51 protein-coding genes, 1 rRNA gene, 3 pseudogenes and 1 riboswitch are annotated in these 50,353 nt (G+C 71.3%); of the genes and pseudogenes, 35 read left to right on the top strand and 20 right to left on the bottom strand.

Annotated features, from left to right (window positions below; translation table 11 throughout):
- The 11 genes from rrf to ACFWP3_RS26835 all read left to right on the top strand — a co-directional run.
- Positions 1–74: ribosomal RNA gene (gene rrf / locus ACFWP3_RS26885) — 5S ribosomal RNA — on the top strand; the annotation flags it as partial.
- Between the two features lie 132 nt (positions 75–206).
- Complete coding sequence (locus ACFWP3_RS26880; protein WP_384225797.1) at positions 207–797, top strand: CDP-alcohol phosphatidyltransferase family protein; 591 nt, start codon at positions 207–209, stop codon at positions 795–797.
- 99 nt (positions 798–896) lie between these two features.
- Positions 897–3,392 (top strand): sugar phosphate nucleotidyltransferase, encoded by a 2,496-nt coding sequence (locus ACFWP3_RS26875; protein WP_384225794.1) that lies wholly within the window; start codon positions 897–899, stop codon positions 3,390–3,392.
- A 103-nt stretch (positions 3,393–3,495) separates the two neighbouring features.
- Complete coding sequence (locus tag ACFWP3_RS26870; RefSeq protein WP_384225812.1) at positions 3,496–4,404, top strand: DUF881 domain-containing protein; 909 nt, start codon at positions 3,496–3,498, stop codon at positions 4,402–4,404.
- Positions 4,401–4,733 (top strand): small basic family protein, encoded by a 333-nt coding sequence (locus ACFWP3_RS26865; RefSeq protein ID WP_030158423.1) that lies wholly within the window; start codon positions 4,401–4,403, stop codon positions 4,731–4,733. The genes ACFWP3_RS26870 and ACFWP3_RS26865 overlap by 4 nt, the downstream gene beginning before the upstream one ends.
- Positions 4,730–5,545: a DUF881 domain-containing protein gene (locus ACFWP3_RS26860; protein ID WP_384225792.1), complete on the top strand. Its 816-nt coding sequence runs from the start codon at positions 4,730–4,732 to the stop codon at positions 5,543–5,545. Before ACFWP3_RS26865 ends, ACFWP3_RS26860 begins: the two co-directional genes overlap by 4 nt.
- 85 nt (positions 5,546–5,630) lie before the next feature.
- The gene (locus tag ACFWP3_RS26855; protein WP_384225809.1) at positions 5,631–6,575 is read left to right on the top strand and encodes an FHA domain-containing protein; all 945 of its coding nucleotides are present in this window, start codon (positions 5,631–5,633) and stop codon (positions 6,573–6,575) included.
- Positions 6,576–6,622: 47 nt separating this feature from the next.
- A complete protein-coding gene (locus ACFWP3_RS26850) occupies positions 6,623–7,384 on the top strand; it encodes a MerR family transcriptional regulator (protein ID WP_384225790.1) in 762 nt (253 codons plus the stop codon).
- A 52-nt stretch (positions 7,385–7,436) separates the two neighbouring features.
- The gene (locus ACFWP3_RS26845; protein WP_007262890.1) at positions 7,437–7,910 is read left to right on the top strand and encodes a bifunctional nuclease family protein; all 474 of its coding nucleotides are present in this window, start codon (positions 7,437–7,439) and stop codon (positions 7,908–7,910) included.
- Between the two features lie 190 nt (positions 7,911–8,100).
- Positions 8,101–8,739, top strand: a complete 639-nt coding sequence (locus ACFWP3_RS26840) for a MerR family transcriptional regulator (RefSeq protein WP_384225787.1) — start codon at positions 8,101–8,103, stop codon at positions 8,737–8,739.
- Positions 8,740–8,783: 44 nt separating this feature from the next.
- Entirely contained in the window at positions 8,784–10,256 is a 1,473-nt protein-coding gene (locus ACFWP3_RS26835) for a DNA polymerase IV (RefSeq protein WP_384225784.1), read from the top strand.
- 9 nt (positions 10,257–10,265) lie between these two features.
- Here the strand turns inward: ACFWP3_RS26835 and ACFWP3_RS26830 are convergent, their stop codons facing one another.
- The gene (locus tag ACFWP3_RS26830; RefSeq protein ID WP_384225782.1) at positions 10,266–10,631 is read right to left on the bottom strand and encodes a PRC-barrel domain-containing protein; all 366 of its coding nucleotides are present in this window, start codon (positions 10,629–10,631) and stop codon (positions 10,266–10,268) included.
- Positions 10,632–10,743: 112 nt separating this feature from the next.
- Positions 10,744–10,842, top strand: a riboswitch (glycine riboswitch).
- 196 nt (positions 10,843–11,038) lie between these two features.
- Here ACFWP3_RS26830 and gcvP point away from each other — a divergent pair.
- Complete coding sequence (gene gcvP, locus ACFWP3_RS26825) at positions 11,039–13,924, top strand: aminomethyl-transferring glycine dehydrogenase (RefSeq protein ID WP_384225780.1); 2,886 nt, start codon at positions 11,039–11,041, stop codon at positions 13,922–13,924.
- An 82-nt stretch (positions 13,925–14,006) separates the two neighbouring features.
- On the opposite strand, the gene ACFWP3_RS26820 is transcribed toward gcvP, so the two are convergent.
- Positions 14,007–14,213, bottom strand: a complete 207-nt coding sequence (locus tag ACFWP3_RS26820; RefSeq protein ID WP_285444628.1) for a DUF5999 family protein — start codon at positions 14,211–14,213, stop codon at positions 14,007–14,009.
- A gap of 273 nt (positions 14,214–14,486) precedes the next feature.
- On the bottom strand, positions 14,487–15,107 hold the full coding sequence (locus ACFWP3_RS26815) for a hypothetical protein (protein WP_384225777.1): 621 nt from the start codon (positions 15,105–15,107) through the stop codon (positions 14,487–14,489).
- 496 nt (positions 15,108–15,603) lie between these two features.
- On the opposite strand from ACFWP3_RS26815, the gene ACFWP3_RS26810 reads away from it, so the two are divergent.
- Together ACFWP3_RS26810 and ACFWP3_RS26805 are read left to right on the top strand one after the other, a co-directional pair.
- The gene (locus ACFWP3_RS26810; RefSeq protein ID WP_384225775.1) at positions 15,604–17,127 is read left to right on the top strand and encodes a glutamate-cysteine ligase family protein; all 1,524 of its coding nucleotides are present in this window, start codon (positions 15,604–15,606) and stop codon (positions 17,125–17,127) included.
- 136 nt (positions 17,128–17,263) lie between these two features.
- On the top strand, positions 17,264–18,085 hold the full coding sequence (locus ACFWP3_RS26805) for a CPBP family intramembrane glutamic endopeptidase (protein WP_384225773.1): 822 nt from the start codon (positions 17,264–17,266) through the stop codon (positions 18,083–18,085).
- A 9-nt stretch (positions 18,086–18,094) separates the two neighbouring features.
- Here the strand turns inward: ACFWP3_RS26805 and ACFWP3_RS26800 are convergent, their stop codons facing one another.
- Entirely contained in the window at positions 18,095–18,916 is an 822-nt protein-coding gene (locus ACFWP3_RS26800; RefSeq protein WP_384225771.1) for a PhzF family phenazine biosynthesis protein, read from the bottom strand.
- Between the two features lie 189 nt (positions 18,917–19,105).
- On the opposite strand from ACFWP3_RS26800, the gene ACFWP3_RS26795 reads away from it, so the two are divergent.
- Positions 19,106–19,726, top strand: a complete 621-nt coding sequence (locus ACFWP3_RS26795; RefSeq protein WP_384225768.1) for a PadR family transcriptional regulator — start codon at positions 19,106–19,108, stop codon at positions 19,724–19,726.
- A 159-nt stretch (positions 19,727–19,885) separates the two neighbouring features.
- Here ACFWP3_RS26795 and ACFWP3_RS26790 read toward each other — a convergent pair whose 3' ends face one another.
- Entirely contained in the window at positions 19,886–20,314 is a 429-nt protein-coding gene (locus ACFWP3_RS26790; protein ID WP_384225765.1) for an SRPBCC family protein, read from the bottom strand.
- A 173-nt stretch (positions 20,315–20,487) separates the two neighbouring features.
- Here ACFWP3_RS26790 and ACFWP3_RS26785 point away from each other — a divergent pair, with 173 nt between their 5' ends.
- Both ACFWP3_RS26785 and ACFWP3_RS26780 read left to right on the top strand, forming a co-directional pair.
- Positions 20,488–21,471 (top strand): DMT family transporter, encoded by a 984-nt coding sequence (locus ACFWP3_RS26785; protein WP_384225762.1) that lies wholly within the window; start codon positions 20,488–20,490, stop codon positions 21,469–21,471.
- Between the two features lie 166 nt (positions 21,472–21,637).
- On the top strand, positions 21,638–22,717 hold the full coding sequence (locus ACFWP3_RS26780; protein WP_384225760.1) for a DMT family transporter: 1,080 nt from the start codon (positions 21,638–21,640) through the stop codon (positions 22,715–22,717).
- Here ACFWP3_RS26780 and ACFWP3_RS26775 read toward each other — a convergent pair.
- Complete coding sequence (locus tag ACFWP3_RS26775) at positions 22,699–23,415, bottom strand: pyridoxamine 5'-phosphate oxidase family protein (protein WP_384225757.1); 717 nt, start codon at positions 23,413–23,415, stop codon at positions 22,699–22,701. The two genes, ACFWP3_RS26780 and ACFWP3_RS26775, sit on opposite strands and share 19 nt — an antisense overlap.
- 37 nt (positions 23,416–23,452) lie before the next feature.
- Between ACFWP3_RS26775 and ACFWP3_RS26770 the strand changes: the two genes are divergently transcribed.
- Entirely contained in the window at positions 23,453–24,787 is a 1,335-nt protein-coding gene (locus ACFWP3_RS26770; RefSeq protein ID WP_384225754.1) for an aminotransferase class I/II-fold pyridoxal phosphate-dependent enzyme, read from the top strand.
- A 77-nt stretch (positions 24,788–24,864) separates the two neighbouring features.
- Here ACFWP3_RS26770 and ACFWP3_RS26765 read toward each other — a convergent pair whose 3' ends face one another.
- The gene (locus tag ACFWP3_RS26765) at positions 24,865–25,854 is read right to left on the bottom strand and encodes a DMT family transporter (RefSeq protein WP_384225751.1); all 990 of its coding nucleotides are present in this window, start codon (positions 25,852–25,854) and stop codon (positions 24,865–24,867) included.
- Between the two features lie 74 nt (positions 25,855–25,928).
- Between ACFWP3_RS26765 and ACFWP3_RS26760 the strand changes: the two genes are divergently transcribed.
- A complete protein-coding gene (locus ACFWP3_RS26760; protein ID WP_384225748.1) occupies positions 25,929–26,831 on the top strand; it encodes a LysR substrate-binding domain-containing protein in 903 nt (300 codons plus the stop codon).
- A gap of 33 nt (positions 26,832–26,864) precedes the next feature.
- On the opposite strand, the gene ACFWP3_RS26755 is transcribed toward ACFWP3_RS26760, so the two are convergent.
- A complete protein-coding gene (locus ACFWP3_RS26755; RefSeq protein WP_384225745.1) occupies positions 26,865–27,338 on the bottom strand; it encodes a pyridoxamine 5'-phosphate oxidase family protein in 474 nt (157 codons plus the stop codon).
- Between the two features lie 76 nt (positions 27,339–27,414).
- Between ACFWP3_RS26755 and ACFWP3_RS26750 the strand changes: the two genes are divergently transcribed.
- The 8 genes from ACFWP3_RS26750 (at position 27,415) to ACFWP3_RS26715 (ending at position 34,056) form a co-directional block, all read left to right on the top strand.
- Positions 27,415–28,029 (top strand): cysteine hydrolase, encoded by a 615-nt coding sequence (locus ACFWP3_RS26750; protein ID WP_384225743.1) that lies wholly within the window; start codon positions 27,415–27,417, stop codon positions 28,027–28,029.
- 18 nt (positions 28,030–28,047) lie between these two features.
- Entirely contained in the window at positions 28,048–28,887 is an 840-nt protein-coding gene (locus ACFWP3_RS26745) for a HipA family kinase (RefSeq protein WP_384225740.1), read from the top strand.
- Positions 28,884–29,267: a DUF3037 domain-containing protein gene (locus ACFWP3_RS26740; protein WP_384225737.1), complete on the top strand. Its 384-nt coding sequence runs from the start codon at positions 28,884–28,886 to the stop codon at positions 29,265–29,267. Before ACFWP3_RS26745 ends, ACFWP3_RS26740 begins: the two co-directional genes overlap by 4 nt.
- A gap of 120 nt (positions 29,268–29,387) precedes the next feature.
- Entirely contained in the window at positions 29,388–30,149 is a 762-nt protein-coding gene (gene fabG, locus ACFWP3_RS26735; protein WP_383574069.1) for a 3-oxoacyl-ACP reductase FabG, read from the top strand.
- A gap of 28 nt (positions 30,150–30,177) precedes the next feature.
- Entirely contained in the window at positions 30,178–30,942 is a 765-nt protein-coding gene (locus tag ACFWP3_RS26730; protein WP_384225735.1) for an SDR family oxidoreductase, read from the top strand.
- A gap of 152 nt (positions 30,943–31,094) precedes the next feature.
- Positions 31,095–32,678: an ABC transporter substrate-binding protein gene (locus ACFWP3_RS26725; protein ID WP_384225732.1), complete on the top strand. Its 1,584-nt coding sequence runs from the start codon at positions 31,095–31,097 to the stop codon at positions 32,676–32,678.
- Between the two features lie 101 nt (positions 32,679–32,779).
- Entirely contained in the window at positions 32,780–33,448 is a 669-nt protein-coding gene (locus ACFWP3_RS26720; protein ID WP_384225806.1) for a uracil-DNA glycosylase, read from the top strand.
- A 95-nt stretch (positions 33,449–33,543) separates the two neighbouring features.
- A complete protein-coding gene (locus tag ACFWP3_RS26715) occupies positions 33,544–34,056 on the top strand; it encodes a hypothetical protein (protein ID WP_384225803.1) in 513 nt (170 codons plus the stop codon).
- 31 nt (positions 34,057–34,087) lie between these two features.
- Here the strand turns inward: ACFWP3_RS26715 and ACFWP3_RS26710 are convergent, their stop codons facing one another.
- A complete protein-coding gene (locus ACFWP3_RS26710; protein ID WP_384225729.1) occupies positions 34,088–34,621 on the bottom strand; it encodes a hypothetical protein in 534 nt (177 codons plus the stop codon).
- Between the two features lie 72 nt (positions 34,622–34,693).
- A complete protein-coding gene (locus ACFWP3_RS26705; protein ID WP_384225726.1) occupies positions 34,694–35,221 on the bottom strand; it encodes a DinB family protein in 528 nt (175 codons plus the stop codon).
- Between the two features lie 84 nt (positions 35,222–35,305).
- Between ACFWP3_RS26705 and ACFWP3_RS26700 the strand changes: the two genes are divergently transcribed.
- Positions 35,306–36,211 carry a Gfo/Idh/MocA family protein gene (locus tag ACFWP3_RS26700; RefSeq protein ID WP_384225723.1) on the top strand — a complete coding sequence of 302 codons (906 nt, stop codon included), beginning with the start codon at positions 35,306–35,308 and terminating at the stop codon, positions 36,209–36,211.
- On the opposite strand, the gene lnt is transcribed toward ACFWP3_RS26700, so the two are convergent.
- The 5 genes and pseudogenes from lnt to ACFWP3_RS26675 all read right to left on the bottom strand — a co-directional run bounded on the left by lnt (position 36,156) and on the right by ACFWP3_RS26675 (position 38,899).
- A complete protein-coding gene (gene lnt, locus ACFWP3_RS26695; RefSeq protein ID WP_384225720.1) occupies positions 36,156–37,721 on the bottom strand; it encodes an apolipoprotein N-acyltransferase in 1,566 nt (521 codons plus the stop codon). The two genes, ACFWP3_RS26700 and lnt, sit on opposite strands and share 56 nt — an antisense overlap.
- A 54-nt stretch (positions 37,722–37,775) precedes the next feature.
- Positions 37,776–38,243, bottom strand: coding sequence for a nuclear transport factor 2 family protein (locus ACFWP3_RS26690; RefSeq protein WP_384225718.1), 468 nt, complete (start codon positions 38,241–38,243; stop codon positions 37,776–37,778).
- A gap of 70 nt (positions 38,244–38,313) precedes the next feature.
- Positions 38,314–38,490 carry a hypothetical protein gene (locus ACFWP3_RS26685; protein ID WP_361766639.1) on the bottom strand — a complete coding sequence of 59 codons (177 nt, stop codon included), beginning with the start codon at positions 38,488–38,490 and terminating at the stop codon, positions 38,314–38,316.
- A 113-nt stretch (positions 38,491–38,603) separates the two neighbouring features.
- Positions 38,604–38,735: pseudogene (locus ACFWP3_RS26680) on the bottom strand (undecaprenyl-diphosphatase); the annotation flags it as partial.
- Positions 38,736–38,737: 2 nt separating this feature from the next.
- Positions 38,738–38,899: a hypothetical protein gene (locus ACFWP3_RS26675; RefSeq protein ID WP_384225715.1), complete on the bottom strand. Its 162-nt coding sequence runs from the start codon at positions 38,897–38,899 to the stop codon at positions 38,738–38,740.
- Between the two features lie 646 nt (positions 38,900–39,545).
- On the opposite strand from ACFWP3_RS26675, the gene ACFWP3_RS26670 reads away from it, so the two are divergent.
- The 4 genes from ACFWP3_RS26670 to ACFWP3_RS26655 all read left to right on the top strand — a co-directional run bounded on the left by ACFWP3_RS26670 (position 39,546) and on the right by ACFWP3_RS26655 (position 45,663).
- On the top strand, positions 39,546–41,945 hold the full coding sequence (locus ACFWP3_RS26670) for a 2OG-Fe(II) oxygenase (RefSeq protein ID WP_384225712.1): 2,400 nt from the start codon (positions 39,546–39,548) through the stop codon (positions 41,943–41,945).
- A 235-nt stretch (positions 41,946–42,180) separates the two neighbouring features.
- Positions 42,181–42,498, top strand: coding sequence for a hypothetical protein (locus ACFWP3_RS26665; protein ID WP_384225709.1), 318 nt, complete (start codon positions 42,181–42,183; stop codon positions 42,496–42,498).
- Positions 42,495–44,831, top strand: coding sequence for a DEAD/DEAH box helicase family protein (locus tag ACFWP3_RS26660; RefSeq protein WP_384225706.1), 2,337 nt, complete (start codon positions 42,495–42,497; stop codon positions 44,829–44,831). Before ACFWP3_RS26665 ends, ACFWP3_RS26660 begins: the two co-directional genes overlap by 4 nt.
- A 46-nt stretch (positions 44,832–44,877) precedes the next feature.
- Positions 44,878–45,663 carry an IS982 family transposase gene (locus tag ACFWP3_RS26655; protein WP_384225703.1) on the top strand — a complete coding sequence of 262 codons (786 nt, stop codon included), beginning with the start codon at positions 44,878–44,880 and terminating at the stop codon, positions 45,661–45,663.
- Here the strand turns inward: ACFWP3_RS26655 and ACFWP3_RS26650 are convergent.
- Complete coding sequence (locus ACFWP3_RS26650; RefSeq protein ID WP_384225800.1) at positions 45,563–46,111, bottom strand: Uma2 family endonuclease; 549 nt, start codon at positions 46,109–46,111, stop codon at positions 45,563–45,565. The two genes, ACFWP3_RS26655 and ACFWP3_RS26650, sit on opposite strands and share 101 nt — an antisense overlap.
- Before the next feature lie 318 nt (positions 46,112–46,429).
- Positions 46,430–46,552, bottom strand: coding sequence for a hypothetical protein (locus ACFWP3_RS26645; protein WP_384225700.1), 123 nt, complete (start codon positions 46,550–46,552; stop codon positions 46,430–46,432).
- A 241-nt stretch (positions 46,553–46,793) separates the two neighbouring features.
- Between ACFWP3_RS26645 and ACFWP3_RS26640 the strand changes: the two genes are divergently transcribed.
- Positions 46,794–46,970, top strand: coding sequence for an NAD(P)-binding domain-containing protein (locus ACFWP3_RS26640; protein ID WP_384225698.1), 177 nt, complete (start codon positions 46,794–46,796; stop codon positions 46,968–46,970).
- 4 nt (positions 46,971–46,974) lie between these two features.
- Positions 46,975–47,217: a pyrroline-5-carboxylate reductase family protein gene (locus ACFWP3_RS26635; protein WP_384225695.1), complete on the top strand. Its 243-nt coding sequence runs from the start codon at positions 46,975–46,977 to the stop codon at positions 47,215–47,217.
- 62 nt (positions 47,218–47,279) lie between these two features.
- Here ACFWP3_RS26635 and ACFWP3_RS26630 read toward each other — a convergent pair whose 3' ends face one another.
- From ACFWP3_RS26630 to ACFWP3_RS26620, 3 genes and pseudogenes are all read right to left on the bottom strand, one after another.
- Positions 47,280–47,609 carry a hypothetical protein gene (locus tag ACFWP3_RS26630; RefSeq protein WP_384225693.1) on the bottom strand — a complete coding sequence of 110 codons (330 nt, stop codon included), beginning with the start codon at positions 47,607–47,609 and terminating at the stop codon, positions 47,280–47,282.
- 164 nt (positions 47,610–47,773) lie between these two features.
- A pseudogene (locus tag ACFWP3_RS26625) lies at positions 47,774–48,039 on the bottom strand (ATP-binding protein); the annotation flags it as partial.
- 383 nt (positions 48,040–48,422) lie between these two features.
- Positions 48,423–49,563 (bottom strand): annotated as a pseudogene (locus ACFWP3_RS26620) (IS3 family transposase).
- Between the two features lie 360 nt (positions 49,564–49,923).
- Here ACFWP3_RS26620 and ACFWP3_RS26615 point away from each other — a divergent pair.
- Positions 49,924–50,353 (top strand): prevent-host-death protein (locus ACFWP3_RS26615; RefSeq protein WP_384225691.1); only part of this gene is annotated, 430 nt, incomplete at its 3' end.

Here is a 50,353-nt window from a genome sequence, read left to right as displayed (position 1 = left end):
ACCCGGAAGCTAAGCCTTTCAGCGCCGATGGTACTGCAGGGGGGACCCTGTGGGAGAGTAGGACGCCGCCGAACAATCATTGCGGAAGCCCCGCACCAGGTATCTGGTGCGGGGCTTTTCTGCGTTCAGGACACGTGTGCGGTCTCCTGTAGGGTCAGGGGGCATCGAACGACCAAAATTTCTATCGTCACAGTGGAGGCCCCCGGGTGGAGGTCCAGGAGACTCGGGTTCAGACTGACCGAATTTTCACCATTCCGAACGTCCTGAGCATGGCTCGCCTGGCCGGCGTGCCGCTGTTCCTGTGGCTGATCCTCGCCGAGCACGACGGGTGGGCCCTGGCCGTCCTCATGCTCAGCGGGATCAGCGACTACCTCGACGGGAAGCTCGCCCGGCGCTGGAATCAGATCAGCAAGCTCGGCCGGCTGCTGGATCCGGCCGCGGACCGGCTCTACATCCTGTCGACGCTCTTCGGTCTGACCTATCGCGAGATTCTGCCGCTGTGGCTCACGGGCGCCCTGCTCGCACGCGAGCTGATGTTGCTGGTCATGGTGTGGATCCTGCGCCGACACGGCTATCCGCCGCCGCAGGTCAACTTCCTCGGCAAGGCCGCGACCTTCAACCTGATGTACGCGTTCCCCTTGCTGTTGCTCAGTGACGGGACGGGCTGGTTGGCCTGGACGGGGTCAGTTTTCGGATGGGCGTTCGCCGGATGGGGTACAACCCTCTATTGGTGGGCAGGAATCCTTTACGTGGTTCAAGTCCGCCGTCTCGTCAAGGCGGACGCCACGGCCGATTGAGCTCGTCAGGCGCCGGATGACGCGGAGGAGTTGCGGAGTCACCGTCCGAGACGGGTGAGGTCGGCACGACCGTCATCTCTCTAGGAGGACTCTTCCGACATGAAGGCCGTCGTGATGGCCGGTGGCGAGGGAACCCGCCTTCGCCCTATGACCTCGAGCATGCCCAAGCCGCTCCTGCCGGTGGCGAACCGGCCGATCATGGAGCATGTGCTGAGGCTGCTCAAGCGGCATGGGCTCAGCGAGACCGTGGTCACCGTGCAGTTCCTGGCGTCGCTCGTCAAGAACTACTTCGGGGATGGCGAAGAGCTCGGAATGGAGCTCACCTATGCCAACGAGGAGAAGCCACTCGGCACTGCCGGCAGTGTGAAGAACGCCGAGGAAGCCCTGAAGGATGACGCCTTCGTCGTCATTTCCGGCGATGCGCTCACCGACTTCGACCTCACCGACCTGATCCGCTTCCACAAGGAGAAGGGCGCACTCGTCACGGTGTGCCTCACCCGGGTGCCGAACCCGCTGGAATTCGGCATCACCATCGTGGACGAGGAGGGCAAGGTCGAGCGCTTCCTGGAGAAGCCGACGTGGGGCCAGGTCTTTTCCGACACGGTGAACACCGGCATCTACGTCATGGAGCCCGAGGTCTTCGACTACGTGGACCCGGACGTCTCGGTGGACTGGTCCGGCGACGTGTTCCCCCAGCTCATGAAGGAAGGCCGGCCGATCTACGGCTACGTGGCCGAGGGCTACTGGGAGGACGTCGGCACCCACGAGAGCTACGTCAAGGCACAGGCCGACGTGCTCGAGGGCAAGGTCCAGATCGACATGGACGGCTTCGAGATCTCCCCCGGGGTGTGGATCGCCGAAGGCGCCGAGGTGAGCCCGGACGCGGTGCTGCGCGGGCCCCTGTACATCGGCGACTACGCCAAGGTCGAGGCCGGGGTCGAGATCCGCGAGCACACGGTCATCGGGTCGAACGTCGTGGTCAAGAGCGGTGCCTTCCTGCACAGAGCCGTCGTGCACGACAACGTGTACATCGGGCCCCACAGCAATCTCCGCGGCTGTGTCATCGGCAAGAACACCGACATCATGCGTGCCGCGCGGATCGAGGACGGCGCCGTCATCGGCGACGAATGCCTCGTCGGTGAGGAATCGATCGTCCAGGGCAATGTGCGGGTCTACCCGTTCAAGACCATCGAGGCCGGCGCCTTCGTCAACACCTCGGTCATCTGGGAGTCGCGCGGACAGGCACATCTGTTCGGTGCGCGCGGGGTCTCCGGCATCCTGAACGTGGAGATCACCCCCGAACTGGTGGTGCGGCTCGCCGGCGCGTACGCGACGACCCTGAAGAAGGGCGCGACGGTCACCACCGCCCGTGACCACTCCCGAGGCGCGCGAGCGCTCAAGCGGGCGGTGATCTCGGCGCTCCAGGCCAGCGCCATCAACGTGCGCGACCTGGAGAACGTCCCCCTGCCCGTGGCGCGGCAGCAGACCGCGCGCGGCAGCGCGGGCGGGATCGTCCTGCGCACCTCGCCGGGCGTGCCGGATTCCGTCGACATCATGTTCCTGGACGAGCGCGGTGCGGACCTCTCGCTCCAGCAGCAGCGCAAGCTCGACCGGGTCTACGCGCGCCAGGAGTACCGGCGGGCGTTCCCCGGGGAGATCGGCGACCTGCAGTTTCCGGGCAGCGTCTTCGACGCCTACACGGGATCGCTGCTGCGCAGGGTCGACATCACCGGGATCGGCGACGCCGGGCTCAAGGTGGTCGTGGACGCCTCCAACGGCAGCGCGGGGCTCGTGCTGCCCAGCCTGCTGGGCCGGCTCGGCGTGGACGCGCTGACGATCAATCCCGGGCTTGACGAGTCCAGGCCGACGGAGACCGCCGAGTCCCGCAGGGCCGGGCTGGTGCGGCTCGGGGAGATCGTGGCCTCGGCCCGGGCGGCCTTCGGCGTGCGCTTCGACCCGGTCGGAGAGCGGATCTCGCTGGTGGACGAGCGCGGGCGGATCATCGAGGACGACCGGGCGCTGCTGGTGATGCTCGACCTGGTGGCCGCGGCCAAGCGCAGCGGCAAGGTCGCGCTGCCGGTGACCACCACGCGCGTCGCCGAGCAGGTGGCGGCCTACCACGGCACGCAGGTGGAGTGGACGACGACCTCGCCCGACGACCTGACCCGGGTGGGCCGTGCGGAGAACACGATCTTCGGCGGAGACGGCCGCGGCGGGTTCATCGTTCCGGAGTTCGGCAGCGTCTTCGACGGGGCCGCGGCCTTCGTGCAGCTCCTCGGCCTGGTGGCGCGTACGCAGCTCACCCTGAGCCAGATCGACGCGCGGATCCCGCGGGCGCACGTGCTCAAGCGGGACGTGCCGACGCCGTGGGCGGTGAAGGGGCTCGTGATGCGCCGGGTCGTGGAGGCGGCCGGCGACCGGCAGGTGGACACCACCGACGGGGTGCGGGTCGTGGAGGCGGACGGGCGCTGGGCGCTGGTCCTGCCGGATCCGGCCGAGGCGGTCACCCATCTGTGGGCCGAAGGTCCCGACGACGCGTCGGCGCAGGCGCTGCTCGACGAGTGGGCGGGCGTGGTGGACGGCGCCGGGCACTGAGTGCCGTGTGAGGACCGAAGTCCCGCGGGCCGGGCGGGGGAGGTTTTCCCCGCCCGGTCCGGGGGATGGGCGCATTGGGTGTGTGCGCCGCCGACATGCGACGATGTGCGGCATGTCGCAGCCGCCCCACAACCGGAGTTCGGCGTCTCCTGCGCCCGCGCGCCCGGACGCCTCCATGTCGCTGCTGACGCACGTGATGGACCACAGTCTCGACGAGGGCTATGCGGAGGCCGCGGCCCGGCGCGAGGCGGAGGGTACGGCGGGCCTCCCGCGGACCCTGAAGGCCAAGCTGGCGCTCGGCGCCGGACTCGTGCTCGCAGCCATGGTCGTCACGCTGGGTGCCGCCCAGGCGCGGATAGAGGCGCCGGTGCTGGCCAAGGAGCGGCACGAGCTCATCGACCGCGTGGAGCTGGCCGATGCGCGTGCGGACGGTCTGGAGCGGGACATCGAGCGGCTTCGGACGGACGTCGCCGACCGTCAGCGGGCCGCGCTGAAGCAGCCCGGCAGCGGCCAGGGCGAGCTCGTCGCGCTGCTGTCCGGTGCCACGGAGGTGCGCGGTCCGGGGATCAAGCTGGTCGTGGACGACGCGAAGGGCGCTTCGTCGGGCGGCGGTGACGGTCCGCGGGAGAGCACCGGCTTCTCGGACGACAGCCGGGTCCGGGACCGGGACATGCAGAAGATCGTCAACGGGCTGTGGCAGTCGGGGGCGGAGGCCGTCTCCATCAACGGGCAGCGGTTGACCGCGCTGTCGGCGATCAGGGCCGCCGGTGACGCGATACTGGTCGACAACAGGCCGCTGGTGCCGCCGTACGAAGTGCTGGCGGTGGGGGACAAGAAGCGGCTCGGCACCGCCTTCCAGGATTCGGCGGACGGTCAGTACCTGCACGTGCTGCAGGAGAGCTACGGGATCCGCTACAGCCTGTCCCCCGCCGACGAGGTGCGGTTGCCGGCCGCGTCGAGCCTGACCGTGCGTACAGCTACAGCAGCAGAGCAGCAGAAGGGTGCATCGTGATCGCGGTACTGGGCCTCGTGGCCGGAGTGGTGGTCGGACTTCTGGTCCGGCCCGAAGTGCCGGCCGTGGTGGAGCCTTATCTGCCGATCGCCGTGGTGGCGGCGCTGGACGCGGTGTTCGGAGGCTTGCGCGCGATGCTGGACGGCATCTTCGTGGACAAGGTCTTCGTGGTGTCGTTCCTGTCGAACGTGGTCGTGGCCGCGCTGATCGTCTTCCTCGGCGACAAGCTGGGCGTCGGCTCGCAGCTGTCCACGGGCGTGGTCGTGGTCCTCGGCATCCGCATCTTCTCCAATGCCGCGGCCATCCGCCGGCACGTGTTCCGGGCGTGAGGCCGATGCATACGAATGACACCCCGCCCGAGGAACCGAACGTCCCGGAGCAGCCTCTCAACAAGGGGACGGCGCCGGCGGCGGAGGTGCCCGAGCAGACGGGCCGGCAGCGGCTCGCGGCAGGCCTGTGGCCGCCGCGGGTGAGCCGGGCCCAATTGATCGTCGCGCTGCTGCTGTTCGTCCTGGGGCTCGGGCTGGCCATCCAGGTGCGGTCGACCAGTGACTCCAGTGCGCTGCGCGGGGCCCGTCAGGAGGACCTCGTACGGATCCTCGACGAGCTGGACGGGCGGACCAAGCGCCTGGAGGAGGAGAAGCAGCGGCTGGAGGATCAGCGCAAGGAGCTGGAGAGCAGTTCCAACCAGGCGGAGGAGGCCCGGAAGCAGACCGTGGAGAAGGAGCGCCAACTCGGCATCCTGGCCGGTACGGTGGCAGCCCAGGGGCCCGGTATCACGCTGAAGATCACCGATCCCAAGGGTCTGGTGCGGTCCGATCAGTTGCTGGACGCGCTCCAGGAGCTGCGGGCGGCCGGGGCCGAGGCGATCCAGATCAACGGGGTGCGCGTGGTGGCGGGCTCGTACTTCTCGGACGAGAACGGCGGGGTCGGGATCGACGGTAAGAAGATCACACAGCCCTACGAGTTCAAGGTGATCGGGAAGCCGCAGGATCTGGAGCCCGCGCTCAACATCCCCGGCGGTGTCGTCCAGACGCTGGAGAAGGAACAGGCCACCGTCGTCGTCACACGGCCGGCGAAGATCGTTGTGGATGCCTTGCGGGCTGCGAAGCAGCCTGACTACGCTCGGTCGTCATCGTGAGGATGCGGAGCGGAGAGTGGACCGGCTCACGCGGGCGGATGCCTGCGGGGGGTCGGCGCACCGAAGTCGCGGTGCGTGGTGGAAACTGTCTGGTGGTTACGGACGTTGTGAGAATGTCCGGGTCGGCAGGTGTGTGCATTCGGAGTTCGTCCTGCCCCACGGGCGGGTCTGTTTCGGTCAAGGGGAATCGCCCGTGAAGTTGTTTGAGAAGTTGTTCGGCAAGAAGAACCGCGAGGAAGGCGGAGCGGCACGTCACCGTGCCGGGCATGGCGACGCGGAGGGGCAGGGCGACCGGCCGCTCTTCCGTGACGAGGTCGCGGGCGGGGGTGACATTTCGGGCGGTCACGGCGCGTCGTCTGTTGACCCCGCTGGTACCGGACGCATAGGTTTCGGTGAACCATCAACCTCAAGTGCGGGTGGAGGGTTTGCCCCCGACCCGTATGCCACCAATGCCTCCGCGGGGCAGCCGCGGCGCGAGGAGCCGTCCATGTCGGCCGAGCAGGTTTGCAGCAGGTGCGGACACCGCAGCGATGCGGCCAGCCGGTTCTGCTCCAACTGCGGTGCGCCGCTGCGGGCGGGTCTGACGCCGGAGCGTGCCTCGGAGACCACGTCCACCATCTCGATCTCGGGCCTCGAGGCCTACGAGGCCGAGGTGTCGGGACAACAGCACGTGTCGTCCTCGCTGTCCCCCGAGGCCCAGGCCGCGGTGGAAGCGCTGCCGCCCGGTTCCGCCCTGCTGATCGTGCGGCGCGGCCCCAACTCCGGTAGCCGCTTCCTGCTGGACGGAGAGCTGACCACGGCGGGCCGGCACCCGCAGAGCGACATCTTCCTGGACGACGTCACCGTCTCCCGGCGCCATGTCGAGTTCCGCAGGAGCCAGGACGGCGGATTCACCGTCTCCGACGTCGGCAGCCTCAACGGCACGTACGTGAACCGTGAGCCGATCGACTCCGTCGCGCTGCACAACGGCGACGAGGTGCAGATCGGCAAGTACCGGCTGGTCTTCTACGCGAGCCTGCGGGGCGTCTGACCCTCCCCCCGGACTCCGTCCGGAGGGACCCCCAGAGGGAAGGTCCCATGCTGCGCACCCCGACAGGCGGTGCCGGAAACGGCGCCGCCGGCTCGGCCGGGCGGCTGGTGAGCATCGGCACGGTGCTCACCACGCTGCGTGACGAGTTCCCCGAAGTCACCATCTCGAAGATCCGTTTCCTGGAGGCGGAGGGGCTCGTCGAGCCCCGGCGCACGCCGTCGGGATACCGCAAGTTCAGCACCGAGGACGTCGAGCGGCTCGCCCGCATCCTGCGGTTGCAGCGCGATCACTACCTGCCGTTGAAGGTCATCCGCGAGCAGCTCGACGCCCTGGCCCGCGGTGAGCAGATCCGGATTCCGGCGCCCACGCCGCACGGGGAGTCCGTCGATCCCACGGGCCCCGCGGCCGTGTACGGGGAAGTGGGCCGGGAGCGGCCCACGGTGGCCCGGGTGGGCCGGGAGGAGCTGATCGCGGCCGCCGGGGTGGACGAGGTCCAGCTGGTCGAGTGGGAGTCGTACGGGCTGCTCGCGGAGGCGCCCGGCGGCGGATTCGACGCCGAGGCGGTGACCGTGGCCCGGCTGGTGGCCGACCTGGGGCGGTTCGGTCTGGAGCCGCGGCACCTGCGGGCGATGAAGGCGGCCGCGGACCGGGAGGCGGGCCTGGTGGAGCAGGTCGTGGCGCCCCTGCGGCGGCACCGCAATCCCCAGACCAGGGCGCATGCGGAGGCCACGATGAAGGAGCTCGCGGGGCTCTGCGTACGGCTCCACGAAGCCCTGGTGCAGACCGCCCTCGGAGTGCGGCTGCCGTGAGGCAGGGGGCCCCGACTACCCAAACCTGCCGGGCAGGTCCTAGGGTTACTGTGTGAACGAGCTCGACGTTGTGGGTGTCCGGGTGGAAATGCCCTCGAACCAACCGATCGTGCTCCTGCGTGAAGTGGGAGGCGACCGGTACCTCCCCATCTGGATCGGCCCTGGGGAGGCGACCGCCATTGCCTTCGCGCAGCAGGGGATGGCCCCTGCCAGGCCGCTGACGCACGACCTGTTCAAGGACGTGCTGGAGGCGGTCGGCGAGGAGCTCACCGAGGTCCGGATCACGGATCTGCGGGAGGGCGTCTTCTACGCGGAGCTCGTCTTCGCCAGCGGGGTCGAAGTGAGCGCGCGCCCTTCCGACGCCATAGCGCTGGCCCTGCGCACCGGGACGCCGATCTACGGCAGCGACGGGGTGCTCGACGACGCGGGGATCGCGATTCCGGACGAGCAGGAGGACGAGGTGGAGAAGTTCCGCGAGTTCCTCGACCAGATCTCACCCGAGGACTTCGGTACCGGCCCGCAGTGAGACGGTGGCCGGGTCGGCCGCGTCGTCCACCGGGAACTGCCAGCCCATTCGGTTAGCCTTTCCCCGCAAAGGGATACGGGAAACCACTCTCAGGGTGATTATCACTCGGCGTGCCGAGTGTGGCGATCGTTGACGCACCCCTGGTGACTGCCTACCTTCAAGGTGGGCAGGTCAAGGACGGAGGGTCGGCGTGAGGATCACGGGCGACGGTACGACCGGGGGCATCCCCGCACGGAGTGATGGTGGGCCGTACCCGCTGCACGGCAGTGCGGCCGGGTCCGCGCGCCGTCAGCCGGAGTCGACGCCGGTCGGACCGGTGGGCGGCGACCCGGCGCCCGAGCAGATCGGCTACCGCGGGCCGACCGCGTGCGCCGCGGCCGGGATCACCTACCGGCAGCTCGACTACTGGGCCAGAACCGGGCTGGTGGAGCCGAGCGTGCGCCCCGCCTACGGCTCGGGGACGCAGCGGCTGTACAGCTTCCGCGACGTCGTGGTCCTCAAGATCGTCAAACGCTTCCTGGACACCGGGGTGGCGCTGCAGAACATCCGCACGGCCGTGCAGCACCTGCGCGACCGCGGCTTCTCGGACCTCGAGCGGATGACGCTGATGAGCGACGGCGCGACCGTCTACGAGTGCACCTCGCCGGACCAGGTCGTGAGCCTGCTCCAGGGCGGTCAGGGCGTCTTCGGCATCGCCGTGGGCGTGGTCTGGCGCGACGTCGAGAGCGCTCTGTCCCGGCTGCACGGCGAGCGGGTGGACACGGGCGAGACCCTCGTCGGGCACAACCCGACGGACGAGCTGGCCGCCCGCCGCAACCGGGCCGGCTGAACCGCGCCGCGGGAATGTCAGTCCCGTAGGGCAGCATCGGTCATGTGAGAGCCGCGCCGACCATCCTGCATCTGGACATGGACGCCTTCTACGCGTCCGTGGAGCAGGCGTCGAAGCCGAGCCTGCGGGGCAAGGCCGTCATCGTGGGCGGGCTCGGTCCGCGCGGGGTCGTCGCCACCGCCTCGTACGAGGCCCGGCGGTTCGGCGTGCATTCGGCGATGCCGATGGCCCAGGCGCGGCGGCTCTGCCCGAACGGCGCCTACCTGATTCCGCGCTTCACCCTGTACCGGCAGGTCAGCGATGTGGTGATGGCCCTGCTGCGAGAGCTGTCGCCGCTGGTGGAGCCGCTCTCCCTGGACGAGGCCTTCGTGGACCTGGAGGCGGGCGGGACCGCCTTCGACTCGGCGGGCGCCCGGGCCACCGGGGAGCGGCTGCGGGCGGACATCAGGGCCGCCACGGGGCTCAGCGGATCGGTGGGACTGGCCGGGTCGAAGATGCTGGCCAAAGTGGCGTCCGAGGAGGCCAAGCCGGCCGGCCTGCTGCTGATCGAGCCGGGTACGGAGCGGGAGCTCCTCGCGCCGATGTCGGTACGGACCCTGCCCGGGGTGGGGCCGGCCACCGGCGAGCACCTGCGCCGCGCCGGGATCACCACGGTGGGGGACCTGGCGGAGGCCGGGGAGGACGAGCTGGTGCGCATGCTCGGGCGCTCGCACGGCGTGGGGCTGTACAGGATGGCGCTGGGGATCGACGACCGGCCGGTGGTCGCGGAGCGGGACGCGAAATCGGTGTCGGTGGAGGACACCTTCGACGTAGACCTGCACGACCGGGTGCGGATCAGGACCGAGGTGCAGCGGCTCGCGGACCGGTGCGTGCAGCGGCTGCGCGGATCCGGGCACTCGGGGCGGACGATCGTGCTGAAGGTGCGCAGGTACGACTTCTCGACGCTGACGCGGTCCGAGACGCTGCGGGGGCCCACGGACGACCCCGCGGTCGTGCGCGAGGCCGCGGCGCGGCTGCTGGAGGGCGTGGACACCACGGGCGGGGTGCGGCTGCTGGGCGTGGGGGTGACCGGGCTGGCGGACTACACGCAGGAGGACCTGTTCGCGCAGTCACTGGCCGCCGAGCCCCAGGAGGGGACGGGGGAGGCGCCCGGGCCCGATGGGCCCTCCGGGGCCGGTGGGGCGGCCGGGGCCGCTGCGGGGGCCCTGGAGGGCGCGGAGGGCGCGGCGGGCACTGAGCCGCCAGGGGAGCGGCCCGGGGCGCCCTCGGAGCCGGAGGCGGCCGTGGAGCGGCGGTGGACGGCCGGGAGCGACGTGCGGCACGCGGTGTACGGGCCCGGGTGGGTGCAGGGCAGCGGGGTCGGGCGGGTGACCGTACGGTTCGAGCGGCCGGGATCGGAGCCCGGCCGGGTGCGGACCTTCCGGGTGGACGACCCCGAGCTGGAGCCGTCCGATCCGCTGCCGCTGGTGGGGGACGAGCCGCCGGCCCCGGCCTCCCCGGCCCCCTCGGCCTCGTAGCCCGACGGCCTAGCCCTCGTCGCCCGCCAGGCGGCCGAAGTCGCGTTGGAAGTCGCTGGGCAGGGTCACGTCCAGGCCGTAGTGGTGGTAGAGCTGCAGCTCCTGTTCGGGGGAGAGGTGGCGGCCGACGCCGAAGTCGGGTGCGTCCTTGATCAGGGAGCGGTCGAAGGGCACCCGCAGGGTGTCGCCGACCATCTCGCTCGGCTCCAGGGGGACGAAGGCGTCCCGGCCGAACAGGCCGGTCCGCACGGCTGCCCATTCCGGGACTCCCGTGGCATCGTCGAGGTAGACCTCGTCGATGGTGCCGATCTTGGTGCCGTTGCGGTCGAACGCCTTGCGGCCGATCAGGCTGCGCGGATCGATGTCGGTCTGCACGGTCCCTCCAAATGGTCGCAACTCCTCCGTAATGACTACAGAAGTGCATATCGGGAAAGGAGGCCACTCGGGGAGTGCCCAGATCCTCGCTGGTAGGCTGGGTGCTGGCTGTCGACCCTGTGCGGGAGAGTCCTCCGAGTGAACGTGACGGAGGCGCCGAAGGAGCAAATCCTCCCCGGAATCTCTCAGGCATACGTACCGCACGGACGAGGCCACTCTGGAAAGCAGGGGCGGGTACCGGGCGTGCAGTGCCGGTCCCACTCCTCACCGACGGTGAAAGCCGGACCTCGCGGGCGACCCCTGCGGATCCGGTGAAGCTCTCAGGTTGAGATGACAGAGGGGGAGGCCGTCCGGGTGCCCGCGCCGTGGTGCCCCTCGCAGGTCGTACGACCAGGAGGCCTCCGTACATGACCGCCAACCGCATTCCGCTCTCCCAGCTGGAGCGAGGCATCCCCTTCGAGCAGCGCCACATCGGCCCGGATGCCGAGGCGCAGGCGAAGATGCTCGCCCAGGTGGGCTACGGCTCCCTGGACGAGCTGACCGCCGCCGCGGTGCCGGATGTCATCAAGACCGCCGAAGCGCTCAACCTGCCCGAGGCGCGGACCGAGGCGGAGGTGCTCGCCGAGCTGCGCTCGCTCGCCGACCGCAACCAGGTCCTCTCCCCGATGATCGGCCTCGGCTACTACGGGACCTTCACGCCGCCGGTGATCCTGCGCAACGTCATGGAGAACCCGGCCTGGTACACGGCCTACACGCCGTACCAGCCGGAGATCTCGCAGGGCCGCCTCGAGGCGCTGCTGAACTTCCAGACGGTCGTCGCCGACCTCACCGGGCTGCCGACCTCCGGCGCCTCGCTGCTCGACGAGGGCACCGCGGCCGCCGAGGCCATGTCGCTCGCCCGCCGCGTGGGCAAGGTCAAGGGCGGCGTCTTCCTGATCGACGCGGACGCGCTGCCGCAGACCATCGCCGTGATCGAGACCCGCGCCGAGCCCACGGGCGTCGAGGTCGTCGTCGCGGACCTCTCGGACGGCATCCCGGCCGAGATCGCCGAGCGCGGCGTCTTCGGCGTGCTGCTCCAGTACCCGGGCGCCTCCGGTGCCGTACGGGAGATCAAGCCGCTGATCGACCAGGCGCACGAGCTCGGTGCCGTCGTCACCGTCTCGGCCGACCTGCTCGCGCTGACCCTGCTGACCTCCCCGGGCGAGCTGGGCGCCGACATCGCCGTCGGCACCACGCAGCGCTTCGGTGTCCCGATGGGCTTCGGCGGACCGCACGCCGGCTACATGGCCGTCCAGGCCAAGCACGCCCGCTCGCTGCCGGGCCGCCTCGTCGGCGTCTCCGTGGACGCGGACGGCAACAAGGCCTACCGCCTGGCGCTGCAGACCCGTGAGCAGCACATCCGCCGCGAGAAGGCGACCAGCAACATCTGCACCGCGCAGGTGCTGCTGGCCGTCATGGCCGCCATGTACGCCGTCTACCACGGCCCGGACGGCCTGCGGACGATCGCCCGCCGCACCCACCGCTACGCCGCGCTGCTCGCCGCGGGCCTGCAGGCCGGCGGGGTCGAGATCGTGCACGGCGCGTACTTCGACACGATCACGGCCCGGGTCCCGGGCCGCGCGGCCGAGGTCGTCGCCGCCGCCCGCGAGGGCGGGGTCAACCTGTACCAGGCCGACGCCGACCACGTCTCCGTCTCCTGCGACGAGACCACCCTGCGCGCCGACATCGAGGCCGTCTGGGCCGCCTTCGGCGTGTCCGCGGACATCGAGGCGCTCGACGGGACCACCGCCGACACGCTGCCCGAGGGCCTGCTGCGCTCGGACGACTACCTGACCCACCCGGTCTTCCACCAGCACCGCTCCGAGACCGCGATGCTGCGCTACCTGCGCAAGCTCTCGGACAAGGACTACGCGCTGGACCGCGGCATGATCCCGCTGGGCTCCTGCACCATGAAGCTCAACGCGACCACCGAGATGGAGCCGGTGACCTGGCCCGAGTTCGGCCAGCTGCACCCCTTCGCCCCGGCCGAGCAGGCCGAGGGCTACCTCACGCTCATCAACGAGCTGGAGGAACGTCTCTGCGAGGTCACCGGCTACGACAAGGTCTCGATCCAGCCCAACGCCGGCTCCCAGGGCGAGCTGGCCGGGCTGCTCGCCGTCCGCGCCTACCACCGCGCGAACGGCGACGAGCAGCGCACCGTCTGCCTGATCCCGTCCTCCGCGCACGGCACCAACGCCGCCAGCGCCGTGATGGCCGGCATGAAGGTCGTCGTCGTCAAGACCGCCGACGACGGCGAGGTGGACGCGGCCGACCTGCGCGCCAAGATCGAGCAGTACCGCGACGAGCTCGCCGTGCTGATGATCACCTACCCGTCCACGCACGGTGTGTTCGAGGAGCACGTCGCCGACATCTGCGCCCAGGTGCACGAGGCCGGCGGCCAGGTCTACGTGGACGGCGCCAACCTCAACGCCCTGGTGGGCCTGGCCAAGCCGGGTCACTTCGGCGGCGACGTCTCGCACCTGAACCTGCACAAGACCTTCTGCATCCCGCACGGCGGCGGCGGTCCGGGCGTCGGCCCGGTCGGTGTCCGGGCGCACTTGGCCCCGTACCTGCCGAACCACCCGCTCCAGCCGACCGCGGGCCCGGAGACGGGCGTCGGCCCGATCTCGGCCGCCCCGTGGGGTTCGGCGGGCATCCTGCCGATCTCCTGGTCGTACGTGCGCCTCATGGGCGGCGAGGGCCTCAAGCGGGCCACGCAGGTGGCGGTGCTCGGCGCCAACTACATCGCCAAGCGCCTGGAGCCGCACTACCCGGTGCTGTACACCGGCCCGGGCAACCTGGTCGCGCACGAGTGCATCATCGACCTGCGCCCGCTGTCGAAGTCCACGGGCGTGAGCGTGGACGACATCGCCAAGCGCCTGATCGACTACGGCTTCCACGCGCCGACCATGTCCTTCCCGGTGGCCGGCACGCTGATGATCGAGCCGACGGAGTCCGAGGACCTCGCCGAGATCGACCGCTTCTGTGACGCGATGATCGCCATCCGCGGCGAGATCGAGCGGGTCGCGGCCGGCGAGTGGCCGGTGGACGACAACCCGCTGGCCAACTCCCCGCACACCGCGGCGGCGCTGGGCGGCGAATGGAACCACCCGTACACCCGTGACGAGGCCGTCTTCCCGGCCGGGGTCACGGCCGCGGAGAAGTACTGGCCGCCGGTGCGCCGCATCGACGGTGCCTTCGGCGACCGGAACCTGGTGTGCTCCTGCCCGCCGCTGGACGAGTACGACAACTGAGCATGAGCAAGGGGCCGGTCCGGGAGTTCTCCCGGACCGGCCCCTTCGTCGTTGCCGCGGCCGGCCTGCCGTTTCCGGCCGGTCAGGCGGCCTTCATCACCTGGGCCGCCGCGAGCGGGCGGTGCGGGGCGATGATCTGGCCGTCCGGCAGCAGCTCACCGGTGTCCTCGAAGAGCAGGACGCCGTTGCACAGCAGGCTCCAGCCCTGTTCCGGGTGGTTGGCCACCGGGAGCGCGGCCTCCCGGTCGGCGGATTCGGCTGACGGGCAGGCTGGCTGGTGCTGGCACATGGATGCGTTCTTTCGCTGCGGTGTGGTCTGCGTGCTACGGCTCGATGCGTCGTTCATGGCCGTCCCCCTGGGTCATCCCCGCACCCGCGGGGAGCTTGTCATCAGTCTTCCCCCACGACAGCCGCTTCGCAGGTATTTCCCGCCAGCTGTCCTCATAGATTGATGACGCATCACTCGTGCGGGCGGTTCAGGCCAACTCCCCTGTCATTTTGGGTGGTTCGACGGTGGCCCGAGCGGGCTAGGCCGAATGGGTCACTCGGGCCACCGGTCCGCTCAAGCCGCCGGCGCGGCCAGCGTGGGCGGGACGGGCGCCGTCGCGGGGGTCAGCCGGTGGGTCATGACGGGCAGCAGCTCGGAGACCGGATGCGGCCGGTACGCGGCGATGCCGGGCGGGGCCGGCGCGAGCGGGACCAGCAGGTCCTCGCCCGCGGGCAGGCCGGCGGAGGCGTCGGCGCCCACCGCCCCGTGCAGCCACAGGGTCAGCATGTACAGCTCCGGTACGGACAGCAGTCTCGGCTGGTACGCCGTGGAGAGCGACTCGGCCTGGCGCAGGGCGCGTTCGGTGGCCGCGACGTACGGCCCCTCGAAGAAGTGGGAGAAGACCCAACCGTCCGGCGTGAGCCGGGTGTCGGCGGCCGCGACGTAGCGGTCCCCGCCGCGGATGAGGAACCGCCAGCCGGTGAGGCGGGTGCGGGGCGGCCTGCCGCCGGACGCCAGGTCCGAGATGTTCAACCGGTCGAGTACATGGACCGGAAGGGGGAGTTCGGCGGTCACCGGCCCCTGGAGGGCGCGCAGGGCGGGGGTATGTGCCTCGTGGACGGCGGTGGGGGAACCGAGGGCCGCGAGGACGCTGCGCAAGGCGGGTGCGGGGGCCGGAGGGACATGCAGCGGCATAGTGGGTCGCCTCTCACTTGGGAGACCTGTGGAACGGGGGCAGGTGCGGACGGCGCTGTCGCATTCTGGGGCCAGAGGGGGGCTGAGGGGCAATGGCCGCGCGCCAACTCTCTGCCTCGTTTGCGGAGTTTATACGACATGTGTTCACGCAGTGTTTCGGCTAGCTGTCCCGCCTATTGCCGACAAGGCGCTTACCGGTCCCGCTGACATGGCATTCATGCCGGATGGGCGCGAACATGCCGCGCTGACCTCGGAGGTTACCGGAAAGGGGCTCGGCTGGAAAGCGCCGGTTATCGGGAACAGGCAAAGTCGATGCGGAATTTGCGTGTACCGACTTGCCAGGTGAATGTGCCAAACCGCCCGTCGGCCAAACCGGCGCGCGCTCCTCGCCACGCACGCCCCCGCCGCGTTATGGATCACGCTGCCGGGGCATCATCGACCGTACACGCGCGCCTGGGCGCCACGGGGCCAGGCCCACTCGAGGAGGGAAGCTTCGATGGGGGAGAAGGTCGTGGCAGGCGGGTTCGACCTGTCCGATCGGCAGCGGTATCGAAGGAAGCTTCACGAGTGCCTGGAGGGGCTGGAGCGACTTCTGGCGGAGAAGAGGTTCGATCGTCCGAAGAACATGATGGGGCTGGAGATCGAGCTGAATCTCGCGGGTGCCGACGGTTTGCCGAGAATGGTGAATGCCCAGGTGCTGGAGCGGATTGCGAGCCCCGATTTCCAGACCGAACTCGGAATGTTCAACCTGGAGGTGAACGTCCTTCCGCACCGCCTCGGCGGCCGGGTATTCGATCAGCTCGCGGAGGAACTCAGCGCGGGGCTCGGCTATGCCCACCGGCAGGCCGCGGAGATCGATGCCGGGGTGGTGATGATCGGCATTCTGCCGACGATCACCCGCGAGGACCTGGTCACCGCCAACCTCTCGGCGGTCGACCGCTACTCGCTGCTCAACGAGCAGATCCTGATGATGCGCGGGGAGGACTTCACGCTCGACATCGACGGCGTCGAGCGGCTGGTGTGGAACAGCGGGTCGATCGTGCCGGAGGCCGCCTGCACCTCCGTACAGCTGCACCTCCAGGTGACCCCGGCACGGTTCGCGGACGTGTGGAACGCGGCCCAGGCGGTGGTCGCCGCGCAGATAGCCGTCGGTGCGAACTCGCCGTTCCTGTTCGGGCGCGAGCTGTGGCGGGAGTCCCGGCCGCCGCTGTTCACCCAGGCCACCGACACCCGGCCGCCCGAGCTCCAGGCGCAGGGGGTGCGGCCGCGCACCTGGTTCGGGGAGCGCTGGGTGGACTCGGCGTACGAGCTCTTCGCGGAGAACGTGCGCTACTTCCCGGCCCTGCTGCCGATCTGCGACGAGGAGGAGCCGCTGCGGGTGCTCGCCGAGGGCGGGGTGCCCGGGCTCCAGGAGCTGGTCCTGCACAACGGCACCGTCTACCGGTGGAACCGGCCCGTGTACGGGGTCGCCGACGGGGTGCCGCACCTGCGCGTCGAGAACCGGGTGCTGCCGGCCGGGCCCACGGTCGCCGATGTCGTCGCCAACGCCGCCTTCTACTACGGGCTCGTACGCACCCTCGCCGACGAGCCGCGCCCGGTGTGGACCCGGCTGCCCTTCGCCGAGGCGGAGGCCAACTTCGACGCGGCCTGCCGCTACGGGATCGACGCACGGCTGCGCTGGCCGCGCCGGGGCCGGGCCGGGGGACTGGCCAGCGTGCCCGCGGTCCGGCTGGTGCTGGACGAGCTGCTGCCGATGGCGGCGGCAGGCCTGGACGCGTGGGGGATCGAGCCGGCGGACCGGGACCGCTACCTCGGCATCATCGAGGAGCGCTGCCGGCGGCGGGCGAACGGGGCGACCTGGCAGGTGGACACCTACCACCGGGCGCTCGCGTCCGGACTGGACCGCGACGCGGCTCTGGCGGCGACCACGCGGCGCTACACCGAGCTGATGCACAAGGGCGACCCCGTGCACACCTGGCCCGTGGGGCCGGGGGAGGGGGAGGTACCCGCGGGAGGCTGAGCCCACGGGGCCCGTCGGCGCCCACGACACCCACGCCATCCCCCGCACCTGCCGTACCGCCCGGCCGAAGCGCCGCCGGCGGCCCCCGGCCCGCCCGCCGCCCCACGAGGAGGCAGTATGGGGTGGTCGTATCGGGATGGCGGGACGGGAGTCGGGCGTGCGGGCGGAGCCGGAGCCGGTGGTCGTGGAACTGGGTGCGGACGGGCCTCGGCGCGTCCTGCGCACCGAGACCCTGCTCGTCCTGGCGCTGTCGCTGGGCGCGAGCGGGGTCTCGGCGCTCATCAGCTTCATCGGCTCGCTCACCAAGCCGGGCGGGCTCAAGGACCAGGCCGCCACGCTCAACGGCTCGTACGCGCCCGGCCGGCCTTGGCTGGACCTGGCCTGGCAGCTGTTCGGCATCGCGAGCGCGCTGGTCCCCGTACTGCTGGTGGCGCACCTGCTCACCCGTGAGGGCGCGCCGGGCCTGCGCGTGCTGGGCTTCGACCGCACCCGCCCGCTGTGGGACCTAGGGCGGGGCGCTCTGGTCGCGGCCGGGATCGGGAGCGCCGGGCTGCTGTTCTACCTGGGGGCGCGGGCCACCGGCTTCAACCTCACGGTGGTGCCGGAGGCCCTGCCCGACGTGTGGTGGAAATTCCCCGTACTGATCCTCTCCGCGGTGCAGAACTCCGTGGTGGAGGAGGTCATCGTGCTGGCCTACCTGCTGCGGCGGCTGGACCAGCTCGGCTGGTCGCCGATGGCCGCGCTGCTGGCCAGCTCGCTGCTGCGCGGCTCCTACCACCTCTACCAGGGCATCGGCGGGTTCATCGGCAACGTGGTGATGGGCGTCGTGTTCGTACTCGCCTACCGCCGCTGGGGCCGGGTCGGGCCCCTCGTCGTCGCGCACGCGCTGCTCGACATCGTGGCCTTCGGCGGGTACGCGCTGCTCGCGGGCAAGGTGGACTGGCTGCCGACGCCGTAGCCGGCCCGGTCAGGGGGCGGTGAGGAGTTCCCCGTCCACGACGGTCACCGCGTGGCCGGTCAGCAGGGTGCGCTCGCCCCGCAGACTCACCCGTACCAGCCCCTGGCGCGCGCCGCCCTGGAGGCCGGTCAGCTCGGTACGGCCCAGGCGCTGCGCCCAGAACGGCGCGAGCGCGGTGTGCGCGCTGCCGGTGACCGGGTCCTCGTCGATCCCGAAGGCCGGGAAGAAGCCGCGGGAGACGAAGTCGTACCCGCGCGAGGGGTCCTCGGCCTGCGCGGTGACGATCACCCCGCGCTTGGCGAAGGCCCGCAGGGCGGCGTGGTCCGGCGTCAGTTCGCGGACCGTCCGCTCGTCGGCGAGCTCGATCAGCAGGTCCCCGACGTGGGCGGCGGTGTCGTGCACGGACAGGACCGGGGCGCCGCCGAGCGCGTGCTCCACGGCGGCCGGAGCCGGGGCCGGGGTGAGCGAGGACGTGGGGAAGTCCAGGGTGACGGTCCCGTCGGGGGCGGTCTCGGCCGTCAGGATGCCGCAGCGGGCCGTGAAGCGGACCAGCCCGTCGGCGAGGCCGTTCGTGGCGAGTACGTGCGCCGTCGCGAGGGTCGCGTGGCCGCACATGTCGACCTCCGCCGCCGGGGTGAACCAGCGCAGCGCCCAGTCGGCGTCCGAGCCGGGCGGCAGGGGGTGGGCGAAGGCGGTCTCGGACAGGTTCACCTCGGCGGCGACCTGCTGGAGCCAGGCGTCCGGGGGGAACGCGCTGTCGAGGAGCAGGACTCCGGCGGGGTTGCCGTGGAAGGGGCGGTCGGTGAAGGCGTCGACGATTCGGATGCGCATGGAACCGAAGGTAGGACGGCTCTCCGATCGCCGCCAAAGGCCAATTCGGGGTGACTGGACTGGTGCGGGGCTGTTCGCTGAGAAAGTTTCCGATATATCGTTGACGCATCGCGATGGATCGCCGATAGTAGAGACATCGGATAACCGATACGACGCGAAGACGACGTACGAGACGAAAGGAGCGCAGTGATGCGTTCACACGGACAGCACGGACATGACCACGGACACGAGCACGGCCGGGGCCACGGCCACTGCGGGCCCGATCGTCGGGAGGAGTTCAAGGGGCGGCGTGCCGCCTTCGGACCGTTCGGTCCCCCCTTCGGCGGCGGACCCTTCGGTGGGCGCGGCGGACGCGGCGGACCGCGGGGCCGGGCCCGGCGCGGCGACGTGCGCGCCTCGATCCTGGCGCTGCTCGCCGACCGGCCGATGCACGGCTACGAGATGATCCAGGAGATCGGCGAGCGCAGCGGCGGGGCCTGGAAGCCCAGCCCCGGCTCGGTCTACCCGACCCTCCAGCTGCTCGAGGACGAGGGGCTCATCACCAGTGAGAGCGAGGGCGGCAAGAAGCTGTTCACGCTCACCGAAGCCGGCCGCACCGAGGCCGAGTCGGGCCCGGACGCCCCCTGGGCGGATGCCGGGCGCGGCTTCGACTTCGAGGCGATGCACGAGGTCCGGACGGCCGGCATCGGCCTGATGGAGGCCTTCGGCCAGGTCTTCAAGACCGGCACCCCCGAGCAGCGGGAGAAGGCCGTCGCGGTCATCAACGACGCCCGCAAGAAGCTCTACCTGATCCTGGCCGACGAGCACTGACCGGACAGCCCGGACAGCCCGGACAGCCCGGACAGCCCGGACAGCCCGGACAGTCCGGACGGCCCGGACGATCACGACGGCGCGCCCCGCGAGTCACTCGCGTGGCGCGCCGTCGTATGTGCGGGGGAGTCGGAGGAGTTGAGGGGGGTCACGAAGGGATCAGGCGACCAGGCCGGCCAGCTTGCGCAGGGACTCGTTCAGCGCGGCGGTGGCCGAGTCCTTGAGCTTGCCCGCCATCAGGGAGACGGCCGCGCCGCTGAACTCGCCGTCGATCCGGACGGTGGTGGCCCCGCCGTCCGGGACCAGGGTGTAGCGGGTGAGGACGGCCACGCCCATCGGGCCCTTGCCGGTGATGGCGAAGAGGCGCTCGTCCTCCAGCTCCGAGACGGTCCAGACGACCTCGGCGGGGAAGCCCATCATCTTCATGTTCTCGGCGAAGGTGGCGCCGACCGCGAGGGTCTCCGGGCCGCCCTTCGGGAAATTGGTGTGGGTCATGCTCCACTGGCCGTACGCGTCCCAGTCCGTCAGCTGGGACCAGACCTTCGCGGCGGGCGCCTCGATGCGTGATTCCGCGGTGACTTCGGCCATGCGACCACCCCTTCTCGTCGGGTACGTGCGGCGGAACGTAGCCCCGGTCGGCGGAACATTCAATACTGACGACCTGTCAGATATTGGAGGGGTGTACGAGCCCTGGTCTCGTCTCCGTCTCAACAGGTGTCATGTCCGTGACGCTCCTGACGAGTGCCTGCCATGATGGCCCGATGCAAGCGTCAGGGAAAAACGCCGGACTGGGCCTCGCCCTCGTGTCGGCGGTCGCGTTCGGTGGTTCCGGGGTGGCGGCGAAGCCGCTGATCGAGGCGGGTCTGGACCCCCTCCACATGGTCTGGCTCAGGGTGGCCGGGGCGGCGCTCGTGCTGTCCCCGCTGGCCTGGCGCCACCGCGACCTCGTCCTGCGCAGGCCCGCGCTGCTCGCGGGCTTCGGGCTGGTGGCCGTCGCCGGTGTGCAGGCCTTCTACTTCGCCTCCCTGTCCCGGATCCCGGTCGGCGTGGCCCTGCTGCTGGAGTACCTCGGGCCGGCGCTGCTGCTCGGCTACATCCGCTTCGTGCAGCGCAAGCCCGTCACGCGCGGCGCCGCCGCCGGAGCGGCCGTGGCCGTCGTGGGGCTGGCCTGCGTGGTCGAGATCTGGGCCGGACTGCGGCTCGACGCGCTCGGTGTGCTCTTCGGCCTCTGCGCGGCCCTGTGCCAGGCCTTCTACTTCGTCTTCGCCGACCAGGGCGCGGACAAGGACGACGCCCCCGACCCGCTCGGGGTGATCGCGTACGGCATGATCATCGGCACCCTCGTGATGACGGTGATCGCCCGGCCGTGGGAGATGGACTGGCAGGTGCTGGGCGGGGATGCCGCGCTGGGCGACCTGATGGTCCCCGCGCCGGTGCTGCTCGGCTGGGTGGTGCTGATCGCGACCGTCTTCGCGTACCTGACCGGAGTGGTCTCCGTGCGCAGGCTCTCGCCGCAGATCGCGGGCGTGGTGGCCTTCCTGGAGGCGGTCGTCGCCACCGTGCTGGCCTGGATCCTGCTCGGCGAGCACCTCTCCACCTGGCAGATCGTCGGTGGCGGGCTGGTGCTCGGCGGCGCCTTCATCGCGCAGTCCTCGCGGCCCGCGCCGGCCACGGCCCCGGCCGCTGCCGCCGCCGCGGCGGGCGCCGGTCCGGCCGTGGTGGACCGCGAGACCACCAGCGCCTAGGGTGGCGTTCATGCCTTCGACCGTGCTTCCCCCTCCCGCCTCCGCCTAGCGCGGGCGGCACCTCCTCGAACGAGTACCCCGGCCCGGGGAGTTCCCGGGCGGGTGAGCGCTGCCCGCGAAGCGATGACCTGCTCTTCTCATCCTTCACGCATGCGCGGAGAACCACGTGTCGAACCATTCGCCCGCTGCCGGGCGCAGTCTGCTGTACCTCGTCGTCGCCGGAGCCGCCTGGGGCACCGCCGGGGCGGCCGCCTCCCTCCTCTTCCTCGCCAGTGACCTCGGTCCGCTCGCCCTGTCGTTCTGGCGGTGCGCGGGCGGGCTCGTGGTGCTGCTCGGGGTGTTCGCCGTACGCCGGCGGCCCCGCTCCGGATCCGGGTCGGGGTCGGGGTCGGGATCAGGGTCAGGTTCGGGGGCCCGGCGGGTGCGGCCCTCGGCCGGCTCGCTGATCGTGACCGGCCTGCTGTTCACCCTGTTCCAGGCCGCCTACTTCGCGGCCGTACGCGAAACCGGCCTCGCCGTCGGCACCGTCGTCACGCTCGGCGCCGGGCCCGTGCTGATCGCGCTCGGCGCGCGGTACTGGATGGGCGAGCGCCTCGGCGCGGGCGGCGTGGCCGCCGTCACCGGTGCCCTGGCCGGGCTCGCCGTCCTGGTGCTGGGCAGCGGGGGCGGCGAGGTGCGCCCGGCCGGCGTCGGCTGGGCGCTGGTGTCGGCCGCCGGGTACGCGGGAATGGCCCTGCGGGCCCGCTGGCTCGGGCGGCGCGGGGCGGGCGGGGATCCGCTGGTGACCACCGCCTGGTCGGTCGCGGTGGGCACGGTGTGCCTGCTGCCGCTCGCCGCCGCGGAGGGGCTGCTGCCGCACACCGCCGAACTGGGCCGGGTGCTCTGGCTGCTGGTGTACGTCGCCACCGTGCCGACGGCCCTGGCGTACGCGCTCTACTTCACCGGAGCGGCCGCCGTACGGGCCGCCACCGTGTCCGTGATCATGCTGATCGAGCCGGTGAGCGCGGCCGTGATCGCCGTACTGCTGCTCGGGGAGCGGCTGACCGGCGCGGTGGTGCTGGGCACCGTACTGCTGCTGGCGGCCGTGGGCGCCCTGATCGCGGCGGAGGCGCGGCGGCCGGCGGACGGGGCGCTGGACACGGTGCTGGACGGGGCGCTTGACGGGGCGCTGGATACGGCGCTGGACGGGCCGGCGGTGCGGCCCGTCCAGGCCCCCGAGGTGTCGGGTCAGAGCGCCGCGAGGTAGTCCGGAGTGGCGGTCCCGGGGGCCAGGTCGGCCGCCGGGACCGGTGCCCCGTACGCGGGAGCGACCGGGACCACGCCGGCCCAGTAGGGCAGCCCCATGTCCTCGGGGTCGTCGTTCGGCCCGCCGGTACGGATCTTCGCGGACACCTCGGTCAGGTCCAGCCGGATCACAGCGGTGGCGGCGAGCTCCTTGGCGCTGGCCGGCCGGGAGTCGGCGGAGCGGCCCGGGACCACGTGGTCGACGAGGGCGTCCAGGGCCATCCGGCACTCCTCCTCGTCCGTGACCTGGTAGGCCGTGCCGTGCACGACCACCGAGCGGTAGTTGAGCGAGTGGTGGAAGGCCGAGCGGGCCAGCACCAGGCCGTCGACGTGCGTCACGGTCACGCAGACCGGCAGGCCCGGGTCCGCCTTGCGGGCCGCGAGCAGCGGGCGCGAACCCGTGGAGCCGTGGATGTAGAGAACCTCGCCGACCCGGCCGAAGAGGGTCGGCAGCACCACCGGCGCGCCGTCGCGGACGAAGCCGAGGTGGCAGATGTAGGCCTGGTCGAGTATCGAGTGCACCGTCTCGCGGTCGTAGCGCGCCCGGTCGCGGGAGCGGGTCGGCACCGTGCGGTCGGTGGGCTCGTACGCGTCGGACGCGTCGGACGCGGCGGTCGGCTCGGACGACGCGGGCGCTTCCGTGGCGGGCGTGGCGGTCATGATGCGGACTCCGTTGTACTAGTGCATAATGTTGTTTGTGCTAGGAGACTATCGGATCATTGGGCGCCGCGCATCGGATATCGCGGCCAGTGTCGAAGCGGGCGTGGGATCGGGCGCGCTCGCACCGGGGGCGCTGCTGCCGCCGATGCGGGAGCTGGCGGGCGAGCTGGGGGTGAACCCCAACACCGTGGCGGCCGCGTACCGGACGCTGCGCGAGCGCGGGGTCATCGAGACCGACGGGCGGCGCGGCAGCCGGGTGCGGGCCCGTCCGTCCAGCGCGCCCCGCGACGCCCTGCGGATGGCGGTGCCGGCGGGCGTACGCGACATCACGGCCGGCAATCCGGACGTGGACCTGCTGCCGTCGCTGGACGGGCCGCTGGCGGCCGCCGCCCGGCGGTACGGGCAGGCCCCGACCCTCTACGGACAGGACCCGGTCGACCCGGAACTGGCGCGGCTGGCCCGGGCCGACCTCGACGCCGACGGGGTGCCGGCCGGGCCCGTCGCGCTGACCTCGGGCGCCCTGGACGGGATCGAGCGGGTGCTGGCCGCGCACCTGCGCCCCGGGGACGCGGTCGCGGTCGAGGACCCGGGCTGGGGCAGCGTGCTGGACCTGGTCCCGGCGCTCGGGCTGCGGGTGCTGCCAGTGGCCGTGGACGACGAGGGGCCGCGGGTCCACGCGGTCGCGCGGGCGCTGGAGGCCGGGGCGCGGGCGCTGGTGGTGACCTCGCGGGCGCAGAACCCCACCGGGGCCGCGGTGAGCGCGGAGCGGGCGGGGGAGCTGCGGGCCCTGCTGGCGGCCCACCCCGGGGTGCTGGTGATCGACGACGACCACGGGCACGCGATCGTGGACCTGCCCCTGCATCCGCTGGGCGGGGTCACCCGGCACTGGGTGCTGGTGCGGTCGACGGCGAAGGCGTACGGCCCGGACCTGCGGCTGGCGGTGCTGACGGGGGACGCGGTGACGCTGGACCGGGTCCGGGGGAGGCAGCGGCTGGGCCCGGGCTGGGTCAGCCGGCTGCTGCAGTACGCGGTGGTGGAGCTGTGGACCTCGGGCGCGGTGGACCGGGCCGCGGTGGCCCGCTCGTACGGGGAGCGGCGGGACGCGCTGGTCGCGGCGCTCGGCGAGCGGGGCGTACGGGCGCACGGGCGGACCGGGATGAACGTGTGGGTGCCGGTGGCCGACGAGACGGGCGTGGTGACGCGGCTGCTGGCCGCGGGCTGGGCGGTGACGGCCGGAGCCCGGTTCCGCGTCGAGTCGGAACCGGGCGTGCGGCTGACGGTGTCGCAGGTGACGGTCGCGGACGTGCCGGACCTGGCGGACGCCGTGGCCGCGGCGGTCCGGCCGGGGGCGGCGGGGGTCCGGTACGTCTGACCGCGGGACGCAGCCCCCGCCGTGTCCCGGGGCTCCGCCCGGACCCCGGACCCCGGGCCCTGCGTGCCCGGCGGGGCTCAGGCTGGCTTGCGGCGGCCGGGGCGGGTTTGGGTGAGGGCGGCGCCCGCCAGGACGATCGCGGCGCCCGCCGGGGTGTTCCAGTGGAGCTGTTCGCCGAGGACCAGGACGCCCGCCGCGGTGGCGATGACCGGGATGAAGTAGGTGACCATCTGGGCCGTGGTCGGGCCGATCTCCGCGACCAGGCCGTACTGCATCTGGAGTGCCATGCCCGTGCCGAGCGCGCCCAGGGCGATCACCGACAGCGTCGGCCACAGCGGGAACGACGTCGGGGCCGACGTGAACAGGGCGCTGACCAGGGCGAGCTGGAGCGTGGAGACGAGCAGCTGGCCGCCGGTCAGGGCCACCGGGGAGCCGGGGGTCCCGGCCAGCGTGCGGCGGACGTAGATCCAGCCGATCGGGTAGCAGAGCGAGGCCAGCAGGGCGAACGCGGTGCCCTTGGCGTCGACCCCGGAGAAGCCCTCCCAGGCGCCGAGGACGGTCAGGACGCCGAGGAAGCCCAGGCCCAGCCCCGCCACGCGGCGGCGCGTCGGGCGGTCCTCGGACAGCGCGACCAGGGACAGGGCCATGCCCCACAGCGGCGAGGTGGCGTTGCAGATCCCGGCCAGACCGGACGGGATGCTCAGTTCCGCGTAGGCGAACAGCGAGAACGGGACGGTGTTGAGCAGCAGCGCCGCCACGCCGAGGTGGCCCCAGGTGCGCAGCCCCCGCGGCAGCGGCTCGCGGCGGACCAGCAGCACGGTGACGAGGGCGAGAGCACCGAACAGGACCCGGCCCAGGGCCACCTGGAAGGGCGCGTACGCCTCCGTGCCCACCTTGATCAGCAGGAAGCTGAAGCCCCAGACCACCGACAGGATCGCGAAGCGGACACGCCAGTCCAGGAGGACGCCCCGCCGGGTGCCGGGGGTGCGCAGGGTGCCCGCGGTGCCCGTGCCGGCGGGCGGGGAGGTCGTGGAGGAGGTGGGGAGGGAGACGGTCGGTGCGCTCATGACGCCAACTGTGCGCGTATCAACTTCGTAGGACAAGCGAGAGTTTCTCGGTGTGACGGCGTAGCATTGCTTACATGTTGAACCTGGAGCGCCTGCGCACCCTCGACGCCCTCGCCCGCCACGGCTCGGTCAGCGGCGCGGCCGACGGACTCCACGTCACCACCTCCGCCGTCTCCCAGCAGATGGCCAAGCTCGAACGCGAGGTCGGCCAGCCCCTGCTGGCCAGGAACGGGCGCGGGGTCCGGCTCACCGACGCCGGGCGGCTGCTCGCCGACCACGCGGCCCGGATCATCTCCCAGGTGGAGCTCGCCCAGGCCGACGTGGAGGCCCAGCGGGGCTGCGCGGTCGGCGAGCTGCGCATCGGCGCCTTCCCGACGGCCATGCGCGGCCTGCTGCCTCGGGCCCTGTGCGCCCTGCGCGACGGCCATCCCGAGCTGCGGGCCCTGGTCCGCGAGCAGGAGCCCGAGGAGAGCATGGCCGCCGTCGTGCGCGGCGACCTCGACCTGGCTCTGGCCATCGACTGGCACAACAAGCGGATGCCGGTGCCCGCCGAGCTGACCCGCACGCACCTGCTCGACGACTCCGTCGACATCGCGGTCCCGGCCGGCCACCGGCTGGCCGACCGGACGGAGGTCTCCCTCGCCGAGTTCGCCGAGGACGACTGGATCTCCTGGAACGAGGGGCAGTTCTGCCACGAATGGCTGGTCTTCACCCTCCGCGGCACGGGAATCGAGCCGCGCATCGCCCACATCGCGGAGGAGCACCACACCCAGCTGGCCTTCGTGGAGGCCGGGCTCGGGGTGTGCGTGGCGCCGAAGCTGGGCCGCGGCCCGACCCCGGCCGGGGTGCGGCTGCTGCCGGTCTGCGACTCCGTACGCCGGCACGTGTACGCCGTCTGGCGCGCGGATGCCGACCGCCGCCCCTCGATCCGCGCCGCCGTCGACGCGCTGAAGGGGGCGGCCGCCCGGCCCTACTAGCGCGATACCGGCCGTACTGGCGCGATGGCGGTACTAGAGCTTGCGGAAGTCCCAGGAGACGACCGACTCCGGGGTCAGGCGGATCCAGGCGTGGCGCCCGTCGTGCGGCATCTCCTCGATGCCGAAGTTCTTGACCGGGAAGATCCGCTCGGCCTCCGCCAGCTCCGGGCAGGGTTCGCCGGTGCGCGGGGCCTCGCCCACGAAGACGGCGCTGCCGGACAGTTCCACGCCGCGCAGTTCGTCGTACGCCTCCCCGGCGTCCACGACCACCGAGATCCGCGGATCCTTGCGCAGGTCGGACCAGCGCCGGCTGCGGGTGATCGAGTACAGCCACAGGGAGGTGCCGTCCCAGGCGAACCACAGGGCGCCCACGTGCGGGCGGCCGTCCGGGGAGACCGTGGCCACGCGGCAGGTGCGCTGCTCGCGGAGGAAGGCGTCCACCTCCTCGTCGGTCATCATGATCCGGCGGCCCCGCCGCTGTGTCCTTCCCGGGCCTGTCTCGTCCATCCGTCCCGCACCCCTTCACAACTGACTGTGTGTCAGGAATCATGCGGGCTCGTCGGCCGATACGCCAGGGGGAGCCATGCCGGATCTCGATCCCGCCACCACCGCGCTGCTCACCGTCGAATGCCAGAACGGCGTCGTCGGCGAGGAGAGCGCACTGCCCGAGCTCGCGAAGGAGGCCCGGGACTCCGGGATGCTGGAGCGGGTGGCCGCGCTGGCCGACGCTGCGCGCGGGGCCGGCGTACAGGTGCTGCACGCCGTCGCCGAGCGGCGGCCGGACGGGCGCGGGGCCAACACCAACGCGCGGCTGTTCCGCGCCGCCGGGAAGCTGCCCGTGCGCCAGATCTCCGGGACCACGGCGGTGCGCCTCGCCGCCCCGCTCGCCGTGGCCGAACAGGACCTGGTGGTCCGCCGGCTGCACGGGCTCTCGCCGATGTCCGGAACCGACCTGGACGCCCTGCTGCGCAACCTCGGCGTCCGCACCCTGGTCGTCACCGGGGTCTCCTCCAACATCGCCATCCCGAACACCGTCTTCGACGCCGTGAACCTCGGCTACCAGGTCGTGGTCCCCGCCGACGCCATCGCGGGGGTGCCCGCCTCCTGCACCGCCGAGGTGATCCGCAACTCACTCGCCCTGGTCGCGACCATCACCACGGCCGAAGCGCTCCTCGAGCAGTGGGCTCCTCCGGCCTGACCCCCGTAACCTGGGCGGATGCTGTCCGAAGTGATCGCGACCCGTTACGTCACGCCCTTGCGTGAGGGCGGCTCGCTCCCGGGAATCGTCGAGGCCGACGATCTCGGTACCTACGTCATGAAATTCACCGGAGCCGGCCAGGGCCGCAAGACCCTGGTCGCCGAGGTCATCTGCGGCCGCCTGGCCCAGCGGCTGGGCCTGCGGGTGCCGCGGCTGGTGCAGATGCAGCTCGACCCCGTCATCGGGCTCGGCGAGCCCGACCAGGAGGTGCAGGAGCTGCTCAAGGCCAGCGGCGGGCTGAACCTCGGCATGGACTACCTGCCCGGGTCGATCGGCTTCGACCCGCTCGCCTACCAGGTGGACCCCGTCGAGGCGGGGCGCGTGGTCTGGTTCGACGCCCTGATCAACAACGTCGACCGGTCCTGGCGCAACCCGAACATGCTGGTCTGGCACGGGGACCTGTGGCTCATCGACCACGGCGCCACCATGATCTGGCACCACAACTGGCCCACCGCCCAGGCCGCCGCGGCGAAGCCCTACAACGCCTCCGACCACGTACTGGCCCCCGTGGGCCCGGACATCGCGGCGGCGGCCGCCGCCCTCGCGCCGCTGGTCACCGAGGAACTGCTCACCGAGGTCGCGGCCGACGTGCCCGACGAGTGGCTGGTGGACGAGCCCGGCTTCGACTCCACCGACGCGCTGCGCCGCGCCTACGTGGAGGCGCTGCTGCCGCGCGCGGCCACGATCCACGAGAGGATCTCGATGGAGGCCGAGGTGAAGCCGCGGTCCGGGCCGCCCGGCTGGCTCGCCGAGCGCCTCGCCCCTCAGCCCCACCGGAAGAAGAGCGACAGCGAGTGATCAAGCGGGACGTGTTCGAGTACGCGCTGGTGCGCGTGGTACCCAGGATGGAACGCGGCGAGTGCTTCAACGCCGGCGTGATCGTCTACTGCCGGGCGCATTCCTACGTCGCCGCGCGCACCCACCTCGACGAGGCCAAGCTCCTCGCACTGGACCCCGGGGCGGACGTGGCCGGGGTTCGGGCAGCGCTGCGCGGGGTCGAAGGGGTGTGCAGCGGCGGCACCGCGGCGGGGCAGGCGGCGGGTGACGACGCCGGCCGCCGGTTCCGCTGGCTGATCGCACCGCGCAGCACGGTGGTGCAGCCGGGACCGGTGCACACCGGCCTGACGGCCGATCCCGCCGCCGAGGTCGAGCGGCTGCTGGCGCTGCTGGTCCGCTGACCTGGCTGGAACGGCTGGCGTTGACACCGGGTGCCAGGGCTCCTAGCGTCTCCTCAGCTGAAGCTACTAAGCGGTTGCTCACCTCTGGGCGGCCGTTTCTCAAGGGCGAGGAGATCCAGCATGTCCACCACCGAGCAGCGCGTCGCGATCGTCACCGGGGCGGCCCGGGGCATCGGCGCGGCCACCGCCGTGCGCCTGGCCGCCGAGGGCCGGGCCGTCGCCGTTCTCGACCTCGACGAGGCGGCCTGCAAGGACACCGTGGAGGCGATCACGGCGGCCGGCGGCAAGGCCCTGGCCGTCGGCTGCGACGTCTCCGACGGAGCGCAGGTGGAGGCGGCCGTCGCGCGCGTCGCGAGCGAGCTCGGCGCCCCGACGATCCTGGTCAACAACGCGGGCGTGCTGCGCGACAACCTGCTTTTCAAGATGAGCGAGACCGACTGGGACACGGTCATGAACGTGCACCTGCGCGGCGCCTTCCTGATGTCGAAGGCCTGTCAGAAGCACATGGTGGAGGCCAAGTTCGGCCGCATCGTGAACCTCTCCAGCAGCTCGGCGCTCGGCAACCGCGGCCAGGTCAACTACTCCGCCGCCAAGGCCGGCCTGCAGGGCTTCACCAAGACCCTGGCCATCGAGCTCGGCAAGTTCGGCGTCACCGCCAACGCCGTCGCCCCCGGCTTCATCGTCACCGAGATGACCGCCCAGACCGCCGCCCGCGTCGGCATGGGCTTCGAGGACTTCCAGGCGGCGGCCGCCACCCAGATCCCCGTCCAGCGCGTCGGCCGCCCCGACGACATCGCCAACGCCATCGCCTTCTTCACGGGCGAGGCCGCCGGCTTCGTCTCCGGCCAGGTCATGTACGTGGCCGGCGGCCCGCTCAACTGACGAGCTCACGAGAGGCAGGGCGTACGCCATGACGACGTACAACGGCAGCGACAGCGGCAAGGTCGCGCTGATCACCGGCGCGAGCCGCGGCATCGGATACGGCATCGCCGAGGCGCTGGTCGCCCGCGGCGACCGGCTGTGCATCACCGGGCGCAACGAGGAGGCCCTCAAGGAGGCCGTGGAGCGCCTCGGCGCCGACCGGGTGATCGGGGTGGCGGGCAAGGCGCACGACGAGGCCCACCAGGCCGTCGCCGTCGAGCGCGCCATGGAGGCCTTCGGCCGGGTCGATTTCCTGGTCAACAACGCCGGCACCAATCCGGTATTCGGGCCGATCGCGGACCTGGACCTCGGGGTCGCGCGCAAGGTGTTCGAGACGAATGTGATCTCGGCGCTCGGTTTCGCCCAGCGGACCTGGCACGCCTGGCAGAAGGAGAACGGCGGGGCGATCGTGAACATCGCCTCGATCGCCGGAGTCTCCGCCTCGCCCTTCATCGGCGCCTACGGGATGAGCAAGGCCGCCATGGTCAACCTCACCCTCCAGCTCGCGCACGAGATGGCGCCGGGGGTCCGGGTCAACGCGATCGCCCCGGCGGTGGTCAAGACGAAGTTCGCGCAGGCGCTCTACGAGGGCCGGGAACAGGAGGCCGCGGCCGCCTATCCGCTCGGCCGGCTCGGGGTTCCGGAGGACATCGGGGGAGCGGCCGCATTTCTTACATCTGCACAAGCGGAATGGATCACGGGGCAAACTCTGGTCGTTGACGGAGGAATGTTCCTCAATGCCGGAGTGCACTGACCGATAGTCGGACGCATTTGCCTCCGAAAGGGAGGCAAATGCATCCCTAATGTGCACGGAACCGGTCAAGTGCCTCACGAAACCTGCCCATTGGATTCGTGGGGCACTGCGGTAGGGTCTGCCGCACCCCTGGCTGATCGAGGAGCGTGCACGTGTTCAACCGGACCAGATGCCTGCAGATCACTGCGGCCGTTGCGTCCATATCCCTGCTCGCCGGTTGCGGCCTGCTTTCGGACGACAGTGCCGCTGATACGAAGCCGATCGTCGTCGGCACCACGAGCGCGCCCAGCACCCTCGACCCCGCAGCGGCATGGGACGGCTCCTGGGAGCTGTACCGGAACGTCTACCAGACCCTGTTGGCCTTCCCCACGGGCTCCACCAAGCCCCAGCCGGACGCCGCCCAGAGCTGCGAGTTCACGGACGCGCAGAACGAGTCGTACCGGTGCACCCTGCGCAAGGGCCTGAAGTTCTCCAACGGGGAGCCGCTCGACGCCAAGGCCGTCAAGCACTCCCTGGACCGGATCCGGACCATCGGCTCCAAGGTCGGCCCCAAGGACCTCTTCGGCTCCCTCGACAAGATCGAGACCCCGGACGCGCTGACCGTCGTCTTCCACCTGAAGACCCCCGACGCCACCTTCCCCTTCGTCCTCGGCTCGCCCGCCGCCTCGCTGGTCGCGCCCAAGGACTACCCGGCCGACAAGGTGCGGGAGGACGGCAAGGTCACCGGATCCGGCCCGTACGTGCTCGACTCGTACAAGGAGGGCAACGAGGCCGTCCTCGGCCGCAACGGCAGCTACACCGGCTTCGCCAAGCGCCAGAACAACGCCGTGACCATCCGCTACTACACGGACTCGGCGAAGATGGTCTCCGACCTGAAGTCCAAGGGGATCGACGCGATCTACCGAGGCCTCGCGGCCTCCGAGATCACCGCGCTCCGGGGCCCCGACGGCGCCGCGAAGGGCGTTCAGGTCGTCGCGAACACCGGCGCCGAGATCCGCTACCTGGTGTTCAACCCCAAGGACCCGGCCGTCGCCAAGCCCGCCGTCCGCCAGGCCATCGCCCAGGTCATCGACCGCGGCACGCTCGTCTCCAAGGTCTACCAGGGCACCGCCGAGCCGCTGTACTCGATGGTTCCCAAGGGCGTCGTCGGCCACAAGACCCCGTTCTACGACAAGTACGGGCACGCCGACATCGACGAGGCCAGGAAGATCCTCAAGGCGGCCGGGATCAACCAGCCGGTCGAGCTGACCTTCTGGTACACCACCGACCGGTACGGCTCCTCCACCGCCGAGGAGTTCACCGAGATCAAGCGCCAGCTGGACGAGAGCAACCTCTTCAAGATCACCCTGCGCAGCCAGCCCTGGAAGGCCTTCCAGGAGGGCTACAAGAACCAGGAGTACCCGGTCTTCGGCCGAGGCTGGTTCCCCGACTTCCCGGACCCGGACAACTTCATCGCGCCGTTCATCGGCAAGGAGAACGCGGTCGGCACCCCGTACGAGCCGAACGAGATCCTGACCGACCTGCTGCCCAAGACCCGGCGCGAGGGCGACCGGTCGGCCGGTGTCCACGAGTTCGAGCGGGCCCAGCAGATCTTCGCCGAGGACGTCCGGCTGCTGCCCCTGTGGCAGGGCAAGCTGTACGTGGCCGCGCGGGACGACATCGCGGGCGCCGAGCGGGCGCTGGACCCGCAGACCGCCATGCAGATGTGGGAGTTCTACCGCAAGACCAGCTGGTAGCGGGCGGCGGGGACGCGGGCGGCCGACGCGTTGTCAGTGGCCCCCGGTAGGTTCAGGAGCAGTTGCACGAACTTGTACCGGAGGTTGTCGCCGTGACCCAGATGCTGCCCGAGTCCTGGCTCCCCGTCCTCGGCGGGGAGCTGGACCAGCCCTACTTCAGGGAACTCACCGAGTTCGTCGAGAAGGAGCGGGCGAACGGGCCGGTCTACCCGCCCCGCGACCAGGTCTTCGCGGCCCTGGAGGCCACCCCCTTCGACCAGGTCAAGGTGCTGGTCCTCGGCCAGGATCCGTACCACGGCGCCGGCCAGGGGCACGGACTGTGCTTCTCCGTGCAGCCCGGGGTCAAGACCCCGCCTTCGCTGCGCAACATCTACAAGGAGATGAAGGAGGAGCTCGGCCTCCCGGTCCCGGACAACGGGTATCTGATGCCGTGGGCCCGCCAGGGCGTCCTCCTGCTCAACGCGGTGCTCACCGTCCGTGAGGCCGAGCCCAACTCGCACAAGGGCAAGGGCTGGGAGAAGTTCACCGACGCGGTGATCCGCGCGGTGTCCGAGCGCCCCGATCCGGCGGTGTTCGTGCTCTGGGGCGCCTACGCCCAGAAGAAGATCCCGCTCATCGACGAGGAGCGGCACGTGATCGTCAAGGGCGCCCACCCCTCGCCGCTCTCGGCCAAGAAGTTCTTCGGCTCCCGGCCCTTCACCCAGATCAACGAGGCCATCGCCGCGCAGGGCCATGAGCCGATCGACTGGCGGATCCCGGACCTGGGCTGACGGCACACCGCGCCTCGGCGCCATTGCCGGTGCCTCCGGCTAGCTTCGTGACGACCAGACCTGCGCAGGTCTGGCAGGACGAGCCGGAGGCCGCGGTGACGGAGCAGCAGGAGGCGTCGGAGGACGCCGTCATGACCAGGATCGGCCAGGCGGTCATCCTGCTGCACGCCGGGGACCGCGAGGAGGCCCGCAACCGGCTCGGTGCGATCTGGTCCGAGATCGGCGAGGAGGGCGACTGCCTCCACCGGTGCACGCTCGCCCACTACATGGCCGACGCCCAGGACGACCCCGGCGACGAGCTGGCCTGGGACCTGCGGGCCCTGACCGCCGCCGAGGCGCTGCGGGACGGGCCGCCCGCGTCCCCGGACCAGCATCCGGCGATGCGGGTGTTCTACCCGTCCCTGCACCTCAGCCTGGCCGCCGACTACGTGAAGCTCCAGCGGCCGGAAGCGGCCCGGATCCACCTGGCGCGGGCCCGCGCCGCCACCGGGGCGCTGTCCGACGACGGGTACGGCAACGGCGTACGGGCCGCCATCGCCCGGCTGGAGCGGCGGCTCGCCGAGGAACCGGGGACCGGGCCCCGGCCGTTCCCGGAGCAGTCCCCCTGAGGCCGGTCTCCCTGCGGCCCGCCCGCGCGGCTCAGCCTCCCTGGACGCCCGCGCAGATGCGGGCCTCCGGGCTGTCGGGCTGCCACCGCCCGTGCCGGCGGCCCAGCGCGCACACGTCGGCGGGCCGCACCGGCAGCTCCTTCACCAGCTCCCGCTCCCGCCCGGCATCGGACCGCGGCCGGTGGGGGCGGTCGCCGTCCTCCCGGCCCGAGGCCGCTTCGGCGGGCCGGCGGGGCTCCGGGATGTCCGGGACCGGCGGCGGTGCCTGCACGGGGCCGCCGGAGGCGTCCTGAGGGGCGCGCTCGGCCGACCGGCGGGCGGGGGCCGCGGGCCGCGCGGGCTGCTCCGGGACCGCCTTCAGCGCCTCCAGTGCGGGAGCCTGGACCACCACCGGGGCGGCCCCCGGCCCGCTGCGCGGCTCGTGGTGCGGCGGCAGCCCCGCGGCGGGTGCGCCCGCCGGCTGCACGGCGGCGGGGCCGGGGCTCACGTTCACGCAGCCGGAGACGGCCGAGACGGCACAGGCGACTCCGAGCAGCAGCTTTGTCGTGGTTCGGGTTGGATGCACCCGCGCAACTCTGCTCCGTGAAGACCTCGTTGTGAAAACCCGGAGCCCATATTCACCCCGCACGGGTGACGGCTAGTCGCCGGTTGCGCCGTCGATCCGCTCGCGCAGCAGGTCGGCGTGGCCGTTGTGCCGGGCGTACTCCTCGATCATGTGGGTGTAGACCCACCGCAGGCTGAACACCTCGCCGCGGTGGTGGCTCCCGGCGTCCGACAGCAGGTCCAGCGAACGGCCCGCGGCCGCCTGCCGCGCCAGCTCGACCTCGGTCTGCCACACCTGCTCGGCCTCGGCCCAGGTGGCCTCCGCGCCGAAGCGGAAGTCGCCGTCCACGTCCTCGCTCGTGGAGTACAGCTCGGGCAGATCCTCGCCGAGCAGGATCTCCCGGAACCAGTACCGCTCCACCTCGGCCATGTGCCGTACGAGGCCCAGCAGGCTCAGCTCGGACGGTGCGAGCGGCGTACGGCGCAGCTGCTCGTCGGCGAGCCCCTCGCACTTCCAGGCGAGGGTGGCGCGGTGGTAGTCGAGCCAGCCGTCCAGCATGTCGCGTTCACCGGCGGTGGTGGAGGGCTCGTCGCGGTGTGATCCGGTGCTCGTGGTCGTCATGACGGCCATCCTCAGCGAACGAGCCCCCCACCACCAGGGATTAAGCTGCGGGCGTCCCACAAGGAACGAACCAGGAGGCTCCCGGTGAAGGTCGGCTGCATCGGACTCGGCGACATCGCGCAGAAGGCGTACCTGCCCGTCCTCACCACCCGCCCGGAAGTCGAGCTGCACCTGCAGACCCGTACCCCGGCCACGCTGGAGCGGGTCGGCGCGATCCACCACCTCCCGGCCGGCCGGCTGCACGCGGACCTCGACTCGCTGCTCGCCGAAGGGCTCGACGCGGCGTTCGTCCACGCCCCGACCGCCGCGCACCCCGAGATCGTCACGCGGCTGCTGGAGGCCGGGGTGCCGACGTACGTGGACAAGCCGCTCGCCTACGAGCTCGCGGACTCGGCGCGGCTGGTGGAACTGGCCGAGGAGCGCGGGGTCTCCCTCGCCGTCGGCTTCAACCGCCGCCACGCGCCCGGCTACACGCAGTGCGCGGACCACCCGCGCGACCTGATCGTCATGCAGAAGAACCGCGTCGGGCTGCCCGAGGACCCCCGCACGCTCGTCCTGGACGACTTCATCCACGTCGTCGACACCCTGCGCTTCCTGCTGCCGGGCGAGGCCGACCACATCGACGTCCGGGCCGTGGTGCGCGAGGGGCTGATGCACCAGGTGGTGCTCCAGATGTCAGGAGACGGGTTCACCGCGCTCGGCATCATGAACCGGCTCTCCGGTTCCACCGAGGAGATCCTCGAGGTCTCCGGACAGGACACCAAGCGGCAGGTCGTCAACCTCGCCGAGGTCATCGACCACAAGGGCCAGCCGACCGTGCGGCGGCGCGGGGACTGGGTGACGGTCGCCCGCCAGCGCGGCATCGAGCAGGTGGTGGACGCCTTCCTGGAGGCCGTGGAGACGGGCAAGACGCTCAGCGCGCGCGACGCGCTGCTCACCCACGAGCTGTGCGAGCGGGTGGTGAGCTCGGTTCTGGGGCAGGCCTCCTGAGCGAGCGGAGCCCCTCTACTGCGCAGTAGGCCGCCAGCGCGGCGAGGGCGGCGGCCACCGGCCAGTCCCCGTACCGGACGTAGAGGGTCGTGCCGCGGGCCAGCGGGACCTCGTACACCCGGGCCGTGCTCGCGGAGACGGGCAGGGCCGGGCCGATCCGCTCCCCGGAGGGGCCGTGCACCGCGCTGACGCCCGTCAGGGTGGCGTGCACCACCGGGCGGCCGGTCTCGGCCGCCCGCAGCGCCGCCAGCGACGCGTGCTGGGCCGGGGCCCAGCTGTCCTGGAAGCTGGAGGTCGCCGACTGGGCGACGAGGAGGGCGGCCCCGGAGCGGGCCAGGTGGCGGCTCATGTCGGGAAAGGCCGACTCGAAGCAGACCAGCGGGCCGAGGCGGACCCCCGGCGGGCCGCCCGGCCGGGCCGGCAGGTCCATCACCACCGGGGTGTCGCCCGGCACGCGGTCCTCGCCGGCCGCCTTGCCGACCGAGGTGGCCCAGCCGAGCAGGCTCCGGGCCGGTACGTACTCGCCGAAGGGGACCAGCCGCATCTTGTCGTAGCGGTCACCGGTCGGCCCCCGAGGGCCCACGAGCACCGCGCTCTTGCGGATCCCGGGGTCGTCCGGGGCCCGCGCGTCCACGTTGACCAGCAGCGGGGCCCCGACCGTCGCCGACAGCGAAGCCAGCCGTCCGGCCAGGTCCGGGCGGGCCGTGAGGTCCGCGCCGACGCTGCTCTCGCCCCACACCACCAGATCGACCGGCTGCCCGGCCAGGTCCCGCGTGAGCCGCTCACCGGTGGCGAACCGCCGCTCGGCGCTGTCCGGGCCGTCCGGCATCAGGCCCGGCTGTACGACCGCCACCCGCAGCCGTCCCGATGCCTCGGGGCCCGGCACCCACAGCCACACCGCCCCCGTCAGCACCGCACATCCCGCCACCCCGGCCACCGCCGGGATCCGGGCCCGGGGCACGGCGATCAGCAGCACCAGCGCGCTGTTCACCGCCACCACCAGGAGGCTCACCAGCCACACCCCGCCCACCGAGGCGACCCGCAGCGCCGGCGGCACCTGCCACTGACTGGCCCCCAGCAGCCCCCACGGCCCGCCCAGCCCCTCCCAGGACCGGACCAGCTCCGACAGCAGCCACCCCGCCGGTACGAGGACCAGCGCGGCCGCGGCCCGGCGCGGCGCCGGGATCCCGCCCAGCAACTCCCGCACCAGCAGGGCCCAGGGGATCCACAGCACGCCCAGCAGCGCGGCCACCGGCAGCAGGAACACGTGCAGGCTCGGCAGCAGCCAGTGGTGGACGGCCACGATGAAGCCCGCCCCGCCCAGCCAGCCCTCCAGCACGGCCCGGCGGCCGGTGGGGGCCGACCTCAGCAGCAGCATCCAGGGCACGAGGGCCACGTACGCGAACCACCACAGTGCGGGCGCGGGGAAGGCGAGGGCGGGCAGGGCCCCCGCGGCGACGGCGGCCGGCGCACGCCACCGCGGGGACCACCCTGACCGGATCGGGACCATGGCGCGCCTCCGCTTCCAGTGTGGGCAGTGCCGGACGACCGCGCCCGGCCGGGCTCAGGCGGACAGGTGCCGCCACTTCTCGTGCACGGTGACGCCGGTGAGCCGCCAGCCGTCGCGCGTGCGCGCCAGCGCGAAGGTGTAGCGCCCGGCGGCGACGAAGTTGGGCGCGGTGAGCGTGCCGTCGAACTCCTCGCCCGCGAGCCGCATCGGATTGACGAAGTCCGCCCGCACCTCGGCGCGGTCGCCCGGCGAGCCGTCCAGCACCTCCAGCCGTACCAGCCGGTTGACGATCAGGTGCTGGCGCACGGGGAAGAGCTTCATGGTCTCGGCGAGCCAGTCGGCGACCTCCCCGGCCGGTCCCTCGATCCCGCCCGCCGAGCTGTAGTCGGCCCGCCCGGACGAGGTGAACAGGGCGCGGTAGGCCGCCCAGTCACCGTCGTCGACGGCCACCGCGTACCCCGAGACCACCTCGTCGATCGCCAGCCGGTCCATGACCGTGGCGAGGTCCACACGCTGCGTCATCGGGCAAGTGTGGGGCTACGGCGGCACGAGGCCAAGGGGCGTGCGCGGGCGGGATCTTCCCGCGGCCCCCTCAGTGTCCGGAATACACCTCCCGCTGCCGGACCACGACCAGGAACGCGTCGCTGTCCAGATCCATCACCACCTCGGCCGGCACGCCCTCGCGCATCCGCTGGGCCGCGTACTCCTCGGCGGGCCAGCTTCCCCGCGGACTTCCGGCCGGAAAACGCTCCAGAACCACTCGACGCATGGGACACCCCCTGCTTCTCGCCTTCAGGTCTCTCCCGGCACAACGACGCGGAGGCCGCCCGGGAACGTTCCCGGGCGGCCTCCGGTTCATGCGAAGCGGTGAGCGCGGTCCCTCTACTGGCCGGACTCGCCGGCGTGCGGCCTCAGCACGTCCGTGCCGACCAGCACGAACAGGACGATGCCCAGCAGGATCCGGTAGATCACGAAGGGCATGAAGCTCTTGGTGGAAATGAACTTCATCGACCAGTTCATGCCTCAAGGTCCCGAGCGGCTTTGACCTGCTGTTTCCACCATTCTTCAAGATTGAATGGGAGAGACTGGTGGAGAGATGGCGCTTTCCAGCGTTCTCCCTTGCTCGCCACGAAGCGCAGCCACCCGAGTTGCAGCGAATTTGCGATCTGCTGCTCCATGAGCAGCGTAAATGTGCGAGTAGAGGCCTTCCACGCCGGCGACCCCGTGGCCCATGCGGGTCTCCACGGCGATGCGACTGTGTCGATCTTCGTCCATCCACTCCTTGCCGCCGTGGCGAAGCAGGTACAGCCGCTTCCCGGCGTACGCGGCCGCAGGGACCTCCGGAAGGGGACGGCGGGAGGTGGCCAGCTGGGGCTGGCCCAGGCGAACCCTCGCGAACTCCTCGGAAGCCGGTCGACCGCGCGAGACCGACTGCCAGTAGGGGTAGCTGAAGTTTGCGTTGGCCAGCAGCCGCTGCCCTCAGCGCGTACTGCACGGCATTGGAACGTCGTATCGGCGAGCTGGACGGTGCTGTGGACGAGGCGGCTTTGGACTCGGCCCGAGAGCTCGCCGCACGACATCCCCGCGCGTAGGCACCGGGATCGGGTACCGCCTAAGATCCGGCTGAGGTCGATCTCCACAGGGAACAGAACCGCCCCCTTGATCACCCCGCTGAACGCCCCACCGTCCCGGGCCTTCCCTGAACCTGCGCGGATGCCCCGGATGTCAAGGCCGTTCTGCAATCTGAGAACAGGGACTTCCAGCAGCGCTAGGGTTTCCGGGACAGAGGGAATGGAACGCTGCCGACCAGGGGAACGAAACACCATGGGACACGGAGCGCGAAAGCAACTGGCGAAGCTGCTCGACGCCTCGGAGCGATGCGGGGACTTCAGTACCCGCATCGAGATGTCCGCCCGCGCGCTGCGGATCGCGGTCGACGGCGTCGGGGTGCTGCCCCTGCCGTTGCGCGCTCCGGTCACCAAGAAGCTGATCGCGCAGGCCCGGCAGGCCCGCTTCGGCCGCGGTGAGCAGACCCTGGCCGACACCAGCGTGCGCGATACCTGGGAGATCACCCCGGACCGGATCACCCTGGGCGGCCCCGACTGGGACCGCACCCTGAGCGGTGTCCTCGACGGCGTCCGTACCGCGCTCGGTCTGCCGCCCACCACCGTCCTGCGGGCCGAACCGCACGCGCTGCTCGTCTACGGCAAGGGCCAGTTCTTCCTGCCGCACCAGGACTCCGAGAAGGACGACTCCATGGTGGGCACCCTGGTGGTCTCCCTGCCCTCGCACCACACCGGCGGTGAACTCGTCGTCTCGCACGCCGGCCGGAGCGTCGTCCACCAGGTGTCCCGGGAGAAGCTGACCTTCGCTGCCTTCTACGCGGACTGCCTGCACGAGGTCAAGCCCGTCAAGTCCGGCTACCGCGTCACCCTCACCATGAACCTCCTCGCCGAACGCACCCGGCCGGCCGGCGAGGACGACGGCGGCCCGGCCGCCGACCTGGCCCACTGCCTGACCGAACACTTCACCGAGCCGGCCGAAGAGCGCTACGCCTACGGCCGCCAGAAAACGGCGCCCCCGAACCGCCTCGTGTACCTCCTCGACCACGAGTACACCCAGCGTGGCCTGGACTGGGACCGCCTCAAGGGTGCCGACGCCACGCGTGCCACCCGGCTCCGCCAGGCCGCCGGGCAGGCAGGCTGCGAGGCGGTCCTCGCCTTGGCCGAGGTGAAAGAGACTTGGGACGCCGTACCGCCCTACGACCGCTACGACTACTACGGCGATGTCGAGCACTTCGACGGCTGCGAGGACGAGGAGTGCGAGGGTGAGTGCCTCCTCGACCCCGACGGGGAGCCCGGGGCCGAGCGCCGCCGCAGTGGCGACTTCTCCGACTACGAGCTGGGCGACCTGATCGACGACGAGATCACCCTCGACTGGTGGACCCGCCCCGACGGCGCCGACGGTGAGCAGATTTCCCTGCCCGTCTCTTACGCCGAGGTGTGCGCCACCACCGAGAACAAGGACCTCACGCCCTACCAGTCCGAGTACGAGGGCTACATGGGCAACTACGGCAACACCCTGGACCGCTGGTACCGGCGGGCCGCAGTGGTGCTCTGGCCCCGGCAACGCTCGTTCGCGGCACGCGCCGAGGCCGGCTCCGCGGGAGCCCTGCGAGAACTCCAGGGCCACCTGGACACCGGGGAGTTGGAGCTGGCGCGTACGCTCGCCCGGTCGCTCGCCCCGATCTGGAAGCATCGCGGTTCGGGCGAAGCGGCCGCTCCACTCTTCACTGCCGCCCTGCACGTCGCGGTGGGACTGGAGGAAGCGGACACCGCCGCGATGCTCCTTGCGCCCTTCGGGGTGGAGACCCTGGGCGAGCGACACGTCCCCGATCTCGCGGAAGCGGCCGCACGGTACGGGCGGACGTGGTCGCGCGGGGCCGTCGGCAGCTGGTTCGGCCGGGTCGCCGCGTACATCGGGGCGGATCGCGCAGCGTGGCTCGAGTCTCTGCCCGGCCTCTGCGCCGCGCTGCGGACCGCTGACGGTGACGGAGACGCGGTGGCGGCACCGCTGGTCGAGGGCGTCTGGCAAGCGGCCGAGCAGCAGCTCACCGGCTGGCTCGACGTGGGCCGCGAGGCGGAGCGCCGCGCGGGCATGGAACGGCTGGGAGCTCCCTTGGCCCGCATCCTGCAGGCGTGCGACCCGAAAACCGCCGGCACGATCGTCACCGCGCTGCGCGGCCTGCCGGACACCGCCCTGGAATGCCTGCTCCCGGCCCTGCGCACCGCGGCCCGCCGACCGACGACCGTACGAGACGGGGCACCCGCGGCCCACGCCTTCCAGACGCTCGCCGACCACTGCGAGGCCCGGCTCACCGCGGCCGTCACCCACCCCGTACGCGCGGCGGACGACTGGTCACTCACCCCGGCCGGTACCTGCCGGTCCGGCTGCGGCCTCTGCCCCGACCTCGACGCCTTCCTCACCTCCCGCACCCGTCGGGTCATGGATTGGCCGCTCGCGAAGGACCGGCGCCGCCACATCCACAGCCGTATCGAACTGGCCGGCCTGCCCGTGTCCCACACCACCCGGCGTCAGGGACGCCCCTACACCCTGGTCCTGACCAAGACGAACGCGGTGTTCACCCGTGAGCAAGCGGCCCGCATCCGCGCCGAGACCGACCTGGCGTGGCTGCGGGAGAAATGGCCCCGGCCACGCGGCTGAAAGGGGACAGACAAGCCCCGCGGTTCGCGCGCCTGGAACCGGCAGTCCGCACCCGGGACGCGGATGCCGCCGCGTCCCGGCTGGCCGCGCATCGCCACCTGCCGGTACCTCGCGGCCGTGCAAGCCTGGGCGGCCGGCGGCCCGGCGCCGGACGGGTAGGCCATCGGCTCGATCACCCCGTGGGAATCTACGCGAAAACGGCCTCTCCACGGACGCGAATCCGGATCATGGAGGGGTGGAGGACTGGTACGACTGTAACGACCTGGCCGAACTGCGCATCCGCCTCGGTGTGGCGCTCGAAGAGAACGCCGAACTACGCGCGGAGCTCGCCGAGGTGCGAGCCGAGAATCGGCGTCTGCGCACCCGGCTGGGAGTTCCCGCACCCGACGCGCCGCGGGCGCTGGCTCCGGTCCCCGAGCCTCCCCCACCGGTCATCACGGAAGGCGGCCACGGGCTGCCGTACGCGGACGCGTCCTCCGGGACGGAGGCGAAGATCGCCCTGTTCCGGGCGCTGTTCGTCGGCCGCGAGGACGTCTACGCCACCGGTGGGTGAGCGCGAAGTCGGGCCGGACGGGCTGGAGCCCCGCCGAGGACAACCCGTTCGCCAAGAACAAGGCCGATGCCGAGCGGGTGTTCTGGCCGCTGACGGACCGGGCCGTCTACAACCACCTCTCCCGCCCCGAGCCCGGCGCCCGGGAGACCCACCTGGGGCTGTACCCGCTGCTTGCTGATGACACCTGTCGGCTTCTGGCGGTCGACTTCGACGGCAAGGACGGCGGCGACTGGCGCGGCGATGCGGCCGCCTACGCCTCCGCCTGTCACGACGCCGGTGTCCCCGCCCTGGTTGAGGTCTCCCGCTCCGGGGCGGGCGCGCACGTGTGGACCTTCTTCACTGACCCCGTCGCCGCGGTCACCGCCCGCACGCTGGGGATGGCGCTGCTGCGCCGGGCGATCGACGTCCGCGGGCAGATGACGTTGTCCAGCTACGACCGGCTCTTCCCCGCCCAAGACCTGCTGCCGACGAACGCCAAGGGCAACGCCCGGTTCGGCAACCTGATCGCGCTCCCGCTGCAGGGGGCCTCCCGCCTCAAGGGCACCACGGTGTTCTGCGACCCGCACACCTGGGAGGCGTACCCCGACCAGTTCGCGCACCTGTCCCAGGCCGAGCGGCTCTCCCCGGCCCAGGTCGAGGCGCTCGTCGACAAGCTCGGCGAGGTCAAGGCGGGCCCGTCGGCGACCGCGCCGGTCCTGCCGCCCAAGCCCCGGCGGCGCGCGCTGGGCAAGGCCCCCGAGGTCGTCGAGGCGCGCTTGTCGGCGATGCTCGCGATCTCCACCAAGGGCCTGCCGGCCGCCTTGCTTGCCGCGCTCAAGCACACGGCGTCGTTCCACAACCCGGAGTTCTACCAACGCCAGAGCCAGCGGTACTCCACCTGGGACACCCCGCGCCTGGTCTGCTCTTTCGACGCCACCGACCCGGACTGGCTGAGGCTGCCGCGCGGGCTGCGCGACGAAGCGGCCCAGCTCATCGCCGCCGCCGGCGGCACACTCACGGTCACCAGCGAACTTGCGGACGCCGCGCTGATCAGCGCATTGTTCACCGGCGAGCTGACCGAAGTGCAAGCCCGCGCGGTCGACGCGGTCAAGGGTCACACCAGCGGAGTGCTCGTGGCGCCGCCGGGCTCGGGCAAGACCGTGATGGCCTGCGCGCTGATCGCCCACCACAAGACGCCCACCGCGATCATCGTTAACCGCTCCGAGCTGCTGTCCCAGTGGCAGGACCGTCTGGCCACGTTCCTCGATCTCGGCGAGGGCCGCGTCGGTTCCTTGGGCGCGGGCAAGGACCGCCGCGGCCACGTGGTCGACCTGATCATGCTGCAGACACTCAGCCACCGCGACGCCCCCGACGGTTTGCTGGACGGCTACGGCCTGGTGGTCATCGACGAGTGCCACGCCGTGGGCGCCCAGGGGGCCGAGGCCGCGATCCGCAAAGCCCGCGCCCCTCGATGGATCGGCCTGTCGGCCACCCCCTACCGGGCGGACCAGATGGATCCGCTGATCACCATGCAGTGCGGACCCATCCGACACGAGATCGCCGACACCAGTGCCTTCGCCAAGCACCTCATCGTCCACCCCACCTCGTTCACCACCGACGAGCCGGGCGACGACGGCGCCTCCTTCCAGGCGATCTACAGCGAACTCGCCGCGAACTGCGACCGCAACACCCAGATCGCCGCCGACATCGCCGACGCCTCTCGGCGCGGACGGTGCAGCCTGGCCCTGAGCAACCGGGTCGAACACCTCCACCAACTCGCCACGTCCCTCGCCGCGCACGGCATCGAACCGCTGCTCCTGCACGGTGGCATGCCGCCGGCCGAGCGAGCCCGGGTCCGCACCCGCCTGGCCGATGAAACGACCACCCCGCCGGTGCTGCTGGCCATCGACAAGCTGGCCGGCGAAGGATTCGACGCCCCCAGGCTCGACACCCTGTTCCTCACCAGCCCGATCTCCTTCAAGGGACGGGTGATTCAGCAGGTCGGCCGGATCATGCGCAACACCGAGACGAAGAAGTCCCACGTCGAGGCCCACGACTACCTCGACGCGGACGTGCCCTGGCTGGAACGCATGCACCACAAGCGTCGCCGCATCCTCGAACGCCGCGGATTCACCGCCACGTCCCCCGAGACCCTGCCCCAGCCGCCCGCCCAGCCCGTTGTCCCCGCGCGCCACCGACCGGAGCCCTCACAATCCGCGCCGACACCGCCGGTGGCCGAGGTGCGGCGGTGGGCCAAGGACCAGGGGATGGACGTGCCACCGCGAGGCCGACTCCGCAGCGACATCTGGGACGCCTGGCACGAGGCCCATCCCCAGGCTCAGCCGGTCAGCTGATCCGGTGCGCCTGCGGACGTGGGGCGAGGGCGTCCACGGTCAGTCCGTGACGAACGACCTGAACACCCTCGCAACGGCACTCTACGTCCGGATCGACGACACGTTGCAGGCTTCGCCGGAACTTGCCCCGTGGCGCCCGGCGGTCGGGATCGCACCCACGCTCAGTGACTCCGAACTGCTCACCCTCGCCGTAATGTCGGCGCTGCTCGGCTACACCTCCGAGCGGCGCTGGCTGCGCCGTGTAGCGGCGGACTTCCGCGGCATGTTCCCCTACGTACCCGGCCAGTCCGGCTACAACAAGCGGCTGCGAGCGGCCTCGTCGCTGGTCACCCGCATGATCCGGATCCTGGCGGCGGACACCACGCTGTGGAGCGACGATGTCTGGGTGGTCGACTCCACCCCGGTCGGCTGTGGCTGCTCGCGAGAGACTGCGAAGCGCTCCGACCTGGCCGGCTGGGCGCAGTACGGCTACTACGCGTCGCTCTCCCGGTACTTCTGGGGACTACGGCTGCACCAGGTGTGCACGATCGGCGGGCTGCCCGTGCTGTTCGCACTGGCCGGTGCCAAGGCCGACGAGCGCGAGACGTTGCGCGACATGCGCGACACCGCGCCGGACGTGACGGCCTCCCACTCCCGGCAGACGATCACCGGTGACAAGAACTACTGGGGGGGCGTGAGGCGGCTCACTCTTCCAGCTCGCGAAGCCGCGGCCCGGCGTACGGGAGGGGCGGTCAGGGCACGAGGCTGTCGAGGTCGATGTCGAGGGGGATGGGGACGGAGACCTTCAACCGATTGCGGTGGATGCCGGTGGCCACGTAGCTGCTGGTCATGACGTCGAGTTCGTAGGTGTGGACGGTGGCGGCGCCGGTCTCGTCCTCGACGCGCCAGAAGTGGGGGATCCTGGCCTGTGCGTACTTGAAGGGCTTCAGGGAACGGTCGCGGTCCGCCGACTCCTCCGAGACGACCTCGATGACCAGGGCGACGTCCTCGGGCGCGTACCAAGTCCGGTCGGGGTCGTACGGGGCGGTCGTGATCAGGATGTCCGGCTCGGGGCGGCTCTTCTTGTCGAGCCGGACGGTCATCTCACGCTCGGCGTCGAACCCGACGGGGGCGGCCTGGCGCAGGGCGAAGGTCAGGTTCTCCACCAGCCGGGCGTGCCAGGACCGCTGCGGCGACACCATGAAGATCAGGGCTCCGTCGATGAGTTCGGTGTGCCGCGGTGCCTGGGCGAGGCCGTCGAGGTCATCGGCTTCCCAGCCGCTGATCCTGGGCGGGATCATCCAGTCGGGGAGTTCGGCGGTCACGGCTTCCTCCAGGCGCCTCGAAGAGGTCAGGGGCCCTCATCCCGGATCGCGGACACGGGCGCAACGCTGGTGTCAACATAGTCGAGCGACCGGACCTCTCACTCGGCCCGTGTGGGCCCGACGAGCCGGAGGCCGGTGATCATCTCGGTGTGGATCCGGACGACGTGGTCCATGGACGAGCTGCTTCGGCGGAGTGGTGCACGTCAGCTTGAGCGGCGGGTCGAGGTCGGCCGACACCAGGCTTGCGATGTCGTCAAGGTCGCAGTGGAAGCCCCCCGTCCTTCTCCTCACAGGTCAGGGGCTACCGCGGCCGCCGCCGAAGCCGACGGCGCGGGTGCCGCCGCCCAGGAAGAAGGCCGGAGCGGGGAGCAGCGCCGCCGTGCGGAGGTGGACACGCTTGCGGGTGTCGCGTGACATGCCTTGCCTTTCTGGAGTGATCGTGCCGACCGGGGCCCGGCCTGCCGGAGCGGCCCCGAGACGGTCAGCGACGCTCTCCCGGTGGGGCACGTCACTGGTCGGGGGAGAGTGCATTCGGACCACTCGCCGCGAGCGGCTGGGCGAGCCTCGGCGTGTCGGGGGCGTAAGGGTGCGCGTACCGGAAGAACCCGGTCAGGCATGGCCCGCCTGCCGGACTGTTACCGAAGGTCTGGAGGCGGGCGTGATCGCGCTTCTCGGCGCAGGTGAGATGGGAGTAGCGCTGCTCGCCGGGCTCGTACGCTTGGGCCATGACCCGGCCGAGATCCTGGTGGTCGAGCCGCATGCGGAGCATGCCCAGCGGCTGCGCGAGGAGTACGGGATCGCGACCGCTCCCGCCCACAAGGCCGCCGAGCCCTGAGACCGTGCTGATCGCGGTGGGGCCGCAGGACGTGCCGGGACTGCTCGCCGACATCGCGTCGCACCTGCGGCACGACCGCCTTCTCGTCTCGGCGTTGGCCGGTGTCCCGACGCGATTGTTTGAACGGTACGTCGCCGACGACACGCCCGTCGTCCGTGCCATGCCCAACACCCCGGTCCTCGTCGGCGCCGGGCGTGATCTCGGTCGGCTCGGCCGCCACCGAGGCTTGGCAACGCTTCCGCGCTGAGGTCCCTGGAGATGTCGGTCAGAACCAGGAACGGCTGGAGGTTCAGACACCGATTCGACGCATCACCAGGGGAGGTCCTGAGGTGTGAAGGGATTGTTCAGCGTGCAGTCAAGGACGCGTTCGTCTGCGGGACCGATGACTGCGCTCAGCTCGCGTCGTGCCTTGGACCTCAGGGCATGGAGGGTGATCTCCAGCAGGGTGCGGACGTGGAAGTCGCCGTTGCGGAGGTCCGTGTCATCGCGTTCGTAGAAATGATCGGCGTCCTCGGATGACCGTCTGACATCCGCATTCCAGCGGCGGAACGCGTGTGCGACCTCGCCAGCGGGGAGGCCGTGACCCCGTTCGAAGGCGGCGATCTGTCTGTTCGCCGAGGCGGACAGTCCGCGGATCACGGGTGCCCGCCGATGGTGCGTTCGGCGTCGCGGGAGCTGCGCTCTGATCTCGCCCGGTGACCGGCGAGGCATGAACACTTCCAGTAGGAAGACGTTGGGTCGCCCGGCCCTAGAACGCGCTTGCGGCAGAGATCAAGTACTCAGGGTGTCAACTCAGGGGCGGCTCAGCTGACCGGCTGCTGTTCAGCACGTGCTCGGGTGGTGGCGAGTCGGTAGGATTCGGTGCCGGTTTCGATAATGTTGCCGCCGAAGGTGAGGCGGTCAACGATGGCCGCGCAGAGCCGGGGGTCGGTGAAGGTCTTGGTCCAGCCATCTGGAGAAGGACCTTGGAGGCGATGGCGACGCTGTTCTTCACCTCGCGTTCGGGCAAGACCTGAAACAGGAGTTCGGCGCCGCGTCGGTCGAGTTCCATGTAGCCGAGCTCGTCGACCTATGCCGAGACGGCGACTATGCCGAGAAGGATGTGGGCGAGCGTGATCGCGGGCAGCGTTGACGGCTGTTCTGCTCCGCATAGTCGACGGCCGGGAGGGGTATCCGTCCCAGGGGTTCGGTCCCCGCTTGAGGACGGCGAGCGCGCGCGGCTGGTCGGTGGGCCAGAGGTCGATCTGGTAGAGAAGGTAATCGCCGGGGCCGCCGTTGGTGTCGACGGCCGGTGGGTCAGAGGGGACGTAAGAGACCCGGACTCGCAATAGCCCTGCGGGGACGGTCATGCTTGGCCCGTCCTCCGGGTGGACTCCTGGGCTGGAGACGGCGAGTTGGCCAGTCGGGGCAGCCAGGTCCACTGAGGTTGATCCCCGGGGGTAGACACCGGGTTCATACGACGAGTGACAGCATACGTGACGTGATCAGTTGCTGTTCGAACTCGGCTGGTGTGAGGTAGCCGAGCGCGGAATGCCGGCAGCGCTGGTTGTAGTAGGCCAGCCAGCGGAACAGCTCGAGCCGGGTTTGTGCCTTCGAGGTCCAGTGCCTCCCGTGGAGCAACTCGTGCTTCAGTCCCTGGAAGAACGATTCGGCGAGGGCGTTGTCGTAGCTGGAGCCGACCCGGCCCATGCTACGTCGGATGCCTGCCGGCGGCAGGCCTCGCCGCAGGCGGCCACGGCCATCTCGATCGCGTCGGTGACCAGCGAGGTGTGCATATGGTCAGCGATGGACCAGCCCACTGCCCTCCTCGAGATGTCGATCACCGTGGCCAGATACAGCCAGGTCGTGCCGACGGCTATGTACGTGATGTCGCCGCACCACCTGGTGTTGAGAGCGTCCGCGGTGAAGTCGCGCATTACCAGGTCCGGTGCCGGCGGCAGGGTCCTGTCCGCGATCGTCGTCCGCTTCCTCTTGCACAGGTGCCGGCCGACGATGTGGTTGTCCCGCATCAGCCGGGTCACGCGCCTGCGGTTGATCCGCCGTCCCCTCGCCCGCAGCTCGGCATGGACGCGCGGGGCGCCGTGGGCGCCATGGTGCTCGGTGTGGATGGCGCGGATCTCGCTCACGGTCCGCTTCTCCTCGGCCCGGCGCCCGGCGCGGGCCTGCCCGGTGGTCAGATGTCTGTAGTAGCCGGCGCGGGACGCTCCGAGCACGCGGCAGATCCGCTTGACGCCGAAGTCGGCACGGTTGTCGGAAATGAAGTCCCAGCGGCGGGGGCTCACTTCACCTCCCGAGCGAAATACGCGGCCGACCGGCGCAGGATCTCGCGCTCAAGGTGCCCCCCTTTCTCGGCCTTCAGCAGCCGGGCCTTCTCCGCCCGCAGCCGGGCCAGCTCCTCTGCCGCACTGACATTGCCATCGCGGCCTTCGGGCGCCGCCTGAGCCTCGTCCTTGCGGACCCACGTCCGCAGCGACTCCGCGGTGATACCGAGATCCGCGGCCACCGCCGCGTACGTCCCCCGCCCGGCCGCGGCACGGTAGAGCGCGACAGCGTCCTTCCTGGACTCCTCCGGATTCGGAAATCTGCGTCCCACCTGGACATCCTCCTTGGACCATCAAGATCCATTGTCAGGGTGTCCACACCAAGGGATCAGCCTCACTGCGTGGGGCGCACCGGCGACGGCTACCGCTACGACCACGCCCACGTTTCGCTCGGCGCCAACCGCGCAGGGGTGTGGTTTGCATGCATCTCGCGCACGGGGGCAGGGCGCTCGCGCGCGGCGGGGCGGAAGACGCGCCTGCGATCATGGCACAGGCGATCTGTTCCCGGAGCGGAGTTGCGCATGCTGCGACGACGAAGAACCCCGACATCCCGCATCCGGAGGTCGAGGCTGGCGCACGCACTCAGCGGCCTCCACTGGACTTCCGAATACGTTCCGAATACTTATGGATCCATGACCATCGCAACAGGCCTCCCCGTGGCGACTCGGCGTTCCTCGGACCTGAGCAAGCACTCCGCCGAGGTCTTCGCCGAGGCCGAGGACCACCCCGTGACGGTGACCCGGCGCGATGGCGAGGCTCTGGTCCTGATGTCTCGGCGCGAGGCCGAGGGTCGTACCCACTTGCTGAACTTTGCCGCGCAGCTCATCACCGTCACCCTCGACGACCGCGGCTCGCTCGCCGAGCGGATGTCCAAGGCCTTCCCTTGGATGCTCGCGCTGTCGTCGGCCGACCGGGAGTCCTGCGCACAGGACCTCGTCGATGCGGCGCGCGCGTCGTTCTCCACCGACCAGCCGCGCCTCGCGATCGCGGAGCTGACCTCCTGGAGGGAGACGGCCACCGCCGTCGCGGCCGGGCTCGGCGGCGGCAGCGCCGGTCTGGAGT

It is taken from the genome of Streptomyces sp. NPDC058525, assembly GCF_042719495.1.
GTDB lineage: Bacteria > Actinomycetota > Actinomycetes > Streptomycetales > Streptomycetaceae > Streptomyces.
The sequence above is the reverse complement of the archived record's forward strand: the minus strand, read 5'-3'. Positions and strand labels throughout refer to the sequence as shown.

Bases quoted from the DNA above. Each gene is read 5' to 3' on its own strand.
- ACFWP3_RS26875 (WP_384225794.1), top strand. From the start codon at position 897: ATGAAGGCCGTCGTGATGGCCGGTGGCGAGGGAACCCGCCTTCGCCCT.
- ACFWP3_RS26870 (WP_384225812.1), top strand. From the start codon at position 3,496: ATGTGCGGCATGTCGCAGCCGCCCCACAACCGGAGTTCGGCGTCTCCT.
- ACFWP3_RS26850 (WP_384225790.1), top strand. From the start codon at position 6,623: ATGCTGCGCACCCCGACAGGCGGTGCCGGAAACGGCGCCGCCGGCTCG.
- gcvP (WP_384225780.1), top strand. From the start codon at position 11,039: ATGACCGCCAACCGCATTCCGCTCTCCCAGCTGGAGCGAGGCATCCCC.
- ACFWP3_RS26820 (WP_285444628.1), bottom strand. From the start codon at position 14,213: ATGTGCCAGCACCAGCCAGCCTGCCCGTCAGCCGAATCCGCCGACCGG.
- ACFWP3_RS26815 (WP_384225777.1), bottom strand. From the start codon at position 15,107: ATGCCGCTGCATGTCCCTCCGGCCCCCGCACCCGCCTTGCGCAGCGTC.
- ACFWP3_RS26810 (WP_384225775.1), top strand. From the start codon at position 15,604: ATGGGGGAGAAGGTCGTGGCAGGCGGGTTCGACCTGTCCGATCGGCAG.
- ACFWP3_RS26805 (WP_384225773.1), top strand. From the start codon at position 17,264: ATGGCGGGACGGGAGTCGGGCGTGCGGGCGGAGCCGGAGCCGGTGGTC.
- ACFWP3_RS26800 (WP_384225771.1), bottom strand. From the start codon at position 18,916: ATGCGCATCCGAATCGTCGACGCCTTCACCGACCGCCCCTTCCACGGC.
- ACFWP3_RS26795 (WP_384225768.1), top strand. From the start codon at position 19,106: ATGCGTTCACACGGACAGCACGGACATGACCACGGACACGAGCACGGC.
- ACFWP3_RS26790 (WP_384225765.1), bottom strand. From the start codon at position 20,314: ATGGCCGAAGTCACCGCGGAATCACGCATCGAGGCGCCCGCCGCGAAG.
- ACFWP3_RS26785 (WP_384225762.1), top strand. From the start codon at position 20,488: ATGCAAGCGTCAGGGAAAAACGCCGGACTGGGCCTCGCCCTCGTGTCG.
- ACFWP3_RS26775 (WP_384225757.1), bottom strand. From the start codon at position 23,415: ATGACCGCCACGCCCGCCACGGAAGCGCCCGCGTCGTCCGAGCCGACC.
- ACFWP3_RS26765 (WP_384225751.1), bottom strand. From the start codon at position 25,854: ATGAGCGCACCGACCGTCTCCCTCCCCACCTCCTCCACGACCTCCCCG.
- ACFWP3_RS26760 (WP_384225748.1), top strand. From the start codon at position 25,929: ATGTTGAACCTGGAGCGCCTGCGCACCCTCGACGCCCTCGCCCGCCAC.
- ACFWP3_RS26755 (WP_384225745.1), bottom strand. From the start codon at position 27,338: ATGGACGAGACAGGCCCGGGAAGGACACAGCGGCGGGGCCGCCGGATC.
- ACFWP3_RS26750 (WP_384225743.1), top strand. From the start codon at position 27,415: ATGCCGGATCTCGATCCCGCCACCACCGCGCTGCTCACCGTCGAATGC.
- ACFWP3_RS26745 (WP_384225740.1), top strand. From the start codon at position 28,048: ATGCTGTCCGAAGTGATCGCGACCCGTTACGTCACGCCCTTGCGTGAG.
- fabG (WP_383574069.1), top strand. From the start codon at position 29,388: ATGTCCACCACCGAGCAGCGCGTCGCGATCGTCACCGGGGCGGCCCGG.
- ACFWP3_RS26730 (WP_384225735.1), top strand. From the start codon at position 30,178: ATGACGACGTACAACGGCAGCGACAGCGGCAAGGTCGCGCTGATCACC.
- ACFWP3_RS26720 (WP_384225806.1), top strand. From the start codon at position 32,780: ATGCTGCCCGAGTCCTGGCTCCCCGTCCTCGGCGGGGAGCTGGACCAG.
- ACFWP3_RS26705 (WP_384225726.1), bottom strand. From the start codon at position 35,221: ATGACGACCACGAGCACCGGATCACACCGCGACGAGCCCTCCACCACC.
- lnt (WP_384225720.1), bottom strand. From the start codon at position 37,721: ATGGTCCCGATCCGGTCAGGGTGGTCCCCGCGGTGGCGTGCGCCGGCC.
- ACFWP3_RS26690 (WP_384225718.1), bottom strand. From the start codon at position 38,243: ATGACGCAGCGTGTGGACCTCGCCACGGTCATGGACCGGCTGGCGATC.
- ACFWP3_RS26685 (WP_361766639.1), bottom strand. From the start codon at position 38,490: ATGCGTCGAGTGGTTCTGGAGCGTTTTCCGGCCGGAAGTCCGCGGGGA.
- ACFWP3_RS26675 (WP_384225715.1), bottom strand. From the start codon at position 38,899: ATGGAGCAGCAGATCGCAAATTCGCTGCAACTCGGGTGGCTGCGCTTC.
- ACFWP3_RS26670 (WP_384225712.1), top strand. From the start codon at position 39,546: ATGGGACACGGAGCGCGAAAGCAACTGGCGAAGCTGCTCGACGCCTCG.
- ACFWP3_RS26650 (WP_384225800.1), bottom strand. From the start codon at position 46,111: ATGATCCCGCCCAGGATCAGCGGCTGGGAAGCCGATGACCTCGACGGC.
- ACFWP3_RS26645 (WP_384225700.1), bottom strand. From the start codon at position 46,552: ATGTCACGCGACACCCGCAAGCGTGTCCACCTCCGCACGGCGGCGCTG.